The 54,289-nt window shown below is 70.3% G+C and carries 58 protein-coding genes and 1 rRNA gene; 33 read left to right on the top strand and 26 right to left on the bottom strand.

Annotated features, from left to right (window positions below; all coding sequences use genetic code 11):
- From ACQUST_RS14165 to glpA, 4 genes are all read right to left on the bottom strand, one after another.
- A partial coding sequence (locus ACQUST_RS14165; protein ID WP_435129948.1) for a methylglyoxal synthase occupies positions 1–235 on the bottom strand: 235 nt, incomplete at its 3' end.
- Positions 232–1,605: an anaerobic glycerol-3-phosphate dehydrogenase subunit C gene (locus ACQUST_RS14160; RefSeq protein ID WP_435129945.1), complete on the bottom strand. Its 1,374-nt coding sequence runs from the start codon at positions 1,603–1,605 to the stop codon at positions 232–234. The genes ACQUST_RS14160 and ACQUST_RS14165, both read right to left, overlap by 4 nt.
- Positions 1,602–2,876 carry a glycerol-3-phosphate dehydrogenase subunit GlpB gene (gene glpB / locus ACQUST_RS14155; RefSeq protein WP_435129942.1) on the bottom strand — a complete coding sequence of 425 codons (1,275 nt, stop codon included), beginning with the start codon at positions 2,874–2,876 and terminating at the stop codon, positions 1,602–1,604. Before glpB ends, ACQUST_RS14160 begins: the two co-directional genes overlap by 4 nt.
- Entirely contained in the window at positions 2,866–4,620 is a 1,755-nt protein-coding gene (gene glpA, locus ACQUST_RS14150; RefSeq protein WP_435129939.1) for an anaerobic glycerol-3-phosphate dehydrogenase subunit GlpA, read from the bottom strand. Before glpA ends, glpB begins: the two co-directional genes overlap by 11 nt.
- A gap of 296 nt (positions 4,621–4,916) precedes the next feature.
- On the opposite strand from glpA, the gene glpK reads away from it, so the two are divergent.
- From glpK to ACQUST_RS14120, 6 genes are all read left to right on the top strand, one after another.
- Entirely contained in the window at positions 4,917–6,449 is a 1,533-nt protein-coding gene (gene glpK / locus ACQUST_RS14145) for a glycerol kinase GlpK (protein WP_435129936.1), read from the top strand.
- Positions 6,450–6,452: 3 nt separating this feature from the next.
- Complete coding sequence (locus ACQUST_RS14140) at positions 6,453–7,529, top strand: hypothetical protein (protein WP_435129933.1); 1,077 nt, start codon at positions 6,453–6,455, stop codon at positions 7,527–7,529.
- A gap of 185 nt (positions 7,530–7,714) precedes the next feature.
- Positions 7,715–8,890: a Cdc6/Cdc18 family protein gene (locus tag ACQUST_RS14135; RefSeq protein WP_435129930.1), complete on the top strand. Its 1,176-nt coding sequence runs from the start codon at positions 7,715–7,717 to the stop codon at positions 8,888–8,890.
- A gap of 68 nt (positions 8,891–8,958) precedes the next feature.
- Entirely contained in the window at positions 8,959–9,426 is a 468-nt protein-coding gene (locus ACQUST_RS14130) for an FKBP-type peptidyl-prolyl cis-trans isomerase (protein ID WP_435129927.1), read from the top strand.
- Between the two features lie 129 nt (positions 9,427–9,555).
- Entirely contained in the window at positions 9,556–10,899 is a 1,344-nt protein-coding gene (locus ACQUST_RS14125) for an FAD-dependent oxidoreductase (protein WP_435129924.1), read from the top strand.
- An 81-nt stretch (positions 10,900–10,980) separates the two neighbouring features.
- A complete protein-coding gene (locus tag ACQUST_RS14120; RefSeq protein WP_435129921.1) occupies positions 10,981–11,541 on the top strand; it encodes a class I SAM-dependent methyltransferase in 561 nt (186 codons plus the stop codon).
- Between the two features lie 34 nt (positions 11,542–11,575).
- On the opposite strand, the gene ACQUST_RS14115 is transcribed toward ACQUST_RS14120, so the two are convergent.
- Positions 11,576–11,746 carry a DUF7560 family zinc ribbon protein gene (locus tag ACQUST_RS14115; RefSeq protein WP_435129918.1) on the bottom strand — a complete coding sequence of 57 codons (171 nt, stop codon included), beginning with the start codon at positions 11,744–11,746 and terminating at the stop codon, positions 11,576–11,578.
- A 113-nt stretch (positions 11,747–11,859) separates the two neighbouring features.
- On the opposite strand from ACQUST_RS14115, the gene ACQUST_RS14110 reads away from it, so the two are divergent.
- Both ACQUST_RS14110 and ACQUST_RS14105 read left to right on the top strand, forming a co-directional pair.
- Positions 11,860–12,702: a deoxyribonuclease IV gene (locus ACQUST_RS14110; RefSeq protein WP_435130077.1), complete on the top strand. Its 843-nt coding sequence runs from the start codon at positions 11,860–11,862 to the stop codon at positions 12,700–12,702.
- A 117-nt stretch (positions 12,703–12,819) separates the two neighbouring features.
- Positions 12,820–14,463, top strand: coding sequence for a SufS family cysteine desulfurase (locus tag ACQUST_RS14105; protein ID WP_435129915.1), 1,644 nt, complete (start codon positions 12,820–12,822; stop codon positions 14,461–14,463).
- 51 nt (positions 14,464–14,514) lie between these two features.
- On the opposite strand, the gene ACQUST_RS14100 is transcribed toward ACQUST_RS14105, so the two are convergent.
- A complete protein-coding gene (locus tag ACQUST_RS14100; RefSeq protein ID WP_435129912.1) occupies positions 14,515–15,228 on the bottom strand; it encodes a molybdenum cofactor guanylyltransferase in 714 nt (237 codons plus the stop codon).
- A gap of 156 nt (positions 15,229–15,384) precedes the next feature.
- Entirely contained in the window at positions 15,385–16,536 is a 1,152-nt protein-coding gene (locus tag ACQUST_RS14095; protein WP_435129909.1) for a methionine synthase, read from the bottom strand.
- Between the two features lie 240 nt (positions 16,537–16,776).
- Here ACQUST_RS14095 and ACQUST_RS14090 point away from each other — a divergent pair, with 240 nt between their 5' ends.
- The 4 genes from ACQUST_RS14090 to ACQUST_RS14075 are packed head-to-tail and all read left to right on the top strand — an operon-like array spanning position 16,777 to position 20,031.
- On the top strand, positions 16,777–18,009 hold the full coding sequence (locus tag ACQUST_RS14090; protein ID WP_435129906.1) for an ABC transporter substrate-binding protein: 1,233 nt from the start codon (positions 16,777–16,779) through the stop codon (positions 18,007–18,009).
- A 35-nt stretch (positions 18,010–18,044) separates the two neighbouring features.
- Complete coding sequence (locus ACQUST_RS14085; RefSeq protein WP_435129903.1) at positions 18,045–19,046, top strand: DUF7551 domain-containing protein; 1,002 nt, start codon at positions 18,045–18,047, stop codon at positions 19,044–19,046.
- Positions 19,043–19,855, top strand: coding sequence for a DUF7260 family protein (locus ACQUST_RS14080; protein ID WP_435129900.1), 813 nt, complete (start codon positions 19,043–19,045; stop codon positions 19,853–19,855). Before ACQUST_RS14085 ends, ACQUST_RS14080 begins: the two co-directional genes overlap by 4 nt.
- Positions 19,852–20,031, top strand: coding sequence for a hypothetical protein (locus ACQUST_RS14075; RefSeq protein WP_435129897.1), 180 nt, complete (start codon positions 19,852–19,854; stop codon positions 20,029–20,031). Before ACQUST_RS14080 ends, ACQUST_RS14075 begins: the two co-directional genes overlap by 4 nt.
- A 23-nt stretch (positions 20,032–20,054) precedes the next feature.
- On the opposite strand, the gene ACQUST_RS14070 is transcribed toward ACQUST_RS14075, so the two are convergent.
- The 5 genes from ACQUST_RS14070 to ACQUST_RS14050 all read right to left on the bottom strand — a co-directional run bounded on the left by ACQUST_RS14070 (position 20,055) and on the right by ACQUST_RS14050 (position 23,938).
- Positions 20,055–21,125, bottom strand: coding sequence for a sensor histidine kinase (locus ACQUST_RS14070; RefSeq protein ID WP_435129894.1), 1,071 nt, complete (start codon positions 21,123–21,125; stop codon positions 20,055–20,057).
- 113 nt (positions 21,126–21,238) lie between these two features.
- The gene (gene nirK, locus ACQUST_RS14065; RefSeq protein WP_435129891.1) at positions 21,239–22,339 is read right to left on the bottom strand and encodes a copper-containing nitrite reductase; all 1,101 of its coding nucleotides are present in this window, start codon (positions 22,337–22,339) and stop codon (positions 21,239–21,241) included.
- 143 nt (positions 22,340–22,482) lie between these two features.
- Positions 22,483–22,761 (bottom strand): DUF7521 family protein, encoded by a 279-nt coding sequence (locus ACQUST_RS14060; RefSeq protein WP_435129888.1) that lies wholly within the window; start codon positions 22,759–22,761, stop codon positions 22,483–22,485.
- Entirely contained in the window at positions 22,758–23,132 is a 375-nt protein-coding gene (locus ACQUST_RS14055) for a helix-turn-helix domain-containing protein (protein WP_435130074.1), read from the bottom strand. Before ACQUST_RS14055 ends, ACQUST_RS14060 begins: the two co-directional genes overlap by 4 nt.
- Before the next feature lie 149 nt (positions 23,133–23,281).
- The gene (locus ACQUST_RS14050; protein ID WP_435129886.1) at positions 23,282–23,938 is read right to left on the bottom strand and encodes a helix-turn-helix domain-containing protein; all 657 of its coding nucleotides are present in this window, start codon (positions 23,936–23,938) and stop codon (positions 23,282–23,284) included.
- Between the two features lie 138 nt (positions 23,939–24,076).
- Between ACQUST_RS14050 and ACQUST_RS14045 the strand changes: the two genes are divergently transcribed.
- On the top strand, positions 24,077–24,391 hold the full coding sequence (locus ACQUST_RS14045; protein ID WP_435129883.1) for a DUF2249 domain-containing protein: 315 nt from the start codon (positions 24,077–24,079) through the stop codon (positions 24,389–24,391).
- A 53-nt stretch (positions 24,392–24,444) separates the two neighbouring features.
- On the top strand, positions 24,445–24,678 hold the full coding sequence (locus ACQUST_RS14040) for a DUF2249 domain-containing protein (protein ID WP_435129881.1): 234 nt from the start codon (positions 24,445–24,447) through the stop codon (positions 24,676–24,678).
- A 136-nt stretch (positions 24,679–24,814) separates the two neighbouring features.
- On the opposite strand, the gene ACQUST_RS14035 is transcribed toward ACQUST_RS14040, so the two are convergent.
- Positions 24,815–25,078 (bottom strand): DUF2249 domain-containing protein, encoded by a 264-nt coding sequence (locus ACQUST_RS14035; protein WP_435129878.1) that lies wholly within the window; start codon positions 25,076–25,078, stop codon positions 24,815–24,817.
- Between the two features lie 252 nt (positions 25,079–25,330).
- Here ACQUST_RS14035 and ACQUST_RS14030 point away from each other — a divergent pair, with 252 nt between their 5' ends.
- Together ACQUST_RS14030 and ACQUST_RS14025 are read left to right on the top strand one after the other, a co-directional pair.
- The gene (locus ACQUST_RS14030; protein ID WP_435129875.1) at positions 25,331–26,497 is read left to right on the top strand and encodes a TIGR04053 family radical SAM/SPASM domain-containing protein; all 1,167 of its coding nucleotides are present in this window, start codon (positions 25,331–25,333) and stop codon (positions 26,495–26,497) included.
- Positions 26,498–26,655: 158 nt separating this feature from the next.
- Positions 26,656–27,198 carry a halocyanin domain-containing protein gene (locus ACQUST_RS14025; RefSeq protein ID WP_435129872.1) on the top strand — a complete coding sequence of 181 codons (543 nt, stop codon included), beginning with the start codon at positions 26,656–26,658 and terminating at the stop codon, positions 27,196–27,198.
- Between the two features lie 103 nt (positions 27,199–27,301).
- On the opposite strand, the gene ACQUST_RS14020 is transcribed toward ACQUST_RS14025, so the two are convergent.
- Together ACQUST_RS14020 and ACQUST_RS14015 are read right to left on the bottom strand one after the other, a co-directional pair.
- Positions 27,302–28,510: a TIGR04347 family pseudo-SAM/SPASM protein gene (locus ACQUST_RS14020; RefSeq protein ID WP_435129869.1), complete on the bottom strand. Its 1,209-nt coding sequence runs from the start codon at positions 28,508–28,510 to the stop codon at positions 27,302–27,304.
- Positions 28,507–28,806 (bottom strand): Htur_1727 family rSAM-partnered candidate RiPP, encoded by a 300-nt coding sequence (locus ACQUST_RS14015; RefSeq protein ID WP_435129866.1) that lies wholly within the window; start codon positions 28,804–28,806, stop codon positions 28,507–28,509. Before ACQUST_RS14015 ends, ACQUST_RS14020 begins: the two co-directional genes overlap by 4 nt.
- An 88-nt stretch (positions 28,807–28,894) precedes the next feature.
- On the opposite strand from ACQUST_RS14015, the gene ACQUST_RS14010 reads away from it, so the two are divergent.
- From ACQUST_RS14010 to ACQUST_RS13995, 4 genes are all read left to right on the top strand, one after another.
- Positions 28,895–29,200, top strand: coding sequence for a hypothetical protein (locus ACQUST_RS14010; protein ID WP_435129863.1), 306 nt, complete (start codon positions 28,895–28,897; stop codon positions 29,198–29,200).
- 88 nt (positions 29,201–29,288) lie between these two features.
- A complete protein-coding gene (locus ACQUST_RS14005) occupies positions 29,289–30,653 on the top strand; it encodes a hypothetical protein (protein WP_435129860.1) in 1,365 nt (454 codons plus the stop codon).
- A 207-nt stretch (positions 30,654–30,860) separates the two neighbouring features.
- On the top strand, positions 30,861–31,172 hold the full coding sequence (locus ACQUST_RS14000; protein ID WP_435129857.1) for a cupin domain-containing protein: 312 nt from the start codon (positions 30,861–30,863) through the stop codon (positions 31,170–31,172).
- 78 nt (positions 31,173–31,250) lie between these two features.
- Positions 31,251–31,676, top strand: coding sequence for a metal-dependent transcriptional regulator (locus tag ACQUST_RS13995; RefSeq protein WP_435129854.1), 426 nt, complete (start codon positions 31,251–31,253; stop codon positions 31,674–31,676).
- A 145-nt stretch (positions 31,677–31,821) separates the two neighbouring features.
- Here the strand turns inward: ACQUST_RS13995 and ACQUST_RS13990 are convergent, their stop codons facing one another.
- On the bottom strand, positions 31,822–32,406 hold the full coding sequence (locus ACQUST_RS13990; RefSeq protein WP_435129851.1) for a hypothetical protein: 585 nt from the start codon (positions 32,404–32,406) through the stop codon (positions 31,822–31,824).
- A 167-nt stretch (positions 32,407–32,573) separates the two neighbouring features.
- Positions 32,574–32,891, bottom strand: coding sequence for a CGCGG family putative rSAM-modified RiPP protein (locus ACQUST_RS13985; RefSeq protein ID WP_435129848.1), 318 nt, complete (start codon positions 32,889–32,891; stop codon positions 32,574–32,576).
- Positions 32,892–33,110: 219 nt separating this feature from the next.
- Between ACQUST_RS13985 and ACQUST_RS13980 the strand changes: the two genes are divergently transcribed.
- Entirely contained in the window at positions 33,111–35,426 is a 2,316-nt protein-coding gene (locus ACQUST_RS13980) for a nitric-oxide reductase large subunit (RefSeq protein WP_435129845.1), read from the top strand.
- A 142-nt stretch (positions 35,427–35,568) separates the two neighbouring features.
- On the opposite strand, the gene ACQUST_RS13975 is transcribed toward ACQUST_RS13980, so the two are convergent.
- The 3 genes from ACQUST_RS13975 to ACQUST_RS13965 form a co-directional block, all read right to left on the bottom strand.
- Complete coding sequence (locus tag ACQUST_RS13975; RefSeq protein ID WP_435129842.1) at positions 35,569–37,455, bottom strand: hypothetical protein; 1,887 nt, start codon at positions 37,453–37,455, stop codon at positions 35,569–35,571.
- A 267-nt stretch (positions 37,456–37,722) separates the two neighbouring features.
- On the bottom strand, positions 37,723–37,956 hold the full coding sequence (locus ACQUST_RS13970; RefSeq protein ID WP_435129839.1) for a DUF7508 domain-containing protein: 234 nt from the start codon (positions 37,954–37,956) through the stop codon (positions 37,723–37,725).
- Entirely contained in the window at positions 37,953–38,471 is a 519-nt protein-coding gene (locus ACQUST_RS13965; protein ID WP_435129836.1) for a DUF5796 family protein, read from the bottom strand. Before ACQUST_RS13965 ends, ACQUST_RS13970 begins: the two co-directional genes overlap by 4 nt.
- Before the next feature lie 89 nt (positions 38,472–38,560).
- Between ACQUST_RS13965 and ACQUST_RS13960 the strand changes: the two genes are divergently transcribed.
- From ACQUST_RS13960 to ACQUST_RS13940, 5 genes are all read left to right on the top strand, one after another.
- Positions 38,561–39,760: a hypothetical protein gene (locus ACQUST_RS13960; protein WP_435129833.1), complete on the top strand. Its 1,200-nt coding sequence runs from the start codon at positions 38,561–38,563 to the stop codon at positions 39,758–39,760.
- Positions 39,757–40,239, top strand: a complete 483-nt coding sequence (locus tag ACQUST_RS13955; protein WP_435129830.1) for a hypothetical protein — start codon at positions 39,757–39,759, stop codon at positions 40,237–40,239. The genes ACQUST_RS13960 and ACQUST_RS13955 overlap by 4 nt, the downstream gene beginning before the upstream one ends.
- Positions 40,240–40,286: 47 nt before the next feature.
- Positions 40,287–40,886, top strand: coding sequence for a hypothetical protein (locus tag ACQUST_RS13950; RefSeq protein ID WP_435129828.1), 600 nt, complete (start codon positions 40,287–40,289; stop codon positions 40,884–40,886).
- A 283-nt stretch (positions 40,887–41,169) separates the two neighbouring features.
- Positions 41,170–42,069, top strand: a complete 900-nt coding sequence (locus ACQUST_RS13945; RefSeq protein ID WP_435129825.1) for a shikimate kinase — start codon at positions 41,170–41,172, stop codon at positions 42,067–42,069.
- A 47-nt stretch (positions 42,070–42,116) separates the two neighbouring features.
- Positions 42,117–42,410, top strand: a complete 294-nt coding sequence (locus ACQUST_RS13940) for a chorismate mutase (RefSeq protein WP_435130071.1) — start codon at positions 42,117–42,119, stop codon at positions 42,408–42,410.
- A 7-nt stretch (positions 42,411–42,417) separates the two neighbouring features.
- Here ACQUST_RS13940 and ACQUST_RS13935 read toward each other — a convergent pair whose 3' ends face one another.
- Complete coding sequence (locus ACQUST_RS13935) at positions 42,418–42,618, bottom strand: hypothetical protein (RefSeq protein ID WP_435129822.1); 201 nt, start codon at positions 42,616–42,618, stop codon at positions 42,418–42,420.
- A gap of 95 nt (positions 42,619–42,713) precedes the next feature.
- Positions 42,714–43,409 carry a carbonic anhydrase gene (locus ACQUST_RS13930; protein WP_435129819.1) on the bottom strand — a complete coding sequence of 232 codons (696 nt, stop codon included), beginning with the start codon at positions 43,407–43,409 and terminating at the stop codon, positions 42,714–42,716.
- Positions 43,410–43,556: 147 nt separating this feature from the next.
- Between ACQUST_RS13930 and ACQUST_RS13925 the strand changes: the two genes are divergently transcribed.
- The 6 genes from ACQUST_RS13925 to ACQUST_RS13900 all read left to right on the top strand — a co-directional run bounded on the left by ACQUST_RS13925 (position 43,557) and on the right by ACQUST_RS13900 (position 49,729).
- Positions 43,557–43,979 (top strand): universal stress protein, encoded by a 423-nt coding sequence (locus ACQUST_RS13925; RefSeq protein ID WP_435129816.1) that lies wholly within the window; start codon positions 43,557–43,559, stop codon positions 43,977–43,979.
- 84 nt (positions 43,980–44,063) lie between these two features.
- Positions 44,064–45,317, top strand: coding sequence for a chloride channel protein (locus tag ACQUST_RS13920; protein WP_435129813.1), 1,254 nt, complete (start codon positions 44,064–44,066; stop codon positions 45,315–45,317).
- A gap of 117 nt (positions 45,318–45,434) precedes the next feature.
- Positions 45,435–45,578 carry a hypothetical protein gene (locus tag ACQUST_RS13915; protein WP_435129810.1) on the top strand — a complete coding sequence of 48 codons (144 nt, stop codon included), beginning with the start codon at positions 45,435–45,437 and terminating at the stop codon, positions 45,576–45,578.
- 236 nt (positions 45,579–45,814) lie between these two features.
- Positions 45,815–46,819: an ABC transporter ATP-binding protein gene (locus tag ACQUST_RS13910; RefSeq protein ID WP_435129807.1), complete on the top strand. Its 1,005-nt coding sequence runs from the start codon at positions 45,815–45,817 to the stop codon at positions 46,817–46,819.
- Positions 46,816–48,603, top strand: a complete 1,788-nt coding sequence (locus tag ACQUST_RS13905; RefSeq protein WP_435129804.1) for an ABC transporter permease — start codon at positions 46,816–46,818, stop codon at positions 48,601–48,603. The genes ACQUST_RS13910 and ACQUST_RS13905 overlap by 4 nt, the downstream gene beginning before the upstream one ends.
- Before the next feature lie 70 nt (positions 48,604–48,673).
- Positions 48,674–49,729 carry an ABC transporter permease gene (locus tag ACQUST_RS13900; protein ID WP_435130068.1) on the top strand — a complete coding sequence of 352 codons (1,056 nt, stop codon included), beginning with the start codon at positions 48,674–48,676 and terminating at the stop codon, positions 49,727–49,729.
- 58 nt (positions 49,730–49,787) lie between these two features.
- Here the strand turns inward: ACQUST_RS13900 and ACQUST_RS13895 are convergent, their stop codons facing one another.
- From ACQUST_RS13895 to ACQUST_RS13880, 4 genes are all read right to left on the bottom strand, one after another.
- Positions 49,788–51,215 carry a small ribosomal subunit Rsm22 family protein gene (locus tag ACQUST_RS13895; RefSeq protein ID WP_435129801.1) on the bottom strand — a complete coding sequence of 476 codons (1,428 nt, stop codon included), beginning with the start codon at positions 51,213–51,215 and terminating at the stop codon, positions 49,788–49,790.
- A complete protein-coding gene (locus ACQUST_RS13890; RefSeq protein WP_435129798.1) occupies positions 51,212–52,078 on the bottom strand; it encodes a prephenate dehydrogenase/arogenate dehydrogenase family protein in 867 nt (288 codons plus the stop codon). The genes ACQUST_RS13895 and ACQUST_RS13890 overlap by 4 nt, the downstream gene beginning before the upstream one ends.
- A 93-nt stretch (positions 52,079–52,171) precedes the next feature.
- Positions 52,172–52,414 carry a hypothetical protein gene (locus ACQUST_RS13885; protein ID WP_435129795.1) on the bottom strand — a complete coding sequence of 81 codons (243 nt, stop codon included), beginning with the start codon at positions 52,412–52,414 and terminating at the stop codon, positions 52,172–52,174.
- 135 nt (positions 52,415–52,549) lie between these two features.
- Positions 52,550–53,725 carry a M24 family metallopeptidase gene (locus tag ACQUST_RS13880; protein WP_435129793.1) on the bottom strand — a complete coding sequence of 392 codons (1,176 nt, stop codon included), beginning with the start codon at positions 53,723–53,725 and terminating at the stop codon, positions 52,550–52,552.
- A gap of 381 nt (positions 53,726–54,106) precedes the next feature.
- On the opposite strand from ACQUST_RS13880, the gene ACQUST_RS13875 reads away from it, so the two are divergent.
- Positions 54,107–54,289: ribosomal RNA gene (locus ACQUST_RS13875) — 16S ribosomal RNA — on the top strand; the annotation flags it as partial.

The following is a 54,289-nucleotide window of genomic DNA, read 5'->3' as shown; positions in this document are numbered from 1 at the left end:
GGAAGACGACGCCGTCCAGCAGCCCCTCGGCGACCTCGGCGCCGATCATCAGGTCGCCGCCGAGCGGCCCTGACTGCTTCCGCTCGACGGACAGCGACGTCTCCGCGCCGATGCGCTTTCCGGTCGTCCCCGTCGCGACGAGGTCGAACCCGTCGAGCAGCGCCTCGTGACGCCGCACCAGTTCGACCATCTCCGGCTTCTCGTCGTCGTGTGCGATGAGCGCGAGGCGGGTCATTCGACCACCGCCGTTTCGAGCAGTTCCAGCGGGTGGCGGACCTCGTAGCCGGTGCCGTGCTCCATCTGCATCGCGCAGGTGGGGCACTCCGTCATCCCGGTGTCGCCGTCTGCGGCCTCCATGTGGTCGAACATGTCGGCGCCGATCTTCATCGACGTCTCGTACTTCTCGTCCTTCCAGCCGTACGTCCCGGAGATGCCCGAACAGGAGTCGCCGACGTCCTCGACGCCGACGCCGTCGAGTTCGCCGAACAGTTCGACCGCCTGGCGGTCGAGCCCCTGATTCCGGGCGTGACACGGCGCGTGGTACGCGAACTCCGCGGCGAGTTCGTCGTCGACGTCGGCGTCCGCGAGCTCCCCCTTCAGGTCCTCGTGGATGCGGAGGTACTCGACGGACTCGAAGGTGTTCGCGGCGACGTCGTCGATGCCGTCGACGTCGAACAGCTCGGGGTACTCCTGCCGGAGCGCCATCGAACACGAGGTGCACGACGCGATGGCGTTGTACCCCTCCTCGACCAGGTCGGACATCGACGACACGGTGACTTCGGCGTGCCGGCGCGCGTCGTCGAGCATCCCGTTCGCGAACATCGGCGTCCCGGAGCAGCCCTGCTCGGGCACGACGATTTCGTAGCCGAACTCCTCGAACACCCGGACCATCGCCTTCCCGACCTCCGGCGTGTTGTAGTTCGCGTAACAGCCGTGGAAGTACGCGACTTTCCGGTCGGCGTCGCGGGGCAGTCCGCGGCGCGCTCTGTTCTCGCGGGCGCGCTCGCGAGACCCGTCGGCGCCGCCCTTCGACGCCCACCATTCCCGGAAGGTTTCGGTGGCGAACGACGGGAACTCGCGTTCGCTTGTAACGCCCATCGTCTTTTCGAGCAGCCAGCGCGCCGGCCCGAAGTTCGTGACGGCGTTCGCGAGCCGCGGCACCTTGCTGGCGAGCCACGCCGACGACCGGTAGTTCGCCAGGATGCGGTTCCGCCAGTACGTCCGCGAGAGCTTCGACTGCTGTTCGCTGACGTACGAGCCGCGCGCCGTGTTGTGCATCTGCGACAGCGGGACGCCCGACGGGCAGGCGTTGTCACACCGCATGCAGTTCGAGCAGTCCATCACGGAGTCGTCGATTTCGTGGTCGTCGTCGGACTGCTTCAGCCGCCACTGCTCGGGCCCCTGGAACTTCGGGCCGGGGAAGTCGTCGTCGACGGCGGCGACCGGGCAGTTGGTGTCGCAGGTCGAACACTTGTAACAGGAGTCGGCTCCCGGCCGCAGGTCGAACGCGTCGCTGTCGGGGAACACCTCGACCGGCTCGAACTCCTCGGTCGCGGACGATTCGGCTGGCTCGAACTCCGTCGGTGGGGATTCTGTGTCGCTCATCGTGCCTCCTGTGCGGCGCCGCGGCCCGCCGCGTAGCCCGTCGCTATCGAGACGCCGCCGCCGGACTTCTCGGCGGCGAAGTCGTAGCCGCCGAGAACCGAGCCGGCCGCCCGGAGATTACCGAACTCGGGGTCGCCGTCCGCCGTGACCGGGCGGAGCGCGTCGTCGGTCGGGACGCCGAACCGTGCGAACCGGTGGTCGCCGAACGCGTCGTCGTCGAACCAGTCGTACCGGTCGTCGCTGTGCGGGACGTGGCAGTCGAAAATCGGCTCCGAGACGCCGACCCGGTTCGACTCGACGCCCTTCCCGACGAGGCCGCCGGTGGCGAGGACGTACTGGTCGGCGGCGTTCGGGATTTTCGCGCCGTTCTTGTCGACGTACACCGTCTCGACGCGGTCGTCGCCGTCGTAGTCCACGACCGGGTTTCCGGTTTCGACGCTGACGCCGGCGTCGTCGAGCGCGTCGAACAGCGCGTCTTCGAGGCGGAGCCCGGGGAGCGACGGCGGCCCCGCCGGCACCTCGAACACGTCCGCGCCGAGCGCGGCCGACAGGTCGTCTCGCACCGCGGCGGCCGCCTGATGGCCGAGGACCGCCGGGAAGCCGACGCGGCCCTCGCCGTCGAGGTGCGGTTCGACGCGGGCGGCGAGCGCGGCTCGTGCGCCCTCCGTCCCGCGGTCCGTCTCGACCGCGGCGTCCTGGTCGAGCAGCTTCGCGTACCGCGTCACCTTCGCGTCCGCCCGGAGCGACCCGGGGAACGGGACCGTGACGCCGCGGACGCCGAACGGGACGCCGGCGGCTTCGAGGTGCGGCGCGGCGCGCTCGGCGTCGAAGTCGACGAACGTCTCGAAGCCGACGAGCAGCATGTCCTCGGTCGCGCTCGCGACTCCGGCTGCGGCGCCCGCCGGGTACCGCGCCGTCGGCTTCACCGTCCCGCCGTGGGTCGGGACGAGCGCGTTCCGGTCCGTGTGGCCGCCGCGGTAGGCGGTCGCGACGTCGTCGAACAGCGCCATCGCGTCCCGCGTCGTCTCCTCGCCGACGACGCTGTACGGGTGGCTGTTCGGGAGCGCGTCGAACGCAGCGTACGGGTCGGCGAGCGGCCCGTCGCCGTCGGGCGTGTAGCCGAGCACGTCGACGAGCCCCGAGGCGTTCCGGAGCGTGCTCTGCTTGTACGAGAGCAGCCGGACGTCCGCGCCGGCGCGCGCCGCCGCGAGCGCGCTGGTCAGGCCGGCGAGGCCGCCGCCGACGACGAGCACCTCCGACTCAATCGCCACCGCGCGCACCCCCGTCTGCCGCGGCGCCGCGCCGCCCGGCGTCGCCCCCGCGGCTCCCCGCATCGGCGTCGGCGTCCGGCCCGGCGTCGAACGCGCCGAAGTCGACGCCGTCGCCGTCGCTCGCCGGGTCGCGGTCGCGGTTCTGCGTCGTGGCGTGCAGCGCGTAGTTCAGCATCGCCTGCGAGAGCTGTTCGCCCCACAGCGCGTGCCGCTGGCCCTTCCAGCGCTCCGCGAGCAGTTCGTTCCACGCCGCGCGCACGGTCGGCTCGTCGTACTCGGCGTGCAGTTCGTTCGCCAGCCGGTGACAGCAGAACCCGCCCTGGCAGTTCCCCATCGACGCCCGCGTCCGGATGCGGACGGCGTTGAGGTCCGAGCCGGCGGTCTCGACGGCGTCCCGTATCTCGGCGCGCGTCACGCCTTCGCAGTCGCAGACCGTCGGGTTCGGCGCGTCCGTGTCGAGCACGTCGTCGGCGCGGGAGCCGAGCCGCTCGACGCTCCGCCGGCCGATTGGGGAGCGCAGCCCGAACTCGTCCATGTAGTCGCGGAGCACCGAGAACTCCTCGCTGCCGGGGAGCGGCTCGTCGGCGGTGCGGCAGTCGGCGTCGACGCCGACGACGTCGCAGACGTGGTCGCTGATGGACTCGGCCATCATCCGGTAGGTGGTGAGCTTGCCGCCGACGATGCTGGTCATGCCACCGAGGCCGTCGCGGTCGGCGTGGTCGAGCAAGAAGAAGTCGCGCGTGATGTCGGTCGGGTCGGTGCTGCCGACGTCCGGCGGTTCGTACAGCGGCCGCACCCCCCAGAACGACCGGATTGTTCTGGCCTCCGACAGCATCGGGATGAGCTCTGCGAGCGTGTCTATCATCCGGTCGACCTCCCACTGCTCCTCCGGGTAGTCCTCGGGGTCGTCCACCTCCTCGTCGGTGGTTCCGAGGATGGCGGTGGTCTCGTGGGGAACGACGATGTCCGCGTCGCCCTTCGGGCGGCAGCGGTTGATGGCGGTGTCGACCTGCCGGACGTTCATGATGGTCATGACGCCCTTCGACGGCCGGACTTCGATGTCGACGCCGGCCATGTCGCCGATGTGGCCCGCCCACGCACCGGTGGCGTTGACGACGTGGTCGGCGCGGATCTGCTCGGTGCCGCCGGCGGTGCCGTGGACGCGCTTGCCGGGGCCGGATTCGTGCTCGACTTCGACGCCGACGACGTCGCCGTCCTTGACGACCAGGTCGGTGACGGTGGTGTGCGTCTCGATGCGCGCGCCGTGGTTCTCCGCGCTGGCGGCGTTGGCGGCGACGAGCCGGAACGGGTCGATGGCGCCGTCCGGGACCGTGATGGCCTTGTCGACGTCCGCCGCGAGATGCGGCTCCATCTCGCGCGCCTCCGCGCCGGAGATGACTTCGGCGGGGATGCCGCACTCGCGGCACCCGTCGAGCTTCTTCTGGAAGTACGCCTCGGAGTCCTCGGGGCGTTTCACGAACAGGCCGCCGGTCATCTCGACGCAGTGGCTCGCGATGTCCCGGAGCACCCGGTTCTCCTCGATGCACTCGGCGGCGCTCGCCTGGTCGGAGACCGCGTACCGGCCGCCGCTGTGGAGCAGCCCGTGCATCCGCCCGGTCGTCCCGTGCGTGAGGTTCCCCTGCTCGACGAGGGTGACGTCCAGCCCCCGCATCGCGAGGTCCCGTGCGGTCCCGGCCCCCGTCGACCCCCCGCCGATGACCACGATGTGTGGTGTCGTTCCCATCTCTCTGTCGTCCGTGATTCAGCCGCCACCCACTTCATGTTTACCACCACGTCGAAGTCGTCGATAAACTCTTTACTCGTCCCGGAACGCAGCCCCGACCTGGGCGGCGTGCCGAAATCGAGCCGGCCGCCGGCCTGAAACGTCTCGTGGCAGTCGACGGGCGTTCCAACGGGCGAGCGGATGGCGCAGAGCGCCTGTGGCCCACCAGCAAGATTTATAATGAACTATTCTATTGTATACTCAGGGGCAGGGTGTTTCAGTAAAAATCCTGCCTGGACCACGGAGCACTCAGCACAATGTCAGACACGTACGTCGGCGCAATCGACCAAGGGACGACCGGCACCCGGTTCATGGTCTTCGACCACGCGGGGCAGGCCGTCGCGAACGCCTACGAGAAGCACGAACAGATCTATCCGGAACCAGGCTGGGTCGAACACGACCCCATCGAGGTTCTCGAAAACACCAAAGCCGTCGTCGAGCGCGCGCTCGACGGCGCCGGCATCGACGCCGACCAGCTCGACGCGCTCGGAATCACGAACCAGCGCGAAACCACGGTCGTCTGGGACGCCGAGACCGGAAAGCCCGTCCACAACGCGCTCGTCTGGCAGGACCGCCGGACGACCGACCGCGTCGAGCAGCTGCAGGCCGAAGACAAAGTCGAGTGGATCCGCGAGAAGACCGGCCTCGAAGCCGACGCGTACTTCTCCGCCACGAAAGTCGAGTGGATTCTCGACAACGCCGAGCCGCTGAAACTAAGCAGCTCCCGGACGCAGAACCTCCGCGAGCGCGCCGAAGACGGCGAACTCCGGATGGGGACGATGGACGCCTGGCTCATCGACAACCTCACCGGCAACCACATCACGGACGTCACGAACGCCTCCCGGACAATGCTGTACAACGTCCGCGACCTGGAGTGGGACGACGAACTGCTCGCGGAGTTCGACGTCCCCGAGAGCATGCTCCCGGAGGTCCGGCCGTCCTCGGACGAGGACTACTACGGCACGACCGATCCGGACGGCTTCCTCGGCGCCGAAGTCCCGGTCGCCGGCGCGCTCGGCGACCAGCAGGCCGCGCTGTTCGGACAGACCTGCTTCGACGAGGGCGACGCGAAGAACACCTACGGCACCGGCTCGTTCTACCTGATGAACACCGGCACGAAAGCCGTCTCCTCCGACCACGGCCTCCTCACGACCATCGGCTTCCAGCGGTCCGGCGAACCGGTACAGTACGCCCTCGAAGGCTCCATCTTCATCACCGGCGCCGCCATCGAGTGGCTCGAAGACGTCGACCTCATCAACAACGCCGCTCAGACCGCCGAAATCGCGAAGTCGGTCGACTCCACGGACGGCGTCTACGTCGTCCCGGCGTTCACGGGGCTCGGCGCGCCGCACTGGGACGGCCGCGCCCGCGGCACCATCGTCGGCATGACCCGCGGTACCGGGAAGGGCCACATCGTCCGCGCGACGCTCGAATCCATCGCCTACCAGACCCGCGACGTCGTCGAGGCGATGGAGGCGGACTCCGGCGTCGAAACCACGTCGATTCGCGTGGACGGCGGCGCCGTCAAGAACAACTTCCTCTGTCAGCTGCAAGCGGACATCCTCCAGACCGAAGTGGTTCGCCCCGAGGTCGACGAGACCACTGCGCTCGGCTCCGCGTACGCCGCCGGGCTCGCCACGGGCTACTGGGACTCCATCGACGACCTCCGCGAGAACTGGCAGATCGACCGGGAGTTCGAGCCGAAGGCGGACCCCGAAGACGTCGACGAGCGGTACGACCGCTGGGGCGACGCCGTCGAACGCTCGCTCGACTGGGCGCAGGAGGAGTAATCCATGAACGGACTCCTCGTGCAGGTCCCCGTCATCGGCCTCGGCTGGGAGCAGTTCGCCGTGCTGCTCATCGCGGCGCTCGCCGGCGGCGCGTTCGGCGCCGCCCTCGGCGCGCTCCCGTCGTTCATCTTCACCGGCTTCGTCGTCTTCCTCGGCGAAGGCCTCGGGATTCTGCAGCGCCAACTCGGCGGCCTCGACGCGATTCCGGTCGGCGAAATCGCGACCGGCGTCACCGGAACCATCGGGTTCGGGATGGTGACCGGGCCGCACGTCGCCTTCGCCGGCGGCGTCGCCGCCACCGCCTACGCCGGCAAGCGCTACCCGGAGATGGAGCCCGACGGCTGGGACTTCCACTTCGGGAAGAACATCGGCTACGCCTTCGGGACGAAACCGGACATCCTCGCGGTCGGCGCCGTTTTCGGCGCGCTCGGCATGCTCGTCACCCGGGTCGCCAGCGGCGTCGGCGTGCCGACGGACAACATCGCGCTGTCGGTCGTCGCCACCGCGTTCGTCGCGCGCCTCGCCTTCGGCTACCCGCTCGTCGGGAAGGTCGCCGGGACGAACGTCCTCGACATGACGCCGTTCGAGCGCGACGAGAAACGCCCCCTGCCCGACGGCGGCGCCGAACCGTCGGCGCGGCTCGCCATCGAGCCGTGGCTCCCGCACCAGTACAAGTGGTCGGGGGTCGCGACGGTCGGCGTCGTCGCCGGGATACTCAGCGGCTTCATCTGGCTGAAGACCGGGAGCATCTTCCTCGGCTACGCCATCTCCGCGATGAGCCTGCTGTTCTTGAACCTCGGCGTCGAGAAGATTCCGGTGACACACCACATGACGCTGCTCGGGTCGGTCGGCGCCATCGTCGCGATGCCCGTCGTCGGCAGCGACCCGGTCGTGCTGCTCGTCGCCGGCGCGTTCGGCGGACTCAGCGGGCTGCTCGGCGAACTCACCCAGCGCGTGTTCTACTCGCACTCCGGGACGCACGTCGACCCGCCGGCGATGGCGATCATGCTCATGATGCTGCTGGTCGGCGTCCTCTCGCTGGCCGGGGTCCTCCCGAACGCCGGCTACCTCTCGCTGTAGCCGTGCAGCGCACACGGGGGCCGGGGCGGCTCCGCAGGGGCGCCCGCCGCGGCCGCCCCGCTCTCGGTCGCCGTCGACGCCGCGACGGCGCCCGGCTCGCCGCCGGCGTCTCGCCATCAGTGCCGATAACACGGCCCTTATTGGGTCGGAGTATCGACTCGTCCCCAACAGACGCCTGACTCTCGATGGACATCGACGAACGGATACGGCGGCGTCAGCGCTGGACCGGTGAGTCCCGTCTCATCCAGGACTACGACGCGCTCTCGCCGGTCGGCCACATCGACGAGCCGTCCGACCGCGGCCCCGTCTTCGAGCAGCTCCTCGACCACCTCGACCCGGTGTTCGACGGCGACCTGCCGGGGAACGCCTACGTCCACGGGCCGTCCGGCGCCGGGAAAACCGCGGTGGTGACAGCGCTGTTCGCGCACCTCGAACCGCTCTCCTCCGGCACGCAGTCGGTGATTCACACGAGCACCCGCGCGGCGACCACCGGCGTCCCGGGCGTCGTCTACCTCGACACCCGAACGACCACCAGCACGTTCGCGCTGTACCACGGCGTCCTCGACGGCCTCGTCGAGGAGTCGGTTCCGAAACACGGCATCAGCACCGACGAACTCCGCAGCCGGCTCCACGACGCACTCGACGGGGCCCGCGCCGGCGCGGTCGTCGCCGTCGACCACGTGGGCGAACCCGGCAGCGCCGACACCGACGACCTCGTCGACGTGTTCGCCGGGCTGCCGAGCAACGTCAGCTGGCTCGCCGTCGGCCGCGACCCGCCGGCACAGACCGAACTCGCCGCGTACACCGCGACGACCGTCGCGGTCCGGCACTACCGCCAGCAGACGCTCACGGACGTCCTGATGACGCGGGCGTCGAGCGGGCTGGCACACCGCGCGCTCGACCACGAGCAGGCGCGGCGAATCGCCGCGTGGGCCGACGGGAACGCCCACGACGCGCTCGCGGCGCTGTTCGTCGCCGCCGTCCGCGCCGACGACCGCGACCGCACCAGAATCGCCGAGGCGGACGTCGACGACGCCCTCGCTGAACTCCCGCAGCCGTCGGTGTCGCTCGGCCGCGTGCTCGCGCTCCCGGAGAACCGGCAGGCGGTGCTGCGCGCGCTCGTCGACCTCGACGAGACCGACCGGGCGTCCGTGACCGCGACCACGGAGGCCGTCGCCGCCGCGCCGGGCGTCACGCTCTCGCCCGGAACCATCAAGCGGTACCTGTACGAACTCGCCGAAATCGGCGTCATCGAACGCGTCAAGTCCGAACTCGACAACGACCAGGGGCGGCCGCCCAGCCGCGTCGAACTCCGGTTCCCGCCGACCGCGTTCCGCCGCCTGTACGACCTCCAGCAGTAGCGGCGACGGGCCGCAGACCGACTCACGCTCACACGACACATGACCGGACACGACCACAGCGCCACGCCATGAGTATCGAACCGGGAGACCACGTCCGACTCGAATACGTCGGCCGATTCGAGGGCGGCGACGTGTTCACGACGTCCGACCGCTCGGTCGCCGAAGAGCACGGGCTCGTCCCGGCGGACGCCGACGCGTCGTTCGCGCCGATTTCGTTCACTGTCGGCGCCGGCGACGTCATCCGCGGCCTCGACGAGGCGGTCGTCGGGATGACCGAGGGTGAGGAAGCGACCGTGACGGTGCCGCCGGCGGACGCCTACGGCGAGTACGACCCCGAGCGGGTCCGGGAGTACGACCCGGAGACGTTCGAGGGGATGGTCGGTGAGCCGCCGTCGGTCGGCCAGCACGTCGAGGCGCAAAACGGGCTGCACGGCGACGTTACCGCGGTGTCTGCGGACGCCGTCCAGGTGGACTTCAACCACGAACTCGCCGGGCGGACGCTCGTCTTCGACGTCCGGGTCGTCGACGTCGAGTAGCCCGCCGCTGCCGCCGCGGTTCTATGATTGTCGATGTCGGTTCTCGCGATTGTCGAGGGCTTCTGCGGCGATAAAAACAGTGTTAACGGATGAAACGCAGTGGTCGAGACGAGCCTACCACTTCATCACATGTCTGGGAAATACGACCTCGTCATCGTCGGCGGCGGAATCAGCGGCGCGTCGCTGCTGTACACGACCGCGAAGTTCACCGACATCGACTCGATCGCGCTCGTCGAGAAGGAGTCGGAGATCGCGGCGATCAACTCCGATCACACGAACAACTCGCAGACGCTCCACTTCGGGGACATCGAAACGAACTACACGCTCGACAAGGCCGAGAAGGTGAAAGAGGGCGCGGAGATCCTCGCCGGCTACCTCGAGAACCACGACCCCGACCGGGAGATGCACGCGAAACGCAGCAAGATGGTGCTCGCCGTCGGCGACGACGAAGTCGACGCCCTCGAATCCCGCTACCACGACGAAGGGTTCGGCGACCTGTTCCCGAAGCTCCGCGCCATCGGGCGCGACGAAATCGAGGAACTCGAACCGAAGGTCGTTGAGGGCCGCGACCCGTCGCTCGACCTCCTGGCGCTGCAGACGCCGGACGGCTACGTCGTCGACTACGGCGCGACCGCGAAGTCGCTCGTCGACAACGCCACGGAGGAGCCGAACGTCGACGTCTTCACGTCCACCGAAGTGACGGACGTGACGAAGGGGTACGACGGCTACACGCTCACCACGACCGACGGCCAGTTCGACTGCGACGCCACGGTCGTCGCCGCCGGCTCGCACAGCCTCCAGATGGCGAAAGAGCTCGGCTACGGCCAGGACAAGGTGCTGTTGCCCATCGCCGGGAGCTTCTTCCTCGCGGACGACTTCCTGAACGGGAAAGTGTACACGCTGCAGATGAAGAAGCTCCCGTTCGCGGCGGTGCACGGCGACGCCGACGTCCACGACCCGTCCATCACGCGGTTCGGGCCGACCGCGAAACTCGTCCCGACGCTCGAACGCGGCCGGCTCTCGACGGTCGGCGACTTCCTCGACGTGTTCGGGCTGAACGTCGCCGCGTTCCTCAGCTACGCCAACATCCTCGCCGACCGCATCCTGCTGCCGTACGTGCTGCGGAACCTGGTGTACGACCTCCCGGAGGTCGGACGCCGCGCGTTCCTCCCGCACGTCCAGAAGGTCGTGCCGAGCGCCGAACTCGACGACATCGAACGGGCGACCGGCTACGGCGGCGTCCGGCCGCAGATCGTCGACACGAAGAAGAAGTCGCTCGACATGGGCGAAGCCAAGATCGTCGGCGACGACGTCATCTTCAACATCACGCCGTCGCCCGGCGCCTCCACCAGCCTGAAGAACGCGATGCGGGACACCCGGACGCTGATGGACTTCTTCGACGGCGAGTACGAGTTCGACGAGGACGCGTTCCGCGCCGACACCATCGACAACTTCCCGCGCGCCGACGACTAGCCGCGACGCGGTCGCGGTGCGGCCGGGTCGCCGCCGCACCGCACGCACAACGGTTTCGGTGCTCCGCGGCGACGACGCGGTATGGGTCACCACACGTTCGACGCAGCGCGCGCCGACAGGCTCGAAAACGCCGCCCGGCGCTACCGGTTCGTCTCCCGGGAGGAGCTCTGCTGGGCGGTCGACGCCGACGGCGACGAGACCGTCGCCGACCTCGGCAGCGGCACCGGCTTTTACACCGACGACCTCGCGCCGCTCGCCGAGACGGTGTACGCCGTCGACGTGCAGGCGGCGATGCACGACTACTACCGCGAGAAGGGGCTCCCGGAGAACGTCGAAGCGGTGACGGCCGACGTCGCCGACCTCCCGTTCGCAGCCGACCACCTCGACGCCGCGGTGTCGACGATGACGTACCACGAGTTCGCCGGCGACGACGCCCGCGCGGAACTCGCGCGGGTCGTGAAGCCCGGCGGCCGCCTCGTCGTCGCCGACTGGGCGGCCAGCGGCACCGGCGCCGACGGCCCGCCGGTCGACGAACGCTACGCGCTCGGAGACGCCGCTACGGCGGTCGAATCGGCGGGGTTCACCGTCGAGTTCGCCGCCGACCGACCCGAGACGTTCCTGTTCGTCGCCGAGCGCGACTGACCAGGCGTGGACGCCACCGACGCTGCCGCCGCCGTCACGGTGTCTCGGCGCGCTGGGACGCCGTGAACGCCGCGTCGGTGACGGCGGTGCCGCAGAGGACGCAGCCCTCCCGGAGCAGCGCCGCCCGCATCGCGTCGGTCACCGCGAGCGATTCCCCGCATGCCGGGCAGACGAAGGCGTACGCCGCGGTATCGTCACTGTTCATCGTACCCTGTGGTTCGGCGTCCCGGGATAAACCACGGCCGCTCGTTCCAACCGAGTGGGAACCGCGGCCGCGCCGCCGCAGCATTTTACGGCCGGCCGCCGCCACGTCACACCCTGTTCAGGGTCGGCGCGCACGTCTCGATGTCCGACGGCTTCGCCGCCGCCGTCGAACGCGAAGCGGAACTCGGCGGGAACTGCGGCCAGCTGTTCGTCGGGTCGCCGCGCGGCTGGGCGGTCAGCGACGTCGACGACGCCGACGCGGAGGCGTTCCGTGACGCCGCGGACGAACGCGACGTCGGCCCGTGGGCCGTCCACGGCACCTACCTCGTCAACCTCGCGACGCCGGACGACGACCTCGCCGCGAAGTCGCTCGACTGCCTCCAGTCGGAACTCGACGCGGCGGCGACGCTCGGCGTCCCGTACTACGTGTTCCACCCCGGCGCCCACACCGGCGCCGGCGAGGCCGCCGGCGTCGAGAACGTCGGCGACCGGCTCTCCGAACTCGACGTCCCGGACGGCGTGACGGTGCTCCTCGAAAACACGGCCGGGAAGGGGACGACCGTCGGCAAGCGCCTCGGCGCGCTCGACGACGTGGTCGACGCCGCCGAATTCGGCTACGGCGACCTCGGCGTCTGTCTCGACACCTGCCACCTGTACGCCGCCGGCTACGACTTCACCGACGCGGCGTCGATGGCGGACCTGGTCGACGAAATCGACGCGACCGTCGGCCGGGACAACGTCGAGTTCCTCCACCTCAACGACTCGAAACACCCGCTCGGCTCCGAGAAGGACGAACACGAACACGTCGGTGACGGCGAAATCGGCGCCGAGGGCTTCCGCCGGTTCATCAACCACGACGCGCTCCGCGACAAACCGATGGTGGTCGAGACGCCCGCGAACGACAAGGGCGACGCCTGGAACGTCGACCGGGTCAGAGCGCTACGAACCGAAGACTGAGTCGCCGCCCGCGGCCGCCGCAGTCGGGGAGCGGCGGCCGCGGGAGACGGCCGGGACTCGTTCTCACGGCTGAGCGGTCGGGGAACTGTTAAGCCCGTCGGAGGGCTTGCAGGCTGTATGTCCCCGGACGTCTCCGCTGTCCGCGACGATTTCCCGATTCTCGACCAGGACGTCAACGGGCATCCGCTGACGTACCTCGACAACGCCGCGACGACGCAGACGCCGCGGCAGGTGTACGACGTCTTCGAGGAGTACTACGCCGGCTACAACGCCAACGTCCACCGCGGCATCCACGAGCTGAGCCACCGGGCGTCCGTCGCGTACGAGGCCGCCCACGACCGGCTCGCCGCGTTCGTCGGCGCCTCCGGCGGCCGCGAGGAGATGGTGTTCACGCGGAACACCACCGAGAGCATCAACCTCGTCGCACACGGCCTCGCGCTCCCGGAGTTCGGCCCCGACGACGTCATCGTCACGACGGAGATGGAGCACCACGCGTCGCTCGTCACGTGGCAGCAGGTCGCCGAGCGGACCGGCGCGGAACTCCGGTTCGTCCGCGTCACCGACACCGGCCACCTCGACGTCGAGCACGCGAAGTCGCTCGTCGACGGCGACACAGAACTGGTGGCGGTGCCGCACGTCTCGAACGTCCTCGGCACCGTCAACCCCGTCGAGACGTTCGCGGAGCTCGCCCACGACGCCGGCGCCGTGCTGCTGGTCGACGGCGCGCAGTCGGCGCCGACGCGGCCGGTCGACGTCGAAGCGATGGGCGCCGACTTCTTCACGTTCTCCGGCCACAAGATGGCGGGGCCGACCGGCATCGGCGGGCTGTACGGCCGCCGCGACCTGCTGGCCGAGATGGGGCCGTTCCTGTACGGCGGCGAGATGATTCAGCACGTCACGTTCGACCGGTCGACGTGGAACGGGCTGCCGTGGAAGTTCGAGGCCGGGACGCCGCCGATTGCGGAGGCCATCGCGCTCGCCGCCGCCGTCGACTACCTCGACGACCTCGGCATGGACTGGGTCCGCGAACACGAAGACCGGCTCGCGCAGTACGCGCTCGACCGGCTCTCCGAGCGCGACGACGTCGTGACCTACGGCCCGCCGGCGGGCGAGGAACGCACCGGGCTGGTGTCGTTTAACGTCGACGGCGTCCACGGCCACGACGTCTCGTCGCTGCTCGACGACCGCGGCATCGCCGTCCGCGCCGGCGACCACTGCACCCAGCCGCTGCACGACCGGCTCGACATCCCCGGCTCCGTCCGCGCGTCGTTTTACGTCTACAACACGACGGACGAGATCGACCGGCTGCTCGACGCGCTCGTCGACGCACCGGCGAAAGTCGACGACGCGCTCGCCTCGGACCGGTACCACGACCTGGTCGACGAACACCACCACGAGCCGCGGAACAGCGGCGGGCTCGCCGAGCCGACGCTCGTGAAGTCATCCGAGGAGACGTCCTGCGGCGACGAAGGCGAGTTCCACGTCGAAATCGGCGACGACGGCACCATCGAGGCGCTCGCCTTCGAGAGCCAGAGTTGCGCGGTGAGCCGCGCGGTCGCGAGCCTCATCACGGAGTACCTGGAGGGCAGAACCGTCGCCGACGCAGCCGACATGGAGGGCGAAGTCGTCCGGATGCTGGAAGGCCAGTTCCCGGACCTCCGGCGCGAGTGCGTCGTCGGCCCCGAGGACGTCATCCGGGAGGCGGCCCGCGAGTACCTCGACGCCGACGCCGACGGCACCACCCCGACCCGGTCGGCGTAACCGCCGCGGACCTAACCCGCGTCCCGGCGTCCCCCGGTTTTCGGACGACGTTCAGCGTTCCCCGTCGTCGTCGCTGTCGTCGCCGCCGCTGTGCTGGCAGCCGCTGCTGTCGAGGCCGTCGAGGTCTGCGGCCGTGTTGACGTTCGCGAGCGCGGCGTCGAGCGAGACGCCGTCGGGGGCGTCCGCGGGCGTCACGACCGCGGCGGCGAGCGAGTCGAGGAGGGCGCGCGGCCCGGCAGTCCGCGGGACTTCTTCGAGCGCCCGAACCAGGCTGTCTCGCCGGTAGCAGGCGAACAGCGGCTGCGCCACGCCGTCGGCGTCGACCGGAACGACGGCGTCCGCGTCGGCGTTCGCGGCCGCGTGTGTGTCTGCGGCTGCGTCCGCGTCTGCGCCCGGCTCTCCGCCTTCGCACCGGTCGACGAGCCACCGAACTGTTCGGGCGTCGACCCGCGGCATGTCGCAGGCGGCGACGACGAGCCACGTCGCGTCGGCCTCGCGGGCCGCCCCCGCGACGCCGGCGAGCGGCCCGACGAACGCGGCGTGGTCGGAGACGAAACCGGCGTCCGGGAGCGCGGCCCGGTACGCCGGCCCGGGGTCGTCGCCGGCGGCGACGAGCGGCGTGCTGCCGGTGGCGTCACCGACCGCGTCGGCGACGCGCCGAATCATCGCCGCCCCGTCGACCTCGGCGAGCGCCTTGTCCGCCGCTCCGAACCTGGTGCTGTCCCCGCCGGCGAGCACGACGCCGCGGACGGCCGGTCCACGCATCGAATCGGGGTAGTCCGCGCCGGTGGATAAGTCCTCGCCGCGGACGAGCCGGGTGCTCGCGCACCAGTCGGGACGTGGACTGACCGGTCGCTGCGTCGACCGAGCGGTCGGAGCGTCGTGCTCGTCGTCCAGAGAGAAAGCGGCGGGGTGGCCGCGTCAGAACAGCCGGTCGCTGGCGAGTTCGGCGCCGTCGACGAGCGATTCCAGTTTCGCCCACGCGATTTCGGGGTCGACCATCGCCAGCCCGGCCTGCGTGTCGAAGCCGCAGTCCGGGGCGGCGACGACGCGGGTCGGGTCGCCGATGGCGTCGGCGACGCGCTCCAGTCTGTCCGCGACCGTCTCCGGGTGCTCGATGACGTTCGTCTTCACGTCGACGACGCCGGGAAGCAGGTCCCAGCCGTCCGGCAGCGGGTGTTCGGCGAACGCCCGGTACTCGTGTTGGTGGCGCGGATTCGCCTGCTCGATGCTGATGCCGCCGACGTCGAGGTCGTACAGCTCCGGGAGCACGTCGACCAGTTCGACGTCGCGGTGGTGGGGCCCCTCGTAGCTCCCCCAGCAGGTGTGCAGCCGGAGCTGGTCGGCCGGGATGTCGCTGACGGCCTCGTTCAGGGCGTCGACGTGGAGCCGAATGATGCCCTTCAGGGTGTCGAGCGACTTGTCCTGCGGGCCGCGGTGGCCGGACGCGAGCAGCTCCGGCGCGTCGAGTTGGAGCGTCGCCCCGGTGTCGGCGACGAGTTCGTACTCCTCGCGGAGCGCGTCGGCGAGCGCGAACACGAACTCGCGGTGAGAGTCGTAGTGCTCGTTCGTCAGCGACGTCGCCGCGATGCCGGGGGAGGCGGCCGTGATGAACGTGTCCTCGTAGTCGACGCCGGTCTCGTCGAGCAGGTCGAAGAACGTCTCCACCTCCTGTTCGGCGTCATCGCGGCCGACGTACTCCACCTCGTCGACGACGGCGGGCTGGCTCCGCAGGTCGATGGCGTCGGTCTTGAACTCGGTTTCGGCGTACTCCGGGTAGTCCCGCAGGTCGTCCCACAGCGGCGCCTCGCGGCTGCCGCCGATGCCCGACAGCCGGTTCGCGACGTACCAGTTGAACGAGACCCGCGGCTGCTCCCCGTTGTTGATGACGTCGAGGCCGACGTCCGCCTGCCGTTCGATGACGGCCTCGGTGGCGTCGACGACCGCCCGCTCCCACTCGTCCGGGTCGACGTCCTCGCCAGCGTCCCGCCGTTTCAGGAGTTCGCGAAGCTCGGGTGGCCGCGGCAGACTTCCGATGTGCGTCGTCAGTAATCCGTCGGTGTCGTGTGCCATGTGTCGCTCGTACCTGAAGCGACCCCGGCGCCGCTAATATGACTTTTGGTTGTATATCTTCGATATTCTATGTCCATTAGTAATTACACGCCGGTTCGAGCGAACACTGCTCTCGGCCGGCGTTCCGGCCGAACTTCAACCGGACGTGTTCGCCCTCGTGCGGTGCTCCGTGACGACTCCACGATTTCGGCGAACCTAAAAACCGAAACGGCTTTGTGTGTTTAGGCAAGCCTAATCCGCATGGCACGAGACGACGCACGACACGACTCGCCGACGCGTCGCGAGTACGTCAAGTACGGCGGCGCCGTCGTCGCCGGCGGCCTCCTCGCCGGCTGTACGGACAGCGCCGACGCCGGTTCGTCGCCGACGGAATCCGCGACGGCGACGAACGCCGATACCGCGACCGAATCGCCGACGCCGCAGTCCGACTCCGACGGCTCTTACACCGTCTCGATGGCGCCGATGGGCGAGGTGGAGTTCGAATCGGTCCCGAAGACCGTGTTCACGCGACTGACGCATCTCGCCGGGATGGCGTTCGCGCTCGGCCGCGGCAACGACGTGAACGCGATGCACGCCCCAGACTACTACGACGCGCTGTGGAACCAGTTCACGCCGCGGCTCGACGGCGTCACGCTCGACTGGTCCGGGCTGTACTCGTCGTGGCGGCCGAGCAAGGAGAAGCTGTACGAGCTCGACAGCGACGTCCACCTCGCGGACCCGGCGAGCGTGTTCGCGCTCGACGGCTGGAGTCAGGCCGACATCGCGGAGATACGCGAGAACGTCTCGCCGTGGTTCGGCAACCACTTCAGCCACCGGCACACCGCGCCGCCCGACGAGTACGCCGACCGGTACGAGTACTACACGCTCTGGGAGCTGTTCGAGAAGGTCGCGCAGGTGTTCCGCGAGCGGGACCGGTACGACGCGCTCGCCGCGATTCACGACGACCTGCTCGCCACCATCGAGGCGGAGCTGCCGGCCGAAGCGGACCGTCCGACCGTCGTTATGGGCGGATTCAGCACTCCGACGGAGCCGTACGTCTACAACGTCGACGCCCCCGGTTTCCTCACCGCGCACGTCCGGCCGTTCGGGCTCCGGGACGCCTTCGGCGACGACGTCTCCTCCGGCGACCAGGTCGACATGGAGGCGCTGCTCGAAGCCGACCCCGACGTCATCCTCTCGCTCGGCGGCATGCACCCCGGAACCGACATGGCAGCCATCAGAGAGGCGCTCGAAGACGACCCGGTCGGCCAGCAGCTCTCGGCCGTCCAGAACGACCGCGTGTACGCCCAGGGCGCCCGCTACCAGGGGCCGATTCTGAACCTGTTCCAACTGGAGATGACCGCGAAACAGGTGTTCCCGTCCCAGTTCGGCGAGTGGCCGACCTACGAGTCCGGCCCGTACCCGGAAATCCCGGCGGAGGAGCAGTTGTTCGACCGACAGCGGGTCGCCGACGTCATCACCGGCGACTGGTAGCGCACCGATACACGAGCCGAAGCAACGACACATCCATGATCGGAACGACGCTCGGGGACATCCGCGCGCACATCGAGATGCTGGCGACGCCGTCCGGCGAGTACTACCTGGTCTGCGGCCGGTTCGGCGACCGGCCCGTCCCGGCCGACGGCCTCCGGTTCGACAGCCGCGGAACGGCGCGGGCGGCCGCGCAGGCGACCGAGCAGTACCGCGCGACGCTCCGCCGCTACGACCCGCACCTGCCGTACTACGACGTCATCGTCTGTCAGGACCCCGACGACGAGTCCGTCGTGCAGTCCGCGACGAACGCCGCTCGGGACTCGGCGTGGCGCGACCGCTACCGGACCGATTCAGCCCGGGGCGCCGAGTCGACGCGGGTCGGCGGGACCCGCTCGGGCGACCCGGACGCAGATCTGTACCCGAACGCTTCCCGGGAGTCGGGCGCCGACCGGTCGTCGTTCGTCGACTTCTGTCACACCATCGCGGCCGCCGTGTTCGAGACGGTCGCCGAGTCGGACCACGACGGCGTCGAGGACGCGGTGATGGACGCGTACCTCGACCGCGCCGAGTCGGCCGAGAACCCCGACGAACTCTGCCTCGAACTGCTGGACAGCCTGACCGGCGAACTCGCCGGCCGGCTGGACGCGGCGGCGCAGGCGGCGGTGCTCCGGGACGCCGCCGCGCGCCTCCCGCCGCCGACCGAGACCGACAGCCCGCTCGGGGACGCGCTCGAACGGCTCTGCGGCGTCGCGCTCGCAGCCGAATACACCGTCGACCCGTCGGGGACCGAGGAGCAGGACGCCGACTCGTGGACCGTGACGCTGTCGGGGTACGAACTCGGCCGGTCGACCCGCAGGCTCGCGACGCTGCCGCTCGCGGTCGAACTGCTCCGCCGACGGCCGGAGGCGACGCCGTCGATTTCGGACGCCCGGTGTCTCGACCCCGGCGCCGCCGCGCCGACGTGGAATTTCAGGCTCGCGCTCGGCGACGACGCGCCGGCGGGGCTGGTCAGCGCGCCGGAGGTGTCCGCGGAGTGAGCGTCGAGACGCACGTCCAGCAGGCGCTTGACCGCGTTCGGCGCGAACAGGACCACGTCGCCGACAAGACCGAGGCGTACGAGTCGTTCGAGCGCACGGTCCGCGAGACGCCGTGCCGCTCGCCGACCGGCGGCCCCCGGCCGGGCAACGCTTCGGCCACCGACGGATTCACCGCGGCGACGGCGACGGCTGCAGGCGGACCGGGCCGAGCCGAGGACCGGTGCGAGGCGGTGCGCGAGGCGTTCGCCGAAACCGTCCGTCCGTGCAGCACCGCCGACGTCGACGACCCGGAGCCGCTGGTGGAGACGATGCGGTCCGAACTCGGCGCGGAGCTCGCGGCGACGCTCGCGCCGCACACCGCCGGCCAGTTCACCGCGGAAACGAAGCGGGCGGTTCGGGCGGCGAGCGCCGACCGGCGAGCCGAACTCTCGGTGATGGACGCGGCGCTGGCGGCGGAAACCGACGCGCTCCGCGACGCCGAAACCGTCGTCGCCGACGTCGCGGACTGGCTCGTCGACGCCGAGGAGACGCCGCTGTCTGCGCTCGGATTCGACGCGCTCCGCGACCGCCACGAGCGGCTCGCGGCCCACCGAAATCGGTGTGAGGGGGCGCTCTGCGACCGCCAGTCGTTCCTCGCCGCGGCGACGAACCGCGGCGCCGGCACCGGCATCAGCCACCGGGCGCTCGCGTCGTACCTCTACGCCGACCTCCCCGTGGAGTTCCCGGTTCTGGCGACGTGCACGCGGCTGCTCGACGTCTGTCTGGACGCACAGCGTGCCGTCCGTGCGCACCTCGTCCGCCGCGTATGAACCCGGACGGACGCCGCAGCCGGCGCGGCCGGCTCTGGGCAGCCGTGTACGCGGCGCTCGTCGGCACGGCGGACGACGCGGCGCCGCACGGAGACGGCGACGATACGAGCCTCGACAGCGACGACGCGAGCCCCGACAGCAACGATGCCGGGCCGGACTCGTCGTCGCACCGATGAGCGGCGTCGCGCACTGCGGTGGCTCAGCGGCGGCCGTCGAGCGTGAACTCGACGGTCGCGCCGTCGGGCGTCTCCGGGAGTCGGAGCGTGCCGCCGTACGACTCGGTAATCCAGCGCGCGAGCCACAGCCCCAGCCCGTTTCCGTGCTCCAGGGGGCTCTCGGCTCGGTTCTCGTGGACGAGTTCGCGCTGAAGCTCCGGGAACCCGGGGCCTCGGTCGGTGACCGTGACCGTCACCTCGTCCGTCGACGCCGCGGTCTCGATTTCGACGGTCACGTCGCCGCCGCCGTGTTCGACGCCGTTTTCGAGCACCTCCTGGAACGCCGTCTCCAGCCGGTCGCCGGCGAGCACGGTGACCGAGTCGTCGCCGACGACCGACACGTCGGCGTCCGGATGCGCGGCTTCGACCGCCGAGACAGCGGGGCCGAGAACCGAGTCGAGGCCGACGGCCTCCCGGACGACGGACGCCGACTCGGTCAGCCGCGTGATGCTTTTCACCTGGTCGTTCACGTCGCTGAGCTCCGCCCCCATCTCCTGGAGCGACTCGCCGATGTCGGCGCTGGTCTCGTCGGCGGCGTTCGCCGTGAGCTGGTCACCCCACGCGAGGAGCATCTGCGCGGCGTGCTTGAGGTTGTGGCGGACGAACCGGTTGACGACCGCCGTCTGCTTGTGCTGGGCTGCGAGCTCCTCGGCGCGAATCCGGCGGACGTCGTTGACGCCGATGAGGACGTGCGCCGCCGAGCTCACGCCGACGACGATGGCCGTGCTGAACAGCGGCGCCGCGACGACGCCGCCGGTCACCTGCTGGTAGAGCCAGATGGCGACGAGCACCGCGACCGTCGCGACGACGCCGAGGAGGTTCCAGCCGGCGACGCGAAGGACGTACCGGGTCTGAATCGTGCTCCGGTACAGCGCGTAGCCGCCGGCGAGAAAGCCGACGGCGAGCAGCGAGCCGAACGCCGCGAGCACGCCCCCGGCGACGCCGCCGCCGGCGGGGCCGGCCGTCAGGTGCTGCAGCACGATTCCGCCCAGCGCGACGCCCGTCAGCGAGACGCTGGCGCTCGCTGCGATCCGTCGGATGTCCCGGCTTCGCATTTCGTTCGGGTACGCCGGTCGAACGGTAATCGCTTACTGTCGGGCGCGCCCGGGACGCCGCGGTTCAGCGCCGCCGAAAAAATGCGGGACGGTGCGGGTGGATTCGGTTCGGTTTAGCCGTCGCCGTACAGCGGGCCTTCGTCGGCGCCGTCGACTTCGGGGTCGAAGACGTCGGTGTTCTTCTCGCCGGTGACGTCGATTTCGGCGAGCATCCCCTTCCGGGCGACCCGCGAGAGCGCGTGGTCGACGAGTTTGATGCGTTCCGGCACCGGGAACTCCATGGTGCCGACCATGGCGCTGCCCGGCGGCACCACCTGAGTCTGGACGTTACCGTGCGGCTCCATGCTCAGCGACCCGTTCGGGTAGCACTCCGACCAGACGTTGCCGATGGGGTGGAAGTTCGACTGGAGGTTCGGGCCGCCGGTCACCATGAACACCCGCGCAGTCTCACCGACGCTGGCTTCGAGCGGCCCGCGGTTCGCCGCCGCCCACGCGTACTTCTCGCCGTTGAGCAGGACGTACGTCGGGTCTTCGCGCTTCATCGCGGCGAAGTCGAAGCCGTGGTGGCCCTTCTTCCCGGTGGGCTTGTCGGTGTACAGTTCGTGCTGGCCGACGTAGAACTCCCGGTCGACGGACGGGAGCCCCTCCTTCGGCTCGACCAGAATCATCCCGAACATGCCGGCGGACACGTGGTAGTCCAGGTTCGGGACGGCGCAGTGGTAGATGTACGCGCCGGGGTACGTCGCCGTGAACCGCTCGGCGTTCTCCTCGCCGGGCGCCGCGGTGGTCGCGACGCTGCCGCCGCCGGTGCCGTAGACGGCGTGCATGTCGACGTTGTGCGGCATGTCGTTCTCCGGCGGGTTCTCCAGGGTGAACGACACGGTGTCGCCCTCCCGGACCCGAATCATCGGCCCCGGGATCTGCCCGTCGAAGGTCATGTAGTCGAAGGTCACGCCGGGTTCGACCTCCGCGGTGACCTCTTTCACTTCGAGCGTGACGTCGTGGTGTTTCGGCTCGGTCCAGTCGACCGGGTCGGGGACGTCGGTCGGGTCGGCGGCGACCTGGTCGGTCGTCGCCGCCGTCGTCGTGGTCGTCGCGGCCTGGTCCGTCGTCGACTCCGTCGCGGGGGATGCTGCGGTGTTACAGCCGGCCAGTGACGCTGCACCACCGAGTCCGAGCCACTGCAGGACGCGTCGCCGCGAGTTCGTTAACATTGGCGGTCACCTCACAGGCGGACGTTGCGGGGACTCCACCTTCAACCGGGGAGCGGATTCTCACCGGCTCGCGACGCCGCCGAAGATATTCCGCCCCGGGTTTAAGTAGGGGTTCGAGGGGTTCGCAGCGTCGCCGTCGGCCGTCAGTCGACGTACAGCGAGTAGAGGATGATGCCGAAGCCGACGGTGGTGAACAGGCTCTCGACGACGAGCGCGAGCTGCGGGTCGAGCGGGAGGAGCTGGTCGACGACGCCGGCGAGCAGCGCGCCGAGCGTGACGGCGCCGAAGCCGAACGCCAGCGCGCGGAGCGCGGACGACCCGGTCCGCCGAGACGCCTTGAACGCGTAGAACGTGATGGAGCCGCCGAGTATCAGCGTCAGCGTCTTCAGGACGGCGACCACGGAGGTGAGCTCGGGCGTCATGTCTCCTTCCGCACCTCCGACCAGAGCTCCGACAGCCGCTCTTCGGGGGTCCTGTCCCGGCGTTCGACGCCGAGTTCGATGGCGTTGTCCTCGCCGAGCGACACCCGTACCTCCTCGAAGTCGACGACGAACCGCTTGGTGTGCCGGCCGTCGGCGCGGACGTCCAGCCGCTCTTCGACCAGCCCGGCCTCAGACAGCAGGTCGAGTTTCCGGTACAGCGTCGACTTCGGGATGCCCGACGCCTCGGCGAGCTCCGCGACCGTCATCGGCTCGTCGAGCCGCTCGATGACGGCGCGGCAGTCCGGGTCGTCGAGCGCGTCGAGGACGTCCTGCAGCGACGGCTCCTCGGGCGCGAACGGGTCACGCCCCATCGGTGCTGAGTACGCAGCGGCGTGGTTCGGCGGTTCGAGGCGTGCTGACGGCGGGTCGGTCGTCGTGGGCGGGTAGGTCCATGGTCTGCGTGTACGGGCGGTCATCTGCCGCCGCCGCTCGCCGCGGCTGGCGGCGGTGGACGGCGCGGTCATGCGGGCTGCGTCTCGACCGAGGTCTCGTCGAGGTCCTCGATGAACTGCTTGACGACGCGCTCCTCGGCGCGGTGCAGCGTCTCGCTGCACGTCGACTTCGCGAGGTCGAGCGTCTCCGCGAGCTCCGTCAGCGAGCAGCCGCGCGGCGTGTCGTAGTAGCCGTTCTCGACGGCGGCGGTGAGCAGCCGGAGCTGCCGGTCGGTGAGCAGCTGTTCCGGCTCGATGTGCTGGTGGACCTCGTTGACGGTGAACGGGATGCCGAACTGGTCCAGCTGCGTGGCGAGTTCGGAGAGCCGGTGTTGGGGCGCCGTGATCTCCCACTCGGCCTGCCCGTCACGGATCGTGAACGGCATCGACAGCGGCACCCCGGAGTCTTGCACCGGGAGCAGCAGCAGCGGCATCGTCGTCTCGAACTGCAGCAGCACCGTGTCCTCGTACTGCTGGAGGATTTCGAGTTCGGTCACCGTCTCGTCCGACTGGATGTCGGCGACGATGTCGCGGAGGTCGGCGGCCGTAATCTCCGCCAGCCCGACGCCGGCGTCGTCGCCGGTCAGCGCGGCCAGGATTCGGATGGCCGCGTCGGGGTACGACCGCGACACGTCGCCGACCCAGACGCCCTCCGGAATCGTGATGGTCAGATTGGCCTGTGGCATCGGTGTTCGTGCGAACGTATTCGGCCCGCACACCAATCATTGTTCCCGAACATGTTCGGACAGCACCGCCGCTGGCGGGCCGGGCGGGCGAACACCATCGGCACAACGAGTATGGCCGCTTCCCCCGAGCGTACGGATATGCACGGCGACAGCGCCGAACCCGGACGACAGGCCGAATCGGAGCAGCACACCGGTGAGGGAGCGACCACGCCGCCGGAGACGGAATCGGCGAGCGACTCGGAGCGACGCGAACTCGACGCGCGGGAGATAGACGGCGAGCCGTTCGGCCCGATTATGGCCGCGCTCGACGACCTCCCGGCCGACGGGACGCTCGTGCTGTACAACAGTTTCGAGCCCGAGCCGCTGTACGGCGTCGTCGAGCGCCGCGGCTTCACCTACGAGACGACCCGGTGCGGCCCCGAGGAATGGAAAGTCACGATTACGCACGCGTGAACTAACATGTTCGGAGCAACGTACTGGGACGGGTAGGCGCTACGTGACAGTGCATGCCGGAAACGACACTCGACGTCCGCGAGATTCCGCCGTCCGACCGTCACCCGAGAATCCACGACGCGTTCGCCGACCTCGAAAGCGGTGAGTCGCTGGTGCTCATCAACGACCACGAGCCGAAGCCGCTGTTCTACGAGATGCAGGCCGAAGTCGAATCGTTCGACGCCGAGGGCTACACGGTCGAGCAGCGAAGTCCGAACGAGTTCGTCGCGACGTTCCCGAAACAGTAGTTCGTCGCGGCGCTCCCGAAACAGTAGTTCGTCGCGGCGCTCCCGAAACAGTAGTTCGTCGCGGCGCTCCGAAACAGTCGCCCGTCCCAGCACCCCAAAACACTTCGTCGGACTGTTCTGCGGCGGTCGTCCGGCGCTATCCGCGCCAGATAACCGTCACCACGGCGTCGGCCGCTTCGACGGTGTCGTACTCGAAGCCGCGGTCGGAGAGCCGCGGGTACAGGTGCTGGGGCGCCCGGTCGTTCAGCTGGACGAGCGCCGCGTCTTCGTCCAGTTCGGCGCACCGTTCGAGCGTCCGCTGCAGCGGCTGCGGCGGCGGTAGCTCCCGGACGTCCAGCGTCTCCCGGGTCTGACCCGGCGGTGCGTCGCTCGCGTCGACCGCTTCCGAGACGTCGACCATACCGAGGCGTCGGTGGCCGCCGACCCAGACGGTTCCGCCGAAGATGTTCGCCCGCCCGGGTTGTTCGCGCCGCGCTCGTCGCCGAGCGCGACTCGCCCTCAGCCGGCGACGCACGCCGCGAACACGTTCGGCAGGCGGCTTTCCGTGCCACCGACCGAATTCCACGCCGATGACAACCACCGCTGCCCACCACTCGGTCCGTGAAGCCGCCGGCCCGAACGGCGAGAACGACGCGCGGTCCGACCGGGACCGATGAAGCCCGGAGCGATAGACGCCGACCGGCGGCCGTTCGTCCTCATCTGGGAGGTCACGCAGGCCTGCGGGCTCGCCTGCAAGCACTGCCGGGCGGACGCGCAGCCGCGCCGACACCCCGACGAACTGACCACCGCCGAGGGGAAACGGCTGCTCGACGACGCGTCCGAGTTCGGCGACGGCCAGCTCGTCGTCCTGTCGGGCGGCGACCCGCTCGCCCGCGACGACACCGTCGACCTGGTCGAGTACGGCACCGACGCCGGCCTCCGGATGACGCTGACGCCGAGCGGCACCGCGTCGCTGACCCCGGACCGGATCCGGGCGCTCGCCGACGCCGGGCTCCGGCGGATGGCGCTCAGCATCGACGGCGGCTCCGCAGCCGCACACGACGAGTTCCGGCAGGAACGCGGGAGCTTCGAACAGACGATGCGGGCCGCGCGCGCGACGCGGGACGCCGGCCTGCCGCTCCAGGTCAACACGACGGTGTGCGCCGAGACGGTCGACGAACTGCCGGCGATACGGGACCTGGTCGCCGACCTCGGCGCAGTCCTGTGGTCCGTCTTCTTCCTCGTCCCGGTCGGCCGCGGCCGGGTCCTCGACCCGGTGTCCCCCGAGCGCGCCGAGCGCGTCATGGAGTGGCTGTGCGACGTCGCCGACGACGCCCCGTTCGGCGTCAAGACGACGGAGGCACCGCACTACCGACGCGTCGCGCTCTCCGGCGGCGCCCACGCAGACGGCGACGACCGCGCCGCCGGCACCGCAGACGACGCGGACGGCGACGCCGGGCCGACCGGGGGGCCGTCGCCGGACGGCATCGGGCGCAGACTCGGAATCACCGCCGGCAACGGCTTCGCGTTCGTGAGCCACGTCGGCGACGTCTACCCGTCCGGGTTCCTCCCGGAGGCCGCCGGAAACGTCCGCGACGACGGCGTCGTCGACGTCTACCGGGACGCAGCCCTGTTCGAATCGCTGCGCGACCCCGACGCGCTCGGCGGGAAGTGCGGCGCCTGCGAGTACCGCCACGTCTGCGGCGGCAGCCGGTCCCGGGCGTACGCGTACACGGGCGACCCGCTCGCGGCGGACCCGCTCTGTGCGTACGTCCCGGACGGCTACGCCGGCCCGCTCCCCGACCAGTCGTTCGGCGCCGACGCGCCCTCCGCGGACTGACCAACACCGTACCCGTCCGCTACCCGTCGTGCGACGTCGCCGACGCGGTCACGGTGGGTCCGCTCCGGGGCGTTCGCGGTCGTTCTCAGTTTCCGAATCAGTCCCCGAACACCTTCGGGGGAACCGCCGTGGCGTTCGGCCGGCTACGTCCGACTGAGATGGCACCAGACGAGCAGGCAGTCGGTCGCCGTACCGTGCTGAAAGCCACCGGGGCGTCTCTGCTGGGCGCGGCGCTCGCCGGCTGCACCAGCGGCGGCAGCGCCGGGTCGTCCGCCGCCGGGCAGTCCGGCGGGTCGTCCACGTCGACCCCGACGCAGTCCCCCGAACCGACCGATTCGTCGAGCGGCGGCGGAACGAAGGGGTTCGGCGGGTGGTTCGACAACGTCGGGAACTACGACGGCGTCGTCGACGAGACCGGCTCGGACTCCGTGACCGTGACGGTCGGCGCGGAGGGGAACGGCGGCGCGTACGCGTTCGCGCCGGCCGCGGTCGCGGTCTCGCCGGGCACCACCGTCGTCTGGAAGTGGACCGGGAAGGGGAGCATGCACAACGTCGTCGACGTCGACGGCGGATTCGAGAGCGACCTGCTGAACGAGCAGGGCGCGACGTTCGAACACACCTTCGACGCGACGGGGACGTACAAGTACTACTGCGAGCCGCACAAGGCGATGGGGATGAAAGGCGCCGTCGTCGTGAAGTAGCCGTCCCGGAATCGGGGTCTTTTTTTCAGGTCGGGCGTCGCGCGTCGACGAGTCCGCGGTCAGTCTGCGTTCGGTCCGCGGTCAGTCCGCGTTCGGTCCGCGGTCAGTCCGCGTTCGGCGTCGACGCCGCGGGGCCGCTGATTTCGTCCTCGGTGAGGTAGCACTGCGGGTCGGGCGCGAACAGGTCGTCGTGCGTGGCGAGCGCGCGGAGCCGGGAGGCGCCGCGGCAGATGGACTGGTACTGACAGCGGCCGCAGCGACCGGTCAGGTGGTCGGTGCGCTCGCGCAGCCGCGCCAGCAGCGGGTTCGACTCGTCCTCCCAGATGGCGCCGAACGGCCGGTCGCGGACGTTGCCGAGGCTGTACCCCTGCCAGAACTGGGTGAGGTGGACGTTCCCCTGGTAGTCCACGTCGGCGACGCGCTCGCCGGTCGGGTCGCCGCCGTTCCGGCGGAGGTAGTCGGCGACGCGCTCGGCGGCGTCCGCGCCCATGTTGCGGCGGGCGTACTCGACGAGGTACGCCGCGTCCGCGTAGTTGCCGACGAGCAGCGTCTCGATCTCCTCGCCGTCGTCGTGGTACGCCCGGGTCAGGTCGCAGAGCCGCTTCACGGCGTCGCGCTTCGCCGCGGGCGACAGGTCGGCGTCGACGATGTCGGCGCCGCGGCCGCCGTAGTCGAGGTGGTAAAAGCAGAACCGGTTGACGCCCTCCTCGGCGAGCAGGTCGACGACGCCGCGGAGGTCCGCCGCGTTCCGCTCCGTGATGGTGTACCGCAGCCCCGTCTTGAGGCCGACGTCGAGGCAGGCGCGGATGCCGCGGACGGCGGCGTCGAACGCGCCGTCCTGCCCGCGGAACTCGTCGTTTCGCTCCGGCAGGCCGTCAACGGAGACGCCGGCGTACTTGAGGCCGGCGTCCCGGAGTTCCCGCGCCTTTTCGCGGGTGATGAGCGTCCCGTTCGTCGACAGCACCGGCCGGATGCCGCTGTCGGCGGCGTACCGCACCAGCTCAGTGAGGTCGTCGCGGACCAGCGGTTCGCCGCCGGAGAACAGCACCACCGGGACGCCGTACGCCGCGAGGTCGTCGAGCAGCCGTTTGCCTTCGGCGGTGCTGAGTTCGCCCGGCGCGGTGCCGGTGTCGGCGGCCGCGTAGCAGTGCGAACAGTAGAGGTTGCACTGCTTCGTGAGGTTCCAGACCACGACCGGGCGGCGCTGCTTCCGCTCCGCTATCTGCGGCTTCGACGACTCGTCGGCGGCGTCGTACCGCAGGCCGTCCCCCTCGGCGCCGACGCCGCACAGCAGTTTACTGACCGAAATCATGCGTCGTAGCTGCGGTCTTCCTCGCCGGTCGCGACGGCCGCCGGTTCGGCGTCGTCGTCGAGCGCGTGCGTCGAGTACCGCGAGACGGCGTCGGCGGGACACAGCCAGACGTCGGCCGCGTACCACGCGAACAGCTTCGTCGCCCGCTCGTAGGCGACGTCGTCGGACGGCGCGGAGATGCTGCCGACGTGGCGGACCGGCTCCGACTCTTCGTCCCGGACGAACACTTCCCACTCCCGTTCGACGGCGTCGCGCGGCTGGTCGCCGACGCGGAACCGCTCCGGTTTCTCGACCATACCGGAACTGCGGCGCCCGAGCGAAACACGGTTTCCCCGATGATGTTCGGCGCCGCGTTGGTGCCGGTCGCGCCGCGACGACGAACGGATGCCGACCCGAGAAACCGAACTCCGACGCCTGACCGAGACGGTGTGTGAACACCCGGCGGTCGCGGACGCGTGGCTCGCCAAGAGCTTCACCGACCGGCTGTTCGTCGTCGACCTCGCGGACGGGGAGCGACTTCCCGACGACGTCCGGGAGACGCTCGCCGCAAACGGCCTCCGCGGCTGCAACGAGGTGTACGGAACCGCCTCGTCGGACCCGTCCAGCGTTGGCGCTGTCGGCGGCGGTACCCGGCACCGATTCGTCGACGTCCGGAGCCGCGACGAACACGGAACCGTCGGCGCGGAGTGACCGCTCCGCGCGCCGCGGCCGGCCGGCCCCCGGCCGCCCGAACGTGTTCGGGAGTACCGGCAGGTCGCTGGCCGCCGTCGGTCCCGGTATGAGCGTCGTTCCGGGAGAGGTCGACACGGCTCGACAGCCGCCGATGACGGTACCGCTCCGGCACTTCGTCGTCGGAACAGGGTTCCTGCTCGCGGGCGTCGTCGCCGGCGCGGTGGCGGCCGTCGGCGGAACATCCGGGCTGGGGACGCTCGCGCACGTCCACCTCCTGCTCGCCGGCTGGGTCTGTCTCACGATCATGGGCGCGATGACGCAGTTCGTCCCCGTCTGGTCCGGGGCCGCGCTCCACTCCGAGCGCCTCGCGACAGCCCAGCTCTGGCTCGTCTCCGGCGGCCTGGCCGGGTTCGCGACCAGCCTGTTCACGGCGACCCTGGCGTCGGCGCCCGTGTTCGCCGCCGCCATGCTGGTCGGCTTCTGGACGTTCGTCTACAACGTCGGGCGCACGCTCCTCCCGCAGGCCCCCTACGACGTCACCGAACGACACTTCGGCGTCGCGCTCGGCTTCTTCCTCCTCGTCACGCTCCTGGGGTTCCTGCTCGCCGTCGACTTCGTCCGCCCGGCGTTCGCGGGCCTCCCGGTCACCCGCGCCGACGTCGTCTCCGCGCACGTCACCCTCGCCGTGTTCGGCGCCGTCACGACGACGGTTCTCGGCGCGCTCTACCAGCTCGCGACGATGTTCACGCAGACCTCGCTCCACGGCGTCGACGTCCCGCTCCGCCGCGTCGAGGAGGCCGGCTACCCCGCCGGCGTCGCACTCCTCGCAGTCGGCCGGCTGGTCGACTCGGTGCTGCTCGCACGGGTCGGCGCGGTGCTGCTCGTCGCCGCCCTCGCGGCGTTCACCGTGATTCTCGCCCGGCGCCTGCTCGAAACGCAGGTCGACTGGACGCCGATGCTCTCGCGGTACGCCGTCGCGACCGCCGGGTTCGCCGCCTGGGCCGCGCTCGCGCTCCCGGCCTGGGTCGCGGACCCGCTCGCCCCGGCGGCGCTGTTCGGCGCGCCCGGAACCGTCCACCTGTTCGTCGTCGGCGCCGTCGGCTTCGTCGTCCTCGGGACGCTCTACCACGTCGTCCCGTTCATCGTCTGGGTGCACCGGTACAGCGACCTGCTCGGCTACGAGGCCGTCCCGATGATCGACGACCTCTACAGCGACCGGGTCGCCGCCGCGGACCTCGGCTGTTTCGTCGCCGGAACCGCGCTGCTCGTCGCGGCCGACCTGCTCGGCCTCCCGGCGGCCGTCGCGGCCGCCGGCGGCGTCCTCGTCCTGGCCGGGTCGGCGCTGTTCGTCGCGAACCTCCTCTCGGTCATCCGGACGCACAGCCCCGCTTCGGTCGCCGGCATCCTGCTCGGCAGGTCGGTCGACTCGTCCGAGACGCGGCCGGACGAGTCCGCGGAGCCGTCGGACTGAGTTCGGCGCGTCGACGCCGAACGCGACCCGAACCAGTTCGGCCGAACGCTCACGTCCGCGCCGACGAATCCTGAAACCGGAATCGCGCGCCGACCGAAGACGAGCCGTTTCCAACAGCCCGTCCAACTCCCGATAGCCCGTCCGACTCCCGATAGCCCGTCCGACTACGGATACACTCGTTTCCACAGACGAAGCTCAACGACACCGATGCCTGAATTCACGACGCTCGACGACCTGGAGAAGACGCCCCACGCCGAGGTGTTCGACGACCGACGGCCCCGAACCGTCCGGCTGGCGCTCGACGCGGGCGACCGCGTCCCGCCGCACACCCACCCGGGGACCGACATCGTCCTGCACCTCCTCTCGGGCCGCCTCGAACTGACGCTCGACGACGAGACGCATCACGTCGAGCCGGGAGCGCTCGCCCGATTCAGCGGCGACCGAGAGATTTCGCCGCACGCGCTCGAACCGAGCACCGCGGTCATCGTGTTCGCACCGGCGGAGTCCGGCGACGAGTAACCGCGCAGGGCGCGCCGCCGACCCGAAGCGGTTCGGGACGAACTACTCCCGGCTGGCGCACCGAGACGTGGACGACCGATGGCAGAAGCTCAATCACCGTTCGAGGGGTTCTGCGCGGCCACCCACCCGGACCACTGCGTCGACCGGCACCCTGGTCGGTACCTCGTCGCCGTCTACCGGCTCGGCGTCGGCGCCGACCACGGCGTCACGACCGGCGACGTCAGCGACGCGCTCGGCGTCCAGCCCGCCAGCGTCACCGAGATGCTGAACCGGCTCGACTCCGAAGGGCTCCTCGCCTACGAGAAGTACCGCGGCGCCAGGCTCACGGGCCACGGCGAGACCCTGGCTCGCGAACTCGCCTGGCGGCAGTGGTCTGTCCGCGTCTTCTTCGCCGAACGCCTCGACCTCACGCTCGACGACCGCACCGCCTACCGCATCGGCTACACGCTCCCGAAACAGGGCCTCGACCGCCTCACCGACCTCGCGGGAGCGGACGGCGACTGAGGCGGGCTGACCGGCGAGTGACTCGGGCTAAGCCGCGACTGGCGCGGAACGGCCGCCCGACCCGTCCCGTTGTCACAGTTCTCGCTGACTTCGCGCGTGGCCGAAATTCAACGCACCGGCAGTCGGCAGTTCGTCGGCGGTTCGTCTAGAACGGCGCGTCCGAGGTTCTGCCGGCCGCTCCGTAGCCCTGTCCGGTCCCGAGCGGTCCGGCGGCGTCGTCGTCCCCGTCGGTTTCGAGCGTCCCGGTTTCGAGGTACTGCGACTCCAGCTCCTCCAGCCGGTCGTTGATGGCGTCGCTCCGGTGGTGCATGGCGTCGGCGCGGACGCGGACGAGGTCGTAGTCGTGGCGGTCGGACAGCCCGTTCCACGCCCGGAACGAGCCGATGGTGAGCGTGTGCGTCTGCGGGCAGAACGGCGTCGTCGGCGTGAACTCGGCGCGGAGCACCGAGTCGTCGTCGGCCGATTCGGCGTACCGGTAGCCGGCGCTGCGGTGGCGAGTGTCGAGGTTCAGGCGCGCGAGGTTGTAGTTGAACGTCATGTCGTAGACGGTCCGCTCTTCGAACACCTCGCGGGTCAGTTCGTGAAACCGGACGTGGTCGTCGCCGGTGAGGACGTCGTGGCCGTCGAGGAACTCGCCGGGCGCCGGGATGTGTTCCGGGACGAACTCGTCGGCGTCGTCGAACAGCGCCTCGTCGTCGGAGCCGCCGAAGGGTGACGGGAATCCTGCCATACCGCGTCGTACGGCCGAATCCTCCCTCCGTCTGTCCCCGGACATGTTCGGTGGCTCGCCGACGCGCCGCTCGCCGGTGCGTTCGAAACGGAGAACCGCGCCGTCTGCGTCGGGAACCGCCCGCTCTGAATCAGGGGACCGGGACGTCAGAATCGAGGGGCGGCGCGCTACTCGACGGACACCCGCGTCACGTGGCCGCCGCAGCCGCACTGCTGGACGTACTCCCACTCCAGGTCGGCGTCGACGTCGGCGTCTGCGAGCGCCTCGAAGAGGTACTCCGACGGGTGGCCGTGCGCGCCGTGGGTCACGAGGTTGACGTGGTTTCCGGGCTCGGTGTGCTCGACCGCGTCGATGGCCTGTTCGACCAGCAGGTCCGCGTCCGCCTCGTGCCACGGCTGTTCGAGGTTCGCCGACCAGGACGTCTCGTGGACGTGGTCGGTGACCGGTTCGACGTCGCCGTGTCCGTGCTCGTGTGCGCTGCTCATCTTCGTCTGAAGGGAAGGTCCACACGGAGATAGCCGCACGGCCGAACATATTCGGGCGTCGTGGGCCGGAGCCGGCGCGAGTCGTCGCGGCGGCGACGTCGCTGAACGACGGTTTACTCGTCGTGTCCAAGTCGGCGTCGCCGAAGATGTTCGCCGGGGTTCCTGCGTGCCGGGAACGGCCGGGGGTACTCTTTTTCCTCCGGAGAGAGGTGCGCAGATATGCGAGTCACGAGACGGACGCTCGCGAAGGCGCTCGCCGTCGTCTTCGTGTTCAACCTCGTCGCGATGGGTGCTGGCGCCTACTTCGCCTACCAGCAGTCGCCCGAGCGACCCGACCAGTTCGTCGGGCCGAACGGCGACGTCGTCCTGACGGACGACCGGATTCAGCAGGGGAAGGTCGTGTTCCAGCAGAACAGCATGATGAACCACGGGACCATCCTCGGGAACGGCGCGTACTTCGGCGCGGACTACACCGCCGACGCGCTCGAACGAGTGAAGACGAACATGCGAACGTACGTCGCCCGCGAGCGGTACGGCGCGTCGTACTCGTCGCTCGACGAACCCGAGCAGGCCGCCGTCGACTCCATCGTCCGCCGCCAGCTCTCCGAGAGCGACTACGGCGACCGGATCACGCTGACGGCGGCGGAGGCGTACGCCTTCGAGCAGGTCCGAGAGTCGTACGTCGAGCGGTACTACGAGGGGTCGCGGGCGCACGGCGTGCCGGCGAAGTTCATCGAGTCGCCCGAGGACGCTCGGCGGTTCGCCGACTTCGCGCTGTGGACCGCGTGGTTCTCCGCGACCGACCGGCCGAACGCCGAACACTCGTACACCAACGAGTGGCCGTACAACCCCGGCGCCGGTAACACGCCGCCGACCAGCGCGATGACGTGGAGCGTCGTCGCCATGATCATCCTCGTCGCCGGCGGCGGCATCGGCATCTGGCTGTACCAGTCCATCGAACTCCCCGAACCGGAGTCCGAAGGCGTCGACGTCCCGGCGCCCGAGGACATCGACCTGTTCCCGAGCCAGTTCGCCGCCGCCCGGTTCGTCCCGGTCGCAGCGGCGCTGTTCGTGGTGCAGGTGCTGCTCGGCGGGCTGATGGCGCACTACTACATCGAACGCGGCGGCTTCTACGGCCTCGCCGAGGCGCTCGGCGTCGAGGCGCTGCAGGCCATGCCGTTCGCCATCACGAAAGCGTGGCACATCGACCTCGCGATCCTGTGGATCGCGACGCTGTGGCTCGGCGTCGGCCTGTTCTTGCCGCCGCTTCTCACCGGCACCGAACCGGACAACCAGAAGCGGTACGTGAACGTGCTGCTCGGCGCGCTGTTCGTCGTCGTGGTCGGCGGACTCGGCGGCATCTGGCTCGGCACGCAGGGGTACTTCGACGGCGGCCTCTGGTGGTTCCTCGGCAGCGAGGGGCTGGAGTACCTGGAGGTCGGCCGCGTCTGGCAGGTCGGTCTGCTCGTCGGGTTCGTCCTCTGGACCGCGCTCGTCGCCCGCGGCTTCAAGCCGATGCTCGACCGGGAGGAGCCGTACGGCCTCGCGCACATGATCATCTACGCCGGCGGCTCCATCGGCCTGCTGTTCACCGCGAGCATGCTGTACACGCCGAAGACGACCATCGCCGTCACGGAGTTCTGGCGCTGGTGGGTCGTCCACATGTGGGTCGAAGGCGCCTTCGAGTTCTTCATCGTCGCCGTCATCGGCCTGACGCTCGTCTCGATGAACCTGCTGTCGCGGCGCAGCGCCGAGAAAGCCGTGATTCTGGAGGCGCTGCTCGTCATGGGCTCCGGCGTCATCGGCGTCAGCCACCACTACTGGTGGGTCGGCCTCCCGGACTACTGGGTGCCCATCGGCAGCGTCTTCTCGACGCTCGAGTTCATCCCGCTCGTCTTCATCCTCTTCGAGGCGGTCAACGAGTACCGCGCGTACGCCACCGCCGACGAGGACTTCGCGTACTCGCTGCCGTTCATGTTCATCATCGCCTCCGGCGTCTGGAACTTCGTCGGCGCCGGCGTCCTCGGCTTCTTCATCAACCTCCCGCTCGTCAACTACTACGAACACGGCACGTTCCTGACGGTCGCGCACGCCCACGCCGCGATGTTCGGCGCGTTCGGCTTCCTCGCGCTCGGCATGGCCGTCTACGTCCTCCGGTTCACGACGAAGCCCGGGAAGTGGGACCCGACGAACCTGAAGCGGGCGTTCTGGCTGTTCAACGTCGGCCTCGCGTGGATGGTGCTCGTCGGCGACATCCCGGTCGGCTTCCTCCAGCTCGAAGCCGCGTTCACGAAGGGGTACGACTTCGCCCGGTCGCTCGGCTTCTACAGCCAGCCGCTCGTCCAGACGCTGTTCTGGGCGCGGCTCCCCGGCGACGTCCTGCTCATCCTCGGCGCCGTCGTGTTCTGCTACGACGTCGTGAAAAAGCGGTTCGTGCGCCGGGAAGCCGCCACCGACGTCGCCGACGGCACCATCATCTCCCGCCGCATCTTCGGCGCCGACGAGGACGCCGGCGTCGACATCGGCGACGACTGACCCAGTCGCGCCAGCTTCGATTCTCGCGGCCCGCTCATCCCCTGTTTCCTCCCGTCCGAGGGCTTACAGAGTGATGTCGAGTGTCCGAGTCGAGCTATGGTCACCGGAATCGTGACGAAGCTCGACCGACTTCCTGCGTCGGTCAGAGGTCCGTCAGCACCTTTCGGACGCCGATGAGCCCGAGTGCGACGGTGGCGAGGACAATCGCCGCCACCGGGATACCGACGGCAAGCGTGAATCCTGTGTACTCCAGTAGTGAGACGCCAAGGAGACTACCGGAGACCAGTACGCCAAGCAGGTAGACGCTGACCCCCCAACAGAGTACGTACACTGCCCGTCCGACGCGGCGAAGCTCGTCGCCGTTGGGCGCAGGTGAGCTGTCGGGGAGGAGTTCGGAGAGTCCGAGTTCGGCGAGCTCTCCGCGGTCGCCGCTCAGATCCTGGAGGAACGCCTCGCGCTTTCTGAGGGCGTAGTCGACTCGCTCTCCCTCTACCGTGACCCGTAATCCGACGCGGCCGCCCCAGAACGCTGACGCCGCAGCGAGCACCATCACTTGCGTCTGCTCATTCAAGCCGCTAGCGACGACTGCCCCCACGGCTGCAACGAGGGCAATGCCCGGCAGTAGCAGCCGGTGACCGCGAAACGTCTCTGGGTAGAACGCGTCCGAGTCGGGGCTATCGTATCGGTCGATGGCGAGCGCGACGAACAGGAGAAGTACGGCACCCCCGCCGAGTCCGAGGATGTCTTCGGTAGCCGACCCGAGCGGCAGCAGAGCTGACAGTACCAGGACCACGATTGCCGCGACGAACGTCGCCACGATGCCGGCAACGACGCCGCCAGCTAGAACACTCGCGTCTTTCAGCAAGTCTCCGACGGTCACGGTGACGGACCGCGGTCTCCCGTAGTCGAATTTCCCGTTGTTCCGAGCTTTTTTGATCTGGTCGCGATAGTGGTCCTCCGACCGCGGGTAGTCGTCGAACCGGACCTCGTCGTCGATGTTCGTAACGACAAACCGTTTCCCACGGAACCGATACAGTACCGACTTCGCCGGAACGTCCCGCTTCTCCACTCGTTTCCGGTACGTGGAGGGACTGTCACTTGCCTCAGTCTCCGAGTCTGTCCGGGTCTCGTCGACGAGCGTGCCGTCTGACCCTCGGAACATCCCCGTCGGTACGTCCGGATTGTCGGTGGACAGCGACTGCTGACGCTCGAACGTTACGGAGCCGTACCTGGCTTTCGCAGTCTCCCCGTCACCGCCGCATCGGCGGCACGTGACCTGCTTGTTGCCGTTACAGTTCGAACAGGTCTGGGTCCCGGTGCCGCCGCAGTCGCTGCAGGATTCTTCACCGGTACCGCCACAGGCCGAACAGTCCTCGGTCCCGTCGACGCAGTCAGGGCACGGCTCCTTGTGGGTCGTCGTCTCGATACCGTCACCGTCACAGCGTGGACAGCTAACCCGGCCGTCCCCATCACACGTCGGACAGTCGTCGTCGGCCCCGCCGCAGTCCGGACAGTCGATTTTCATCGACCCCTCACACTGGGTGCATTGGCTCTCCTCGCCGACCGTAACGGTGGCCGAGCCGCCGCAGGTACTACACGACTCGTTCCCCTCACCTCCACAGGCGCTGCAGTCGACGGTTTTCGAGCCGTTACAGGTCTCACACCGTTCCGTGCCGGTACCGTTACAGGTGGGGCAGTCGTGCTTCTTCTTCCCGTCGCATTTCGTGCATGTCGAGACGGGGACCGACTCGATAAAGCTGACAGTTTTGTCGTCAAAATCCGACGGCGCGTGTGCGTACCTGCTCTCGTACGGTACACTTGACTGACGCTTCGATCGGTACTCGCTTCCCGAAAACGTCTTCGTCGAGATGCTTTCCGAGGCGGTTAATTGAGTTGTGACCGTCAATCGGACGGTGCCTTCGAACTCTTTCTTGATTTCAGCGCCCTCCACCAGATCCGCCGCCGCATCCGACTCTTCGGCGACGCGTTCGAGGAGTTCCTTCGTGGAGGGAAATCCGTCCGTGGTCATACGCACCCCAATCCGTCAGTCGCAGGCTGGCTTTCACCCTGGTTACTCGCTAGTCCCCCGCCTGGTCGCTGAAGGCCGGCTCCGGGAAAATCCTGGTTCGGCATACGGTCATACCCCAGAGAGCAGAGACATTAATCTTGACAATGATTGGTTATTGACCGATAAACGTTCGCGCCACGAAAACAGAACCCACTGTCCGGCAATAATCCGGGTGACCGTACTGTGCCAGCGGGCTCCGGATCTCAGGATGCCGTGCCTCGAACGCTCTCAGAAGTGTTCGTCGACGAGCCGTTCGGCGTGCGCCTCCGATTCGGCGGCGACCCAGCGCACCTTCGCGGCGTCGCCGTACGCCAGTTCCTCTTTCAGTTCGTCGCGGAGGACGCCGACGCCGTAGCCGACCGAGTCGCCGTCAGCGTCGCCGAGTTCGTAGACGCCGTACCGCTCCGGGGCGGCGCCGACCGCGGCCCGGTCGAACGCCCGCCACTGCTTCCTGAGGCTCATTCGTCGCCGTCGCCGTCGCCGCTGCGGTCGGCGTCACCGCTGCTGTCGGCGCCCTCCGCGTCGTCATCGGCGGATTCGTCGTCCGCCGCGACGAACTCGTAGCTGGCTTCCGACCAGTCGTCCTCGGCGAAGACGAACACGCGGCCGCCGGCGACCGCCGGGTCGGCCTCGATTTCGGTGCGCTGGCCGCCCGGTCGGCGCGCGGTGACGCCGGGGAACAGCTCCTCCTCGTCGCCCTCGTCGAGGACGACGCGGCCGACCCCGGTGTCTTCGAGGATTTCGTCGTGCGTCTTCAGGTCGTTCACGTACAGCAGCACGCCCTCCGTCTCCGTCGGGTCCGTGACGAGCACGTGGACCTCCTTGCCCGGCGGCGTGGTCAGCGTCCCCTCGACGCGCTGGGGGACGCCGTGGTAGAACGTCACTCGGCCGTCGAGATACTCGACTTCGACGCCCTCCTCGCGGAGCGCGACCGAGACGGTCGCGGGCGCCACGTCGTTCCGGTTCCCTGCGCTCATACGGACCGATTCGGGCGGCGCACGCAAAAGCGAGACGCTTCGGTCGGCCGCCCCCGAGATTTATCCCTGATGCCGGCCGACTACCGGGTATGACACGCGGACGGCGGTCGGTGCTGCGCGGCGTCGCCGTCGGCGCAGGCACGCTCCTCGGCGGCTGTGTCGCGTCCGGGTCGAACGTCCGGTACCCGGACGGCGCCGCCGGCGCGACCGACGGCGACGCGCGGACCGGCGCGGGGGACTCGACCGCCGGCGCCGACGACGCGGGGGCGGACCGGAAGCAGCCGCCGGCCGAGGCGAACCCGGCGCTCGGAGCGCGGACGCGGCTCGTCGTCGACGAACTGGCGTGGTTCGCCACGCAGTACCCCGCCGCCGTCGAGACGTACATGGCGGCGCTGAACCGCGCCGTCGAGGCGACCCGGACGCTCGCTGACGCCGGGAACGTCACGGTCGCCGACGTCGACCGCCTCGCCGCGGACTGGTCGAACGCCGTCGAGGTGACTCGCGGCGCCTTCGGCAACCACTACCCCATAGCCGGCTTCCTGCGCGACCGGTCGACGTACCACCTCGACGTCATCCGGAAGTTCGCTAGGCGCGACGACCGCGACCGGGTCCGCGAGGAACTCCGGCGGCTCGCGTCGTTCGGCGCCGGCGCCGCCTCCGAGCCGTTCATCGAGGGACACTTTCCGCGGGACCCGATTCAGAACCGGCTGGTCGAACGGCTCCGAAACGACCCGCGCGACGTGGACGGCGACGGCACCATCGACTGGCGGCTCGTCACGCAACTGCTGTACGAACCGGCGGAGGGCTCGCCGTTCCAGGCATACGCGTACGACGACACGCGGCGGTCGCTGTTTCAGCCGCCGCTACCCGCCGACTCCCGCGCCGACATCCGCGACAGCTACGCTCCGCTGTACGTCGGCGAGAACCGGGTGTCCGTCGTCACCGCGGCGTTCCACGAAGTCGGGCCGTCGCTCACGACGCCGCAGTTCCCGCGGAACCGTCCGACCGCGTCCGTGCCTCGCACCGTCGTCGCGCAGCGGTACGCGGACGAGCGCGCCGCCGCCGACGCGCTCTCGCTGGCGCTCGGCGACGTCACACAGGAGGGGACGTACCGCTTTCCGGATTCGACGTGGCGCCGCGTCTACTACCGGCGCGGCGGCGACGTCGTCTACGCGTTCTGCTGCCGCGCCGGCGAGTTCGTGCTGGCGACGGGCGCCGAGCGGACCGCGTGGGAGGAGCGCGTGGACTGGAACCGGAAACACCGGCGGACGTGGCTCGCCGGCGAATGATTGACGCCGCGGACCGCCGGGCGGCCGCCGTGCTCGTCGGCTGCCACGCCGCGGTGGGCGTCGGCCTCGCTGTCGCCGGATTCGCCGCGGCGGACTGGGCCCGGGCGCAGTTCGTCGCCGACGCCGCTGGCTCCGCCGTGGGCGCGCTCGGCCCGACGTTCCTCGCCGCGGCGGCGCTGTCGGCGGCGGCGACCGCGCTGGTCGCGGGCGTCGTCACGGCCGGCGTCACCGGCGCGCTCGTCGGCTCCCAGTACGTCAGGCCGACGCGCGCCGCCGCCGTCACCGGCGCGGGCGGCCTCGTCGGCGCCCCGCTTTTGGCCGCGCTCGCCGTCGCCGGAATCCAGTTAGGGGTCGCCGGCGCGGGAGCGGCACAGGTGTTCTCGGCGGCGCAGGCCGCCGTTCCCGTCGCGGTGGCGGCCGTCGGCGCCGGCGTCGCCGGCGCGGGCTGCGGCGCCGTCGCGGCGGCCGCGGTTCAGTGACCGACGGAGCGGCCACCTTTATACTCGGCGAGGGCGAGCGACGTGACGTGACGCGGAGCCGCCGCCGATTCCTGACTGGCGTCGCCGGGGTCGCAGCCGCGGCCGTCAGCGCCGGCTGCGGCGGCGGACAGCGAGTGACGCCGGCGCCGGTCCAGGAGACGCCGACGGACGCCGACGGCGAAACAGCCCCCCGGACCGCGTCCGCGACGCCGACGGACACGGCGACGCCGACCGACGCGCCCACCGAAACGGCGGCGACGCCGACCCGGACCCCGATGCCGGCGCCGGTCCCGCCGAACGGGTCGCTGTCGCTCGTCTCCGAGGGCGTCCAGTCGGTCCGCCGCGGCAACGACTACACCTACGTCGACTGCTACGTCGCCCTGGAGAACACCGGCGTCGCCGACGTGACGTTCGTCACGATAGAACTGCGGTTCGACGTCTACTTCACCACCATCGGCGGCGAGCGCCGGCACGTCGGCGCCGGCTACGCGACGGAGTCGTTCGACGAGGAGGACGGGTTCACGCCCGGCGAGACCCGGACCATCACCTGCCGCGTGTCGTTCCCGCCCGACGGCCGCGCCAACAACTCCTACGACCGGTCGCAGTACTCGACCGAGTTCGCCTACCGCCGCGTCCTCTACCGCTGACTGGCTCGTCCCGACGACGACTGCCACGTCCCGACGACGACTGCCACGTCCCGACGACGACTGCCACGTCCCGACGACGACTGCCACGTCCCGACGACGACTGCCACGTCCCGACGACGACTGCCACGTCCCGACGACGACTGCCACGTCCCGACGACGACTGCCACGTCCCGACGACGACGACCCGATTCGCGTGCGTCCCGAGCGCCCGGACGGCGCCGCGGGTCCGGCGAAAGTCGGTCGGACCGCCACCTTGAAACCCGCGCCGCGCCCCCCTCAGTCCATGCAGGGTCGCGCCGCCGCACCCGGAGCCGGCACCGTCGTCAACGCGCTCGCCACCGGCGTCGGCGCCGCGTTCGCGCTCGACGTGGAGACGACCGCCGAGGTGCGCCTCGACCCCGACGCGGACGGCGTCGCCGGCGACATCGCCGAGGCGCCGGACGGCGACACGCGGCTCGTCGAGCGCTGCGTCGAACGCGTCGTCGACCGGTTCGGCGACGGGGAGGGCGGCACCGTCCGCACCGAGAGCGACGTTCCGACCGCCGCCGGCCTCAAGTCGTCGAGCGCGGCCGCGAACGCCACCGTCCTCGCGGCCCTCGACGCGCTCGGCGTCGACGTCGCCGACGACTCGGACGCCGTTCCTGACGCCGACGACCGGGACGCCGACGTCACCTTCACGGAGGCGTGCCGAATCGGCGTCGAAGCCGCCCGCGACGTGGGCGTCACCGTCACCGGCGCGTTCGACGACGCGGCGGCGTCGATGCTCGGCGGCGTCGTCGTCACCGACAACACGTCGGACTCGCTCCGCAGCCGCGAGCGGTTCGGCCACGACGCGCTCGTCTGGACGCCGCCCGAGCGCGCCTACAGCGCCGACGCCGACGTCGACCGCTGCCGCCAGGTCGCGCCGATGGCGGACCTCGCCGTCGACCTCGCGCTCGACGGCGACTACGGCGACGCCATGACCGTCAACGGCCTGGCGTTCTCCGCGGCGCTCGGCTTCCCGACCGACCCGGCCGTCGAGGCGATGCCGGACTGCCTCGGCGTCTCGCTGTCCGGCACCGGCCCGAGCGTCGTCGCCGTCGGCGACGCCGACGACCTGCGTCGCGTCCGCGACCGCTGGGCGCGCCGCGACGGCGACACCGTGCTCACCCGGACCCGCGACGCCGGCGCCCGAATCGACTGACGCACTCCACCTGACTCACTCCCACCATGACAGACGACTCTCCCGACATCGACGACGTCCCGAACCCCGAGGAAATGTCGCTCGACGAACTCCGCGACGAAATCGCGTCCATCGACAAGGAGCTCGTCGAACTCATCGCGCGCCGCACCTACGTCGCCGACACCATCGCGTCGGTGAAAGCCCAGCGCGACCTCCCGACGACCGACGAGGCACAGGAGCAGGCCGTGATGGACCGCGCCGGCGAGAACGCCGAGCGGTTCGACGTCGACGCGAACCTCGTCAAGGCCATCTTCCGGCTGCTCATCGAACTGAACAAGGTCGAACAGCGGGAGAGCCGCTGAGGACGAGTCACGCCGTCTCGGCTTTCCGGCTCCGCCGCAGCAACCACCAGACCACCGAGAACGCGACGCCGCCGACGGCGCCCGAAACCGCGGCGACCGCGAGGTCTCCGTCGAACAGGACGGCCTCGGCGCCGGTCCAGAGGCCTGTCCACAGCACTGTCACGACCGCCCCGAACACGACGGGGTTCTCGAGGGTGACGCTCGACATACCCGGTTCTGGGTCCTGCGCCGCTAATCAGTACCGGCCGTCGCCGGCCGGGCCTCGCTGATTGAGCCTCGCCGATTGAGCTCGCGCGGCGGTGGTCAGTTCTCCTGGAGACGCCGGATGCGTGCGCCGATTTCGGGGTGGGCGTCCCGGAGCGACTCCACGGACGTGTCGCCGTCGACGTTGACGACGTGGACCTCGCCGCGCTCGCCGCCGTAGACGTCCTGGAAGTCGTAGACGACGCCGACCACCGTGACCGCCGCCGGGACGTCGTCGCTGGCGCGTAGCAGCGACACCTGCCGGTCGACGTTGTACTCGACGAGCCGGTTCACCGCGGCCGCGCCGTCGACGCCGTCGGGGAGCGCCTCGACGCGCGGTTCGAGGTGCGGCGCCAGCAGGTCGATGCAGTGTTCGATGCCCGGCGGCTCCGACGCTCCGTCGGCCAGCGGCCCGTCGGTCAGCGCCTCGTAGGCGGCGGTGACGGCGCCGCAGCCGGTGTGGCCGACGACCACGGCCGTGTCGGTGCCGGTGTGTGCGATCGGGTACAGCACGTCTCCGGAGACCGCCTCCCCGGATTCGGTGCGCTGGACGACCCGGTTCCCGATGTTGCTGCACGTGAATATCCGGCCCGGCTCGTCGTTCCCCCAGATGTGGTCCTGTAACACCCGCGAGTCCGAACAGCACACCGTCACGACGTCGGGCCGCTGGAACTCCTGGACGTCGTCGAACCGGGAGCGGAACGCCTCGGCGTGGGACGCGTTCGCCGCGAGCAGTTCGACCAGCGTCTCGTCCATACGTCCGGGAGCAGTCGGTCGGTGCATAACTGTTGGTACTCGGGGCCGCCGCGTTCGCTGAGCGGCCGGCACGGGGCGGCGTGCACGGCGGCCGACCGGGCCGTCACCACGGCAGGATATTTGGCGTCGCTGTCTCTGGTCTGCCCCATGTACGACGCGATTCTGGTGCCGACCGACGGCAGCGAGGCGGCGATGGACGCGGCGGAACACGCCTTCAGCCACGGCGAACGGTACGACGCGACCGTCCACGTGCTCGCCGTCGTCGACCAGACCGAAAGCGCGTCCATCGTCGGCCGCGGCGACGAGAAACTGGAGTCGCTCCGCGAGGCCGGCGACGAGTCCACGCGCCGCATCGTCGACGAGGCGCTCGCCCGCGACGTCGACGCCGTCGGCGCCGTCGAGGTCGGCGCGCCCGACCGGACGATACTGCGGTACGCGGACGACCACGACGTCGACCTCGTCGTGATGAGCACGCACGGCCGCTCCGGCGTCGGCCGGTTCCTGATGGGGAGCACGACCGAGCAGGTCATCCGCGACGGCGACGTCCCGGTGCTCGCCGTCCAGCGCTGACCGGCCGCCGGCGTCGCTGCCGTCACCGACGCCGTCGTCGGAGAACGCAAATCAAGCCGTGCGTCCGGCTGAACTACCGTCCCCATGGAGCGCGTCCCGGTTCCGCTTCGCGAACGCGAGTTCCACCACCTGCTCGTCGTCGCCGCGGTGCTCGGCGTCGGCGTCGGCGTGGTCGCGACGGCGTTCCGCGTCGTCTGGCTCGCGCTCAAACACCTGCTCTGGTCGACGCTGACCGCGACGTACTGGCGCGTCCCGGTGAGCATCGCCGCGGGCGTGCTCGTCGGCGCCGTCCTCTACTCGACGTTCTACCCCGGCGCGCTCTCCGCGCTCGTCCAGCAGTTCCACGGCGAGGGCCGCGTCGAACTCGCGGACAACGTCCCCATCATCCCGGTCGGCCTCGTCGGGCTGGTCGCCGGGCAGAACGCCGGCCCGGAGGGCGTCATGTCGGTGGTCGGCGGCTCGTTCGGGACGTACGTCTCGGAGCTGTTCGGCTTCGACAACTCCACGAAGCTGCTGACGCTCGCCGGGATGGGCGCCGGCTTCGGCGCGATTCTCGGCGCCCCCATCGGCGGCGCGCTGCTGTGGCTCGAACTCCCGCACGAGCGCGGCCTCGAGTACTACGAGGCCATCATCCCGACGTTCGTCGCGTCGTTCGCCGGCTACCTCACCGAGGTCGCCCTCGGCGGTATGCGGCTGTTCCCGGTGTGGCAGACGGCGTCCATCGTGCCGCCGACGCTCCCGAAACTCGGGTGGGCGGCCGCCGTCGGCGTCCTCTGTATCCCGTTCGGGCTCGTTTACTCGGAGGCGTTCAGCCTGGTCGGCCGCGCGTTCCGCCGGCTCTCCGTGGCGGTGTACGTCAGGACGACGCTCGCCGGCGCCGTCATCGGCGTCCTCGGGTGGCTCGTCCCGCTGTCGTACTTCTACGGCGGCGCGAAGATGAACGCGCTGCTCGGCGGCGGATTCACGCTCCAGACGCTGCTGGTGACGCTCGCCGCCGTCATGGTCGCGGCCGGCGTCACGATTCACGGGAACTGGATCGGCGGCCTCATCGTCCCGCACATGTTCATGGGCGCGCTCGTCGGGCAGGCGGCCGCGCTCGTCGTCCCCGGGCTCCCGCCGGTGCTCGCCTCGCTCGCCGGAATGGCGGCGTTCAACTCCGTCGTCACCGGAACGCCGCTGTCGTCGGCGCTCATCGCCATCGCGCTCACTGACGGCGCGAGCATCACGCCGGTGTTCCTGGCGTCGCTGGTGGCGTTCACCGCGAGCCCGTCGGTTCGGTTCCTCGAAGCGGTCGGGCCTCGCTCCGAGTCGCCCGGTTTCCACGTCTCCGACGAGTGACCGGACGGCGCGGTGCCGCCGCCCCGACTCGGACCTAGTATTTCCTTATATGCTATAGTGTGTCTTATGAGGTTTGGAGGAACGCTGATATACCGCGCCGAGGTAGACCGTGCCACGATGACAGAGCAGACCATGGAGGACGTCGACCACACGCCGCCGAACCGAACGTCTGCGGCGGCAGTCTGGGAACGAGGCGGCGAAGTGACCGCGGACGTCGACGTCGACGCCGACGCGGACTCCGCGGCGCCGGCCGACGACTGACGCCGTTCACCGACCAGCGCTTTCGACTGCGAGCACCGCTCGACTGACTACGTCCTGTACTCCGTCGCGACCACCGCTTTCTGTGTTCCATTTCGTCCCGTCCAGGCCCGCCGAGTTGCGTTCTGACCCGCGTCGGAGCCGACACCGCGTCCGCCGGCCGGGCGACGCCGTCCGTGGTTTTCAGCGCCGATAGCCTCGGCGACGGGCTTTACCCCGCTCGGACGGACGGACCAGTCATGATTCGTGCCGACGGGCTACGGAAGGTGTACGGCGACTTCGTCGCCGTACAGGGGAGCACCTTCGCGGTCGACGCGGGCGAGATTTTCGGCGTCGTCGGGCCGAACGGCGCCGGGAAGACGACGACGCTCAAGACGCTCGCCGGCCTCGTCGAACCGACGGCCGGCGTCGCCGAAATCGCCGGGAAGCCCGCCGGCGACCCGGCCACCAGGACCGACCTCGGCTTCCTCCCGGAGGAGTCGCCGCTGTACGAGGACATGACCGCGCGGAGCTACCTCCGCTTTTTCGCGGACCTCTACGACGTCCCGCGGCCCACCGCGACCCAGCGCATCGAGGGCGCGCTCGACGACCTCGAACTCGACCACCGCGACCGACGCCTCGGCGACATGTCAAAGGGGATGAAACGGAAGGTCGCCATCGCGCGGTCGCTCGTCAACGACCCGGACGTCCTCATCTACGACGAACCCGCGTCGGGGCTCGACCCGCTCACGACGAACTACGTCCTCGAGTACGTCCGCGACCTCGCCGACGCCGGAAAGACCGTGCTGTTCTCCGCGCACAACCTCTATCACGTCGAGTCGGTCTGCGACCGCGTCGTCATCATGAACGAGGGCGAAATCGTCGCGCGCGGCACCGTCGAGGAGATTCGCGACGAACACGGCGACACCGCCTACCGCGTGTTCACGACGGTCCAGGTCGCCGGCGCGGAGCCGGACGGCGACCGCTTCGTCACCGAAGTCGACTCGATGGACGCCGTCGAGGAGGTCCGCGACGCCGCGGCCGCCGCCGGCGGCGACGTCGACGACATCCGGACCCGCGAGTCGACGCTCGAAGAGATATTCCTCGACGTCGTCGGCCAGCCGATGCCGGGGAGTCGCCGCGTCACCGCCGGCGACGACGCGGGGACGGACGGAGAAACCGACGACGGCGCTGACCGAGCAGCGGACGACGGGTCCGCTGCGTCGGGCGAGCCGGCGGCGTCCGCCGCGGAGGACGACGAGTGACGCCGCGGAAGCTCCTCCGCATCGCGCGGTGGGAGGTCAGCCGGACCGCCGGCGTCCTCGACCGGCGGACCGCGGTGCTCGGCGCGCTCGCGCTGCTGTTGACCGTCGGCGTCGCCGTCGCGGGCGCCGCGGCGGGCGGCGTCGCGTTCGACCGCGACATCTACGAGGTCGCCGTCTCGGAAGACAGCCCGTACCACGAACCGGTGGCGTCGTCGACGCCGCTCGAAGCCGTGCCGGCCGACGCGGCCGACGCCGACCTCTACGTCGCCGACGCGAACGTCAGCGACCGGCAGGCGACCGTGACGCACCTGCAGACGGCGAAGGGCGAGGCGGCGCTGGCGGCGTTCCGGAGCGCCGTCGCCGCGCACAACGACCGGCTGATGCGCCAACAGGACAACCAGAGCGCAGCGTTCCCTGTGTCCGTGACGCTCAGCTACGTCACCCGCGGCTCCGACCAGATCGGCGCGAGCGACGGCGGAAGCGGCACCGACGGCGGCGACGGTTCCAGCGGGGACGGAGCCGGCGACGGAAGCGGTGGAGACGCCGGCGCCGACGGCTCGGGCGGCGGCGACGCCGGCGGGCCGATGCAGGTCCCGGACTTCGGCGGCGGCCCGCTGTTCGGCGGGCAGTCGACCGGGTCGCCCGCCGAGATTTCGCCGCCGTTCCCGTTCGCGTCGCTGGTGCTCGCGTTCGCGTTCCTCGTCCCGATGAACTTCGTGATTCAGGCGTACGGCTCCACGATTCTGAACGAGCGCGTGAACCGACGCGGCGAACTGCTGTTGGTCGCGCCGGTGTCGAAACTCGACATCGTCGCCGGGAAGACGCTGCCGTACGTCGCCGTCTCGCTCGTCGCGACGGCGGTCATCGCGGCCGCGGTCGGCGGCGGCGTCCTGTCGGTCGCCGCCGTGTTCCCGGTCGCGCTCGCGTTCCTCGCGGCGACGTTCGTCGGCGCGATGTTCGCGCGGAGCTTCAAGGAGCTCACGTTCGTCACCGTCACGGTGTCCGTCTTCCTGACGACGTACGCGTTCGTCCCCGCCATCTTCACGAACGTCACGCCGGTCGCGCTCATCTCGCCGCTCACGCTCGTCGTCCGCGACCTCCAGGCCGGCGGCGCCGCGACCTCCGTCGGCGACTACCTGTTTTCGACCGGGCCGTTCTACCTCACGTCGGCGACGCTGTTCCTGCTCGGCACCGGCGTCTACCGCGAAGAGGACATGTTCACCCAGCGCGCCGTCCCGCTGAAGTTCCTCGACGCGCTCGCCGTCCGGCTGTCGCGGCCCCGCGACGTCGCGGTGCTCGCCGCGCTGTCGATTCCGTTCGTGTTCGTCGCGGAGCTGCTCGCCGTCGCCGTGCTGTTCGCGCTGCCGCAGGCCGCCGCGACCGTCGCGCTGCTCGTCGTCGTCGCCGCCGTTGAGGAGGCCGCGAAGGGCGTCGGCGTCTACGCCGGCTTCCACCAGTCGCGGTTCGAACGCGACCTCCCGACGGCGCTGAAACTCGGCGCGCTCGCCGGAGTCGGCTTCTTCGTCGCCGAGAAGGCGACCGCGGTCGTCCAGCTCGTCGGGCTCGGCTCGCTGCCGCTCGGGCAGGCCGCGTTCGCGCCGTCCGGGGTGAGCCCGGCCGTCGGCGTCGCGCTGCTCGCCGCGCCGCTCCTGTTGCACGTCGTCACCGCTGCCGTCTCGGCGGTCGGCGCGACCCGCGACCGGGCGTCGTGGGCCGTGACGCTCGCCGTCGCGGCCGCGATTCACTTCGCGTACGACTTCGCGGTGGTGATGACCCTTGGGTGACTCGCCCGCGCCGAAGCCGGGGACTGCCGCCGCAGAGCGAGCCGACCGGGACCGGGACCCGCGGGTCGTCATCGCGAAGCGCGAACTCGCGTCGCTGCGCTCGGAGAAGACCATCGTGCTCGCGCTGCTCATCCAGCTGTTCGTCGCGGCGTTCTCGTCGTTCCTCGTCGTCGGGCTCGTCTCGCTGTACGACCCCGGGAACGCCGCCGGAATCACCGTCGAAACCGCGGTCGCCGGCGACGCCGCGGACGAACTCGCGGCGGCGGCCGAGTCCACCGACAGCATGGAGCCGCGGCTGTACGAGACCAAGCAGGCAGCCGTCGACGCGTTCACCGCCCGGGAAGTCGACGCCGCGCTGCTCGTCACGGAGACGCCGCGGCACGTCCTCGAAGTCAGGGTGCTCGTCCCCGACCAGGGGGTCGCCTCGACGCTCGTCGTCGTGCAGGCGCGGGAGGCGCTGCGGGCGTTCGAACGCGCCGAGCGCGCCGACCGCGCCGCGCACCTGACGTCGACGCCGCTGGAACTGCCGCCGCGCGCCGGCGCGTCGCCGTACTTCGGGTTCACCTACACCGTGCTGGTGCCGCTGCTGCTGTTCCTCCCGGTGTTCATCGCCGGGTCGGTGACGGTGGACTCGCTCACCGAGGAGGTGGAGCGCGGCACGCTCGAACTGCTCCGGGTCGCCCCGGTGACGCTCACCGACATCGTGGAGGGGAAACTGCTCGCCGCCGCCGGCCTCGCGCCGGTGCAGGCGGCGCTGTGGCTCGCGCTGCTGTCGCTGAACGGCACCGCCATCGCCCCCGCGTCGAGCGCCGTCGGCACCGCCGCCGGCGTCGTGTCGCTGCTCGGCCTGACCGCCGGGCTGGCCGCGCTCGTCACGGCGCTCGGCGCCGCCGTCGCGCTGGTGTCGCCTGACCGCCGCGCCGCACAGACCGTCTACTCGCTCGGCGTGCTCGGCCTGTTCGGCGCCGCCGCGCTCTCCCCCGTGAACCCCGCGAACGTCGCCGCGAAACTCGCGGTCGGCTCCGCCGACGCGTCGACGTACCTCGCCGTCGCCGCCGTCGTCGCGCTCGGCGTCGCCGGCGTCGCGGGCGCCCGCACCGCCGTCCGCCGCTACGGGCTGGACTGACGGGCGCCGCGCGAGGCCGCTTCGACCCCGGTTCGGGCCGATTCTGGTTCGCGCCGACTCAGGGCACGAGCGCGTCGACGACGGTCTCCTTCTCGCAGACCAGGTTGTACGCGCCCTCGTCGTCGTTCCACAGGACCAGGACGTTCTCGAACTGTAACACGGCGCCGTACGGGGCCTCGCTGAGGTCGCGGTTCAGCGACGACTCGCCGGTGAGCACCGCGTAGTGTTCGAGGCGTTCGGAGCCGTCACCGACCTTGAACAGCGGGTTCGCATCGCCCGACGCGAGGTTCTGCGAGAGCTTCACGGCGAGGAGGTTCACGCGGTCGGTGACGTGCGCTTCCGAGTTCGCGAGCTTCGCGTGCCGCTCGCCGCTGGCGACGATGGGGACGCGGCGCTCGCCGTCGGTCCGGAGCACGGCGTACGAGAACTTCACGTCCGTGTTGCAGAAGGCGCCGGGCTCCTCGTCGTGTCTCCGGTCGGCGGCGTCGTCGAGGCGGCGCTGGAACCCCGGCGTCTCCAGGGCGGGCCGGTCGTCGAACGACCAGCCGCGGTCCGACGGCTCCTCGCCGGGCCACAGCCGCAGGTCCGGCGCGTACACCGTCACATCGCCGTCGGGCGGGGCGACGCTGCGTTCGACCGACCGGAGCTGCGTCGACGTGTTCAGGTCCGCCGGCGCGAGCAGGACGCAGGCGCCGTCGTCCGCCATCGCGCCCAGGTACGTCTCGACGACCGCCTCCGGGTCGTCGAGCTCCGAGAGCACGTTCCCGAACAGCACGAGGTCGACGGCGCCGACCGACTCCGGGTCGAACGCCTCGGCGGTCGTCCGGTGAGTCGTCGTCCTGACGTTCCGGCGCGTCTCGTCGGCGAGCCGGTCGAACACGTCGGCGTTCGCGCTCGGCTCGACGGCGTGGTAGTCGACGAGCGCGTCGTCGGGCAGATAGTCGTGGACGCCGAGCATCGGGCCGCCGACGCCGGCGCCGACGTCGAGGACGCGGAGCTGCCGCGGGAGCAGCCCCCGCTCGGCGAGCGTGTCGAGGACGTAGCCGACCGCGGCGTAGAAATCCGGGAGGTGATACACGCCGTAGCCGAGCGCCGCGTCCGCGTCGTACTCCACGTCGCGGCCGCGGTAGTAGTCCTCTTTCATCCGCCGGATGACGTCGCGCAGTTCGTCGCCGGAGTCGCCGGTCGCCCACTCGCGGCCGAACCGCTCGACGAGCAGGTCCTCGAACGCGTGCGCGTACCGCTCCGGGAACGCCGACGGCTGCCAGCCCGGTGGGTCGACCGGGTCGTCGTTCGCCGGGACGAACGTCCCGTCGTCGCGTTCGAACAGCCCGAGGTCGTACGCCTCCTCGCGTAGCGCCCGCCGGACGACCGCCGGATGCGGCTGGTCGGGGAGGTACTCGAATATCTCGTCGGGGTCGACGGGCCGGGCGCGCCGCAGGTACTTCGCGGTGTCCCGGAGTGCCTCGCGGTCGACGGCGCTCATCGGCCGGCTCCGGCGTCGCCGCCGCCGTCCGTTCCCGTTCCGCCTGCCGAACCGGACTCGCCGTCGTCGGCGTCGCGGTCGCCGTCACCGCCACCGTCGCCGTCGAACCGGGACGCCGCGTCGACGCGGTCGCGGACCTCCGCGAACAGTTCCTCGAAGGTGTCGCGGTCGGCGTCGGCGAGCACCTGTGCCGCGTCGGCGACATCGTCGGCGCCGCCGAACGCCTCGCGGATGTCGGCGTACGTCGCCGGGTGCCCCTCCGCCATCGTCGCGGCGAGGTCGGTGAGCCCCGAAGAAACCGGGGTCTGGAACCGGTCGTCGACGTCGTCGGCAGCGAGCGCGTACGACAGCACCGCGGTGTGCGCCGCGGTCTGAACCGTCTCCATCGCCTCGTCGTGCTCGGCGGCCGTCGTCTCGAAGACGTCGTTGCCGGCGGCCGTCAGTCCGTCGCGGACGCCGTCGACGAACGAGCCCGCGACGCCCGGGACGTAGGCGACCCGCCCCGGCGCGCGCGGCGGCGCGAACAGCGGGTGGAAACTGGCGTACTCGCCGTCCACGTGCTCCTCCATCGCGGCGAGCGGCTCCGCCATCACCCCGGAGACGTCGACCATCGCGCCGTCGGCGGCGTTCGGCGCGTACCGCTCGACCGCGTCCGCGACGGCCGGCATCGGCACCGCGAGCGCGACGCAGTCGAACGACTCGTCGGTGTCCGCCGGGACGACACGGCCGTCGACGACGGCCTCGGCGGCGTCCATCGCTGTCTGCGGGTTCGTGTCGGCGAAGGCGACGCGGTCGACCGCGGGACGCAGCGTCCGCGCGAGCCACCGGCCCATCTCACCGGCGCCGACGACGAGCAGCTTCATGGACGTATGCAGCCCGACCGGCCGTGAAAGCGTATCGGTTAGGTGAGTCGCGTCGACGCCGGCGACCGTCCGCCGCCGCCGTCCGTTCGCCGGTCAGTGCCGGACGAGGTGGTACGTCGTCCCCCACAGGAACGCCAGCGCCGAGGCGAGAACGAGCGCCCCGGCGAGTTCGCCGTCCAGCGACCCGCCGAGCGCCGCGGCGAGCGGCGCCCCGACGGCCCTGAACACGGCGGCGACGGACGCGTAGTTGTTCGCCAGGTAGGTGTCGACGACGGCGGCGAAGCCGACGCTCGCGAGCGCGCCGAACGCGTGCGAGACGCCACTTTTCAGCGGCATGGCCGGTGCGGTTCGAGGGTGCTTCGGCTGTGTCCGGGAGTCACGGTCGTCCACAGCGGTGGCGTGCGGCGACGAAAAGGTTTCGACGCGCTGTCAGGCTGGCCGGCTCCGTCGACAGCGGCGTCGCGGTCGCGGTCAGTCGACGACCAGTTCGACGGGGTAGTCCGTGAGGTTCTCGTGGCCGTCCTCGGTGACGACGACGATGTCCTCGATGCGGATACCGCCCACCGCGGGGTCGTACAGGCCGGGTTCGATGGTGACGACGTGCCCCGGCTTCAGCTCCTCGCCGCGGGGATTGACGCCCGGCTGTTCGTGGACGTCGAGGCCGACGCCGTGGCCCGTGGAGTGGATGAACCCGGTTTCGGTCGTCGGGTCCGACCGCAGCGTCTCGTAGCCCGCCTCCTCGTAGGTGTCACAGACGACGTCGTGTACCTCCGCGCCGGTGACGCCCGGTTCGACGGCTTCGAGCGCGCGCCGAAGCGCGTCGTGGGTGACGTCGTACCGCGTCCGAACCTCGTCGTCGGGGTCGCCGCGGAGGAACGTCCGCGTCATGTCGGCGTGGTACTTCGACGCCTTGTCGCGCGGGAAGATGTCGACGACGACGGGCTCGCCGGGTTCGAGCGGGCCGCTCCCGCGGTTGTGCGGGTCCGCGGCGTCCGCGCCGCAGGCCACGATGGTTTCGTCGAGCGCGCAGCCGTGTCGGAGCAGCGTCACCTCGATCTCCTCTCGGACCCGCTCGCTGGTCAGCGGCTCGCCGTCGTGGACCAGAACGTCGCCGTCGACGGCCGCGTCGGCGATGAGCGTCTCCGCCGCGCGCATCGCCGCCTCGTTGGCCTTCTGGGCGGTGCGCACGTGCTCGACCTCCTCGTCGGTCTTCGCCGCGCGGATGTCCTCGACGACGTCGTCGGTGTCGACCGCGACGTCGACGCCGCGGTCCCGGAGACCGTCCGCGACACCCACTGGGAACCGCTCCGGGACGACGGCCGCGTCGACTCCGAGGTCGTCCAGGAAGGCGGCGTAGGTCCGAACGGTCCCCTCGGCCTCGCCGTACTCCTCGACGCGGTCGACGTGGTCGTACTCCGCGAGGCGCGCGACCGTGTCCGCGCGCGACTCCTTTTTCGCGCGGCCGTACTCCAGCCCCGACACCAGCACCGCTGTCTCCGCGTGCGTGTACGCGGTGAAGAACGGGTCGGGGGCGTCGAACCCGGAGAGGTACAGCTGGTTCGAGTCGGAACTGTCCGAGTCCAGACAGTACGCGTCCGCGTCCGCCTCAGCCAGCAGCGCGTCGAGCCGCGAGAAGTCGGGCGTCATCTGTCTCGGTCTCGGCCGCGCGGCCGCAAAGTCGTTACTCATCCGGCCGGTTCGGCGGGGAGTTGCTGCTCGCAAGGCCCTGTCTGCCGTCTGACGCTGGAATCCGTCTGGGATGTCGGGGACGGCACGGCTCAGTGTGTGAACGTTTGTCCCATGAGTCGTCGGCACGAGGCGGCCGCGAGACGACGGCCTTTTGTATGAACCTGCATTTGGTAGTGATGTGAACGACACGCCGCCCACCCGGGCGGCAGGATGAGGATTCCGCCCCTGCGGTCCGCCGCAAGACGGTATCTGATGTTAGCCCCGATAGCTTGGTGACATCTGGCTGATACAACGGTGTCACCAATCGACCCGCCACCCCCTGTCCGTCAGGACAGGAACATTCCGGTTGATCCTGCCGGAGGTCATTGCTATCGGAGTCCGATTTAGCCATGCTAGTCGTACGAGTTCATACTCGTGGCAGATAGCTCAGTAACACGTGGCCAATCTACCCTACGGATCGAGATAACCTCGGGAAACTGAGGCTAATCTCGAATACCGCTCCCACGCTGGAACGCCGGGAGC

The organism is Halobaculum sp. D14 (assembly GCF_051195135.1).
GTDB lineage: Archaea > Halobacteriota > Halobacteria > Halobacteriales > Haloferacaceae > JBNTKA01.
Note: the sequence above shows the minus strand (reverse complement) of the source record. Positions and strands in the feature narration are given on the sequence as shown.

Excerpts from the sequence above, each read along its gene's own strand:
- ACQUST_RS14160 (WP_435129945.1), bottom strand. The coding sequence starts at position 1,605 with ATGAGCGACACAGAATCCCCACCGACGGAGTTCGAGCCAGCCGAATCG.
- glpA (WP_435129939.1), bottom strand. The coding sequence starts at position 4,620 with ATGGGAACGACACCACACATCGTGGTCATCGGCGGGGGGTCGACGGGG.
- glpK (WP_435129936.1), top strand. The coding sequence starts at position 4,917 with ATGTCAGACACGTACGTCGGCGCAATCGACCAAGGGACGACCGGCACC.
- ACQUST_RS14140 (WP_435129933.1), top strand. The coding sequence starts at position 6,453 with ATGAACGGACTCCTCGTGCAGGTCCCCGTCATCGGCCTCGGCTGGGAG.
- ACQUST_RS14135 (WP_435129930.1), top strand. The coding sequence starts at position 7,715 with ATGGACATCGACGAACGGATACGGCGGCGTCAGCGCTGGACCGGTGAG.
- ACQUST_RS14130 (WP_435129927.1), top strand. The coding sequence starts at position 8,959 with ATGAGTATCGAACCGGGAGACCACGTCCGACTCGAATACGTCGGCCGA.
- ACQUST_RS14125 (WP_435129924.1), top strand. The coding sequence starts at position 9,556 with ATGTCTGGGAAATACGACCTCGTCATCGTCGGCGGCGGAATCAGCGGC.
- ACQUST_RS14120 (WP_435129921.1), top strand. The coding sequence starts at position 10,981 with ATGGGTCACCACACGTTCGACGCAGCGCGCGCCGACAGGCTCGAAAAC.
- ACQUST_RS14115 (WP_435129918.1), bottom strand. The coding sequence starts at position 11,746 with ATGAACAGTGACGATACCGCGGCGTACGCCTTCGTCTGCCCGGCATGC.
- ACQUST_RS14105 (WP_435129915.1), top strand. The coding sequence starts at position 12,820 with ATGTCCCCGGACGTCTCCGCTGTCCGCGACGATTTCCCGATTCTCGAC.
- ACQUST_RS14100 (WP_435129912.1), bottom strand. The coding sequence starts at position 15,228 with ATGCGTGGACCGGCCGTCCGCGGCGTCGTGCTCGCCGGCGGGGACAGC.
- ACQUST_RS14095 (WP_435129909.1), bottom strand. The coding sequence starts at position 16,536 with ATGGCACACGACACCGACGGATTACTGACGACGCACATCGGAAGTCTG.
- ACQUST_RS14090 (WP_435129906.1), top strand. The coding sequence starts at position 16,777 with ATGGCACGAGACGACGCACGACACGACTCGCCGACGCGTCGCGAGTAC.
- ACQUST_RS14085 (WP_435129903.1), top strand. The coding sequence starts at position 18,045 with ATGATCGGAACGACGCTCGGGGACATCCGCGCGCACATCGAGATGCTG.
- ACQUST_RS14075 (WP_435129897.1), top strand. The coding sequence starts at position 19,852 with ATGAACCCGGACGGACGCCGCAGCCGGCGCGGCCGGCTCTGGGCAGCC.
- ACQUST_RS14070 (WP_435129894.1), bottom strand. The coding sequence starts at position 21,125 with ATGCGAAGCCGGGACATCCGACGGATCGCAGCGAGCGCCAGCGTCTCG.
- nirK (WP_435129891.1), bottom strand. The coding sequence starts at position 22,339 with ATGTTAACGAACTCGCGGCGACGCGTCCTGCAGTGGCTCGGACTCGGT.
- ACQUST_RS14060 (WP_435129888.1), bottom strand. The coding sequence starts at position 22,761 with ATGACGCCCGAGCTCACCTCCGTGGTCGCCGTCCTGAAGACGCTGACG.
- ACQUST_RS14055 (WP_435130074.1), bottom strand. The coding sequence starts at position 23,132 with ATGGGGCGTGACCCGTTCGCGCCCGAGGAGCCGTCGCTGCAGGACGTC.
- ACQUST_RS14050 (WP_435129886.1), bottom strand. The coding sequence starts at position 23,938 with ATGCCACAGGCCAATCTGACCATCACGATTCCGGAGGGCGTCTGGGTC.
- ACQUST_RS14045 (WP_435129883.1), top strand. The coding sequence starts at position 24,077 with ATGCACGGCGACAGCGCCGAACCCGGACGACAGGCCGAATCGGAGCAG.
- ACQUST_RS14040 (WP_435129881.1), top strand. The coding sequence starts at position 24,445 with ATGCCGGAAACGACACTCGACGTCCGCGAGATTCCGCCGTCCGACCGT.
- ACQUST_RS14035 (WP_435129878.1), bottom strand. The coding sequence starts at position 25,078 with ATGGTCGACGTCTCGGAAGCGGTCGACGCGAGCGACGCACCGCCGGGT.
- ACQUST_RS14030 (WP_435129875.1), top strand. The coding sequence starts at position 25,331 with ATGAAGCCCGGAGCGATAGACGCCGACCGGCGGCCGTTCGTCCTCATC.
- ACQUST_RS14025 (WP_435129872.1), top strand. The coding sequence starts at position 26,656 with ATGGCACCAGACGAGCAGGCAGTCGGTCGCCGTACCGTGCTGAAAGCC.
- ACQUST_RS14020 (WP_435129869.1), bottom strand. The coding sequence starts at position 28,510 with ATGATTTCGGTCAGTAAACTGCTGTGCGGCGTCGGCGCCGAGGGGGAC.
- ACQUST_RS14015 (WP_435129866.1), bottom strand. The coding sequence starts at position 28,806 with ATGGTCGAGAAACCGGAGCGGTTCCGCGTCGGCGACCAGCCGCGCGAC.
- ACQUST_RS14010 (WP_435129863.1), top strand. The coding sequence starts at position 28,895 with ATGCCGACCCGAGAAACCGAACTCCGACGCCTGACCGAGACGGTGTGT.
- ACQUST_RS14005 (WP_435129860.1), top strand. The coding sequence starts at position 29,289 with ATGAGCGTCGTTCCGGGAGAGGTCGACACGGCTCGACAGCCGCCGATG.
- ACQUST_RS14000 (WP_435129857.1), top strand. The coding sequence starts at position 30,861 with ATGCCTGAATTCACGACGCTCGACGACCTGGAGAAGACGCCCCACGCC.
- ACQUST_RS13995 (WP_435129854.1), top strand. The coding sequence starts at position 31,251 with ATGGCAGAAGCTCAATCACCGTTCGAGGGGTTCTGCGCGGCCACCCAC.
- ACQUST_RS13990 (WP_435129851.1), bottom strand. The coding sequence starts at position 32,406 with ATGGCAGGATTCCCGTCACCCTTCGGCGGCTCCGACGACGAGGCGCTG.
- ACQUST_RS13985 (WP_435129848.1), bottom strand. The coding sequence starts at position 32,891 with ATGAGCAGCGCACACGAGCACGGACACGGCGACGTCGAACCGGTCACC.
- ACQUST_RS13980 (WP_435129845.1), top strand. The coding sequence starts at position 33,111 with ATGCGAGTCACGAGACGGACGCTCGCGAAGGCGCTCGCCGTCGTCTTC.
- ACQUST_RS13975 (WP_435129842.1), bottom strand. The coding sequence starts at position 37,455 with ATGACCACGGACGGATTTCCCTCCACGAAGGAACTCCTCGAACGCGTC.
- ACQUST_RS13970 (WP_435129839.1), bottom strand. The coding sequence starts at position 37,956 with ATGAGCCTCAGGAAGCAGTGGCGGGCGTTCGACCGGGCCGCGGTCGGC.
- ACQUST_RS13965 (WP_435129836.1), bottom strand. The coding sequence starts at position 38,471 with ATGAGCGCAGGGAACCGGAACGACGTGGCGCCCGCGACCGTCTCGGTC.
- ACQUST_RS13960 (WP_435129833.1), top strand. The coding sequence starts at position 38,561 with ATGACACGCGGACGGCGGTCGGTGCTGCGCGGCGTCGCCGTCGGCGCA.
- ACQUST_RS13955 (WP_435129830.1), top strand. The coding sequence starts at position 39,757 with ATGATTGACGCCGCGGACCGCCGGGCGGCCGCCGTGCTCGTCGGCTGC.
- ACQUST_RS13945 (WP_435129825.1), top strand. The coding sequence starts at position 41,170 with ATGCAGGGTCGCGCCGCCGCACCCGGAGCCGGCACCGTCGTCAACGCG.
- ACQUST_RS13935 (WP_435129822.1), bottom strand. The coding sequence starts at position 42,618 with ATGTCGAGCGTCACCCTCGAGAACCCCGTCGTGTTCGGGGCGGTCGTG.
- ACQUST_RS13930 (WP_435129819.1), bottom strand. The coding sequence starts at position 43,409 with ATGGACGAGACGCTGGTCGAACTGCTCGCGGCGAACGCGTCCCACGCC.
- ACQUST_RS13925 (WP_435129816.1), top strand. The coding sequence starts at position 43,557 with ATGTACGACGCGATTCTGGTGCCGACCGACGGCAGCGAGGCGGCGATG.
- ACQUST_RS13920 (WP_435129813.1), top strand. The coding sequence starts at position 44,064 with ATGGAGCGCGTCCCGGTTCCGCTTCGCGAACGCGAGTTCCACCACCTG.
- ACQUST_RS13915 (WP_435129810.1), top strand. The coding sequence starts at position 45,435 with ATGACAGAGCAGACCATGGAGGACGTCGACCACACGCCGCCGAACCGA.
- ACQUST_RS13910 (WP_435129807.1), top strand. The coding sequence starts at position 45,815 with ATGATTCGTGCCGACGGGCTACGGAAGGTGTACGGCGACTTCGTCGCC.
- ACQUST_RS13895 (WP_435129801.1), bottom strand. The coding sequence starts at position 51,215 with ATGAGCGCCGTCGACCGCGAGGCACTCCGGGACACCGCGAAGTACCTG.
- ACQUST_RS13890 (WP_435129798.1), bottom strand. The coding sequence starts at position 52,078 with ATGAAGCTGCTCGTCGTCGGCGCCGGTGAGATGGGCCGGTGGCTCGCG.
- ACQUST_RS13885 (WP_435129795.1), bottom strand. The coding sequence starts at position 52,414 with ATGCCGCTGAAAAGTGGCGTCTCGCACGCGTTCGGCGCGCTCGCGAGC.
- ACQUST_RS13880 (WP_435129793.1), bottom strand. The coding sequence starts at position 53,725 with ATGACGCCCGACTTCTCGCGGCTCGACGCGCTGCTGGCTGAGGCGGAC.